This is a genomic window from Hoeflea sp. IMCC20628, from assembly GCF_001011155.1.
Classification (GTDB): Bacteria; Pseudomonadota; Alphaproteobacteria; order Rhizobiales; family Rhizobiaceae; genus Hoeflea.
In genome coordinates this window covers 57,672-114,479 of record NZ_CP011480.1, presented here as the reverse complement: position 1 = coordinate 114,479, position 56,808 = coordinate 57,672, and the positions used below count along the sequence as shown (strand labels likewise).

48 protein-coding genes and 10 pseudogenes (2 of these 58 running past the window's edge) are annotated in these 56,808 nt (G+C 57.0%); 25 read left to right on the top strand and 33 right to left on the bottom strand.

Annotation, left to right across the window (positions count from 1 at the left end):
* Positions 1–462, top strand: a pseudogene (locus IMCC20628_RS23290) (integrase core domain-containing protein); its annotated part reaches 225 nt to the left of the window's first position; the annotation flags it as partial.
* Positions 463–495: 33 nt separating this feature from the next.
* Positions 496–723, top strand: a pseudogene (locus tag IMCC20628_RS24890) (DDE-type integrase/transposase/recombinase); the annotation flags it as partial.
* Between the two features lie 57 nt (positions 724–780).
* On the opposite strand, the gene rfbD reads toward IMCC20628_RS24890, so the two are convergent.
* The 6 genes from rfbD to IMCC20628_RS23260 form a co-directional block, all read right to left on the bottom strand.
* A complete protein-coding gene (rfbD, locus tag IMCC20628_RS23285) occupies positions 781–1,680 on the bottom strand; it encodes a dTDP-4-dehydrorhamnose reductase (RefSeq protein WP_047032966.1) in 900 nt (299 codons plus the stop codon).
* Positions 1,681–1,696: 16 nt separating this feature from the next.
* Positions 1,697–2,749, bottom strand: coding sequence for a dTDP-glucose 4,6-dehydratase (gene rfbB / locus IMCC20628_RS23280; protein ID WP_047032965.1), 1,053 nt, complete (start codon positions 2,747–2,749; stop codon positions 1,697–1,699).
* 1 nt (position 2,750) lies between these two features.
* Complete coding sequence (rfbC, locus tag IMCC20628_RS23275; protein ID WP_343123263.1) at positions 2,751–3,362, bottom strand: dTDP-4-dehydrorhamnose 3,5-epimerase; 612 nt, start codon at positions 3,360–3,362, stop codon at positions 2,751–2,753.
* Positions 3,334–4,194 (bottom strand): glucose-1-phosphate thymidylyltransferase RfbA, encoded by an 861-nt coding sequence (gene rfbA / locus IMCC20628_RS23270; protein WP_047032964.1) that lies wholly within the window; start codon positions 4,192–4,194, stop codon positions 3,334–3,336. Before rfbA ends, rfbC begins: the two co-directional genes overlap by 29 nt.
* Before the next feature lie 39 nt (positions 4,195–4,233).
* Entirely contained in the window at positions 4,234–5,169 is a 936-nt protein-coding gene (locus IMCC20628_RS23265) for a glycosyltransferase (RefSeq protein ID WP_047033014.1), read from the bottom strand.
* Positions 5,170–5,467: 298 nt separating this feature from the next.
* A complete protein-coding gene (locus tag IMCC20628_RS23260) occupies positions 5,468–6,820 on the bottom strand; it encodes a UDP-glucose/GDP-mannose dehydrogenase family protein (RefSeq protein WP_047032963.1) in 1,353 nt (450 codons plus the stop codon).
* A gap of 167 nt (positions 6,821–6,987) precedes the next feature.
* Here IMCC20628_RS23260 and IMCC20628_RS23255 point away from each other — a divergent pair, with 167 nt between their 5' ends.
* Positions 6,988–8,133, top strand: a complete 1,146-nt coding sequence (locus IMCC20628_RS23255; RefSeq protein WP_047032962.1) for an ISAs1 family transposase — start codon at positions 6,988–6,990, stop codon at positions 8,131–8,133.
* Between the two features lie 5 nt (positions 8,134–8,138).
* Here the strand turns inward: IMCC20628_RS23255 and IMCC20628_RS23250 are convergent, their stop codons facing one another.
* Positions 8,139–10,145 (bottom strand): acyltransferase family protein, encoded by a 2,007-nt coding sequence (locus IMCC20628_RS23250; RefSeq protein WP_047032961.1) that lies wholly within the window; start codon positions 10,143–10,145, stop codon positions 8,139–8,141.
* Positions 10,146–10,496: 351 nt separating this feature from the next.
* Here IMCC20628_RS23250 and IMCC20628_RS23245 point away from each other — a divergent pair, with 351 nt between their 5' ends.
* The 3 genes from IMCC20628_RS23245 (at position 10,497) to IMCC20628_RS23235 (ending at position 15,222) form a co-directional block, all read left to right on the top strand.
* The gene (locus IMCC20628_RS23245; protein WP_047032960.1) at positions 10,497–11,723 is read left to right on the top strand and encodes a glycosyltransferase family 61 protein; all 1,227 of its coding nucleotides are present in this window, start codon (positions 10,497–10,499) and stop codon (positions 11,721–11,723) included.
* 84 nt (positions 11,724–11,807) lie between these two features.
* Positions 11,808–13,088 (top strand): NDP-hexose 2,3-dehydratase family protein, encoded by a 1,281-nt coding sequence (locus IMCC20628_RS23240; RefSeq protein WP_047032959.1) that lies wholly within the window; start codon positions 11,808–11,810, stop codon positions 13,086–13,088.
* Between the two features lie 115 nt (positions 13,089–13,203).
* On the top strand, positions 13,204–15,222 hold the full coding sequence (locus IMCC20628_RS23235) for a glycosyltransferase (RefSeq protein ID WP_082128383.1): 2,019 nt from the start codon (positions 13,204–13,206) through the stop codon (positions 15,220–15,222).
* Positions 15,223–15,866: 644 nt separating this feature from the next.
* Here the strand turns inward: IMCC20628_RS23235 and IMCC20628_RS23230 are convergent.
* Together IMCC20628_RS23230 and IMCC20628_RS23225 are read right to left on the bottom strand one after the other, a co-directional pair.
* Positions 15,867–16,892: an IS110 family transposase gene (locus tag IMCC20628_RS23230; RefSeq protein ID WP_047033012.1), complete on the bottom strand. Its 1,026-nt coding sequence runs from the start codon at positions 16,890–16,892 to the stop codon at positions 15,867–15,869.
* Positions 16,893–17,008: 116 nt separating this feature from the next.
* Entirely contained in the window at positions 17,009–17,929 is a 921-nt protein-coding gene (locus tag IMCC20628_RS23225; RefSeq protein WP_082128382.1) for an IS110 family transposase, read from the bottom strand.
* A 271-nt stretch (positions 17,930–18,200) separates the two neighbouring features.
* On the opposite strand from IMCC20628_RS23225, the gene IMCC20628_RS23220 reads away from it, so the two are divergent.
* From IMCC20628_RS23220 to IMCC20628_RS23195, 7 genes and pseudogenes are all read left to right on the top strand, one after another.
* Entirely contained in the window at positions 18,201–19,319 is a 1,119-nt protein-coding gene (locus IMCC20628_RS23220) for an IS5 family transposase (protein ID WP_047032958.1), read from the top strand.
* A 141-nt stretch (positions 19,320–19,460) separates the two neighbouring features.
* Positions 19,461–19,577, top strand: a pseudogene (locus tag IMCC20628_RS25250) (IS110 family transposase); the annotation flags it as partial.
* Positions 19,578–19,701: 124 nt separating this feature from the next.
* Entirely contained in the window at positions 19,702–20,601 is a 900-nt protein-coding gene (gene cysD, locus IMCC20628_RS23215) for a sulfate adenylyltransferase subunit CysD (protein WP_245307979.1), read from the top strand.
* Positions 20,601–22,499, top strand: a complete 1,899-nt coding sequence (cysN, locus tag IMCC20628_RS23210; protein ID WP_047032956.1) for a sulfate adenylyltransferase subunit CysN — start codon at positions 20,601–20,603, stop codon at positions 22,497–22,499. Before cysD ends, cysN begins: the two co-directional genes overlap by 1 nt.
* 132 nt (positions 22,500–22,631) lie before the next feature.
* Positions 22,632–23,492, top strand: coding sequence for a tyrosine-type recombinase/integrase (locus tag IMCC20628_RS23205; protein WP_047032955.1), 861 nt, complete (start codon positions 22,632–22,634; stop codon positions 23,490–23,492).
* Between the two features lie 12 nt (positions 23,493–23,504).
* Complete coding sequence (locus tag IMCC20628_RS23200; protein WP_047032954.1) at positions 23,505–24,680, top strand: IS91 family transposase; 1,176 nt, start codon at positions 23,505–23,507, stop codon at positions 24,678–24,680.
* Positions 24,681–25,083: 403 nt separating this feature from the next.
* Entirely contained in the window at positions 25,084–25,458 is a 375-nt protein-coding gene (locus tag IMCC20628_RS23195; RefSeq protein ID WP_047032953.1) for a transposase, read from the top strand.
* A gap of 18 nt (positions 25,459–25,476) precedes the next feature.
* On the opposite strand, the pseudogene IMCC20628_RS23190 reads toward IMCC20628_RS23195, so the two are convergent.
* A pseudogene (locus IMCC20628_RS23190) lies at positions 25,477–26,835 on the bottom strand (IS5 family transposase).
* A 327-nt stretch (positions 26,836–27,162) separates the two neighbouring features.
* Here IMCC20628_RS23190 and istA point away from each other — a divergent pair.
* The 3 genes and pseudogenes from istA to IMCC20628_RS23175 all read left to right on the top strand — a co-directional run bounded on the left by istA (position 27,163) and on the right by IMCC20628_RS23175 (position 29,833).
* Complete coding sequence (gene istA, locus IMCC20628_RS23185) at positions 27,163–28,368, top strand: IS21 family transposase (RefSeq protein WP_082128381.1); 1,206 nt, start codon at positions 27,163–27,165, stop codon at positions 28,366–28,368.
* A pseudogene (gene istB / locus IMCC20628_RS23180) lies at positions 28,365–29,135 on the top strand (IS21-like element helper ATPase IstB). Before istA ends, istB begins: the two are co-directional and overlap by 4 nt.
* Before the next feature lie 110 nt (positions 29,136–29,245).
* On the top strand, positions 29,246–29,833 hold the full coding sequence (locus IMCC20628_RS23175; RefSeq protein WP_245307978.1) for an IS630 family transposase: 588 nt from the start codon (positions 29,246–29,248) through the stop codon (positions 29,831–29,833).
* 140 nt (positions 29,834–29,973) lie between these two features.
* Here the strand turns inward: IMCC20628_RS23175 and IMCC20628_RS23170 are convergent, their stop codons facing one another.
* From IMCC20628_RS23170 to IMCC20628_RS23150, 5 genes and pseudogenes are all read right to left on the bottom strand, one after another.
* The gene (locus IMCC20628_RS23170) at positions 29,974–30,828 is read right to left on the bottom strand and encodes a hypothetical protein (RefSeq protein ID WP_047032951.1); all 855 of its coding nucleotides are present in this window, start codon (positions 30,826–30,828) and stop codon (positions 29,974–29,976) included.
* A gap of 15 nt (positions 30,829–30,843) precedes the next feature.
* Positions 30,844–31,782: a sulfotransferase gene (locus tag IMCC20628_RS23165; RefSeq protein WP_156174708.1), complete on the bottom strand. Its 939-nt coding sequence runs from the start codon at positions 31,780–31,782 to the stop codon at positions 30,844–30,846.
* A 222-nt stretch (positions 31,783–32,004) separates the two neighbouring features.
* Positions 32,005–32,421, bottom strand: a complete 417-nt coding sequence (tnpA, locus tag IMCC20628_RS23160; protein ID WP_047033009.1) for an IS200/IS605 family transposase — start codon at positions 32,419–32,421, stop codon at positions 32,005–32,007.
* 312 nt (positions 32,422–32,733) lie between these two features.
* A complete protein-coding gene (locus IMCC20628_RS23155; RefSeq protein ID WP_047032949.1) occupies positions 32,734–33,474 on the bottom strand; it encodes an IS6 family transposase in 741 nt (246 codons plus the stop codon).
* A gap of 50 nt (positions 33,475–33,524) precedes the next feature.
* Positions 33,525–34,127 (bottom strand): annotated as a pseudogene (locus IMCC20628_RS23150) (IS6 family transposase); the annotation flags it as partial.
* Positions 34,128–34,182: 55 nt separating this feature from the next.
* On the opposite strand from IMCC20628_RS23150, the pseudogene IMCC20628_RS24885 reads away from it, so the two are divergent.
* Positions 34,183–34,389 (top strand): annotated as a pseudogene (locus IMCC20628_RS24885) (DDE-type integrase/transposase/recombinase); the annotation flags it as partial.
* A gap of 142 nt (positions 34,390–34,531) precedes the next feature.
* Here the strand turns inward: IMCC20628_RS24885 and IMCC20628_RS24880 are convergent.
* The 6 genes and pseudogenes from IMCC20628_RS24880 to IMCC20628_RS23125 form a co-directional block, all read right to left on the bottom strand.
* Positions 34,532–34,742: pseudogene (locus tag IMCC20628_RS24880) on the bottom strand (transposase); the annotation flags it as partial.
* Positions 34,743–34,846: 104 nt separating this feature from the next.
* On the bottom strand, positions 34,847–35,818 hold the full coding sequence (locus IMCC20628_RS23145; RefSeq protein ID WP_047033008.1) for a branched-chain amino acid ABC transporter permease: 972 nt from the start codon (positions 35,816–35,818) through the stop codon (positions 34,847–34,849).
* 5 nt (positions 35,819–35,823) lie between these two features.
* On the bottom strand, positions 35,824–36,711 hold the full coding sequence (locus IMCC20628_RS23140; RefSeq protein WP_047032947.1) for a branched-chain amino acid ABC transporter permease: 888 nt from the start codon (positions 36,709–36,711) through the stop codon (positions 35,824–35,826).
* Between the two features lie 75 nt (positions 36,712–36,786).
* The gene (locus IMCC20628_RS23135) at positions 36,787–37,989 is read right to left on the bottom strand and encodes an ABC transporter substrate-binding protein (protein WP_047032946.1); all 1,203 of its coding nucleotides are present in this window, start codon (positions 37,987–37,989) and stop codon (positions 36,787–36,789) included.
* 52 nt (positions 37,990–38,041) lie between these two features.
* Positions 38,042–38,758 carry an ABC transporter ATP-binding protein gene (locus IMCC20628_RS23130; protein ID WP_047032945.1) on the bottom strand — a complete coding sequence of 239 codons (717 nt, stop codon included), beginning with the start codon at positions 38,756–38,758 and terminating at the stop codon, positions 38,042–38,044.
* Complete coding sequence (locus IMCC20628_RS23125; protein ID WP_047032944.1) at positions 38,751–39,500, bottom strand: ABC transporter ATP-binding protein; 750 nt, start codon at positions 39,498–39,500, stop codon at positions 38,751–38,753. The genes IMCC20628_RS23130 and IMCC20628_RS23125 overlap by 8 nt, the downstream gene beginning before the upstream one ends.
* 618 nt (positions 39,501–40,118) lie before the next feature.
* Here IMCC20628_RS23125 and IMCC20628_RS23115 point away from each other — a divergent pair.
* The 6 genes from IMCC20628_RS23115 (at position 40,119) to IMCC20628_RS23090 (ending at position 45,698) form a co-directional block, all read left to right on the top strand.
* Positions 40,119–41,288, top strand: coding sequence for a substrate-binding domain-containing protein (locus IMCC20628_RS23115; RefSeq protein ID WP_047033007.1), 1,170 nt, complete (start codon positions 40,119–40,121; stop codon positions 41,286–41,288).
* A gap of 66 nt (positions 41,289–41,354) precedes the next feature.
* The gene (locus IMCC20628_RS23110) at positions 41,355–42,119 is read left to right on the top strand and encodes an ABC transporter ATP-binding protein (RefSeq protein WP_047032942.1); all 765 of its coding nucleotides are present in this window, start codon (positions 41,355–41,357) and stop codon (positions 42,117–42,119) included.
* Complete coding sequence (locus IMCC20628_RS23105; RefSeq protein WP_047032941.1) at positions 42,112–42,834, top strand: ABC transporter ATP-binding protein; 723 nt, start codon at positions 42,112–42,114, stop codon at positions 42,832–42,834. Before IMCC20628_RS23110 ends, IMCC20628_RS23105 begins: the two co-directional genes overlap by 8 nt.
* A 2-nt stretch (positions 42,835–42,836) precedes the next feature.
* Positions 42,837–43,868 carry a branched-chain amino acid ABC transporter permease gene (locus IMCC20628_RS23100; RefSeq protein ID WP_047032940.1) on the top strand — a complete coding sequence of 344 codons (1,032 nt, stop codon included), beginning with the start codon at positions 42,837–42,839 and terminating at the stop codon, positions 43,866–43,868.
* A gap of 1 nt (position 43,869) precedes the next feature.
* Entirely contained in the window at positions 43,870–44,922 is a 1,053-nt protein-coding gene (locus IMCC20628_RS23095) for a branched-chain amino acid ABC transporter permease (RefSeq protein WP_047032939.1), read from the top strand.
* 14 nt (positions 44,923–44,936) lie between these two features.
* Positions 44,937–45,698, top strand: coding sequence for an alpha/beta fold hydrolase (locus IMCC20628_RS23090; protein ID WP_245307985.1), 762 nt, complete (start codon positions 44,937–44,939; stop codon positions 45,696–45,698).
* A 23-nt stretch (positions 45,699–45,721) separates the two neighbouring features.
* Here IMCC20628_RS23090 and IMCC20628_RS23085 read toward each other — a convergent pair whose 3' ends face one another.
* From IMCC20628_RS23085 to IMCC20628_RS24875, 6 genes and pseudogenes are all read right to left on the bottom strand, one after another.
* Positions 45,722–46,078, bottom strand: a complete 357-nt coding sequence (locus IMCC20628_RS23085) for a phosphate acetyltransferase (protein ID WP_047032938.1) — start codon at positions 46,076–46,078, stop codon at positions 45,722–45,724.
* On the bottom strand, positions 46,078–46,434 hold the full coding sequence (locus IMCC20628_RS23080; protein WP_047032937.1) for a MaoC/PaaZ C-terminal domain-containing protein: 357 nt from the start codon (positions 46,432–46,434) through the stop codon (positions 46,078–46,080). Before IMCC20628_RS23080 ends, IMCC20628_RS23085 begins: the two co-directional genes overlap by 1 nt.
* On the bottom strand, positions 46,431–47,915 hold the full coding sequence (locus IMCC20628_RS23075) for an AMP-binding protein (RefSeq protein WP_047032936.1): 1,485 nt from the start codon (positions 47,913–47,915) through the stop codon (positions 46,431–46,433). Before IMCC20628_RS23075 ends, IMCC20628_RS23080 begins: the two co-directional genes overlap by 4 nt.
* The gene (locus IMCC20628_RS23070; protein ID WP_052766645.1) at positions 47,908–48,690 is read right to left on the bottom strand and encodes an enoyl-CoA hydratase/isomerase family protein; all 783 of its coding nucleotides are present in this window, start codon (positions 48,688–48,690) and stop codon (positions 47,908–47,910) included. Before IMCC20628_RS23070 ends, IMCC20628_RS23075 begins: the two co-directional genes overlap by 8 nt.
* On the bottom strand, positions 48,687–49,277 hold the full coding sequence (locus IMCC20628_RS23065) for a TetR/AcrR family transcriptional regulator (RefSeq protein ID WP_047032935.1): 591 nt from the start codon (positions 49,275–49,277) through the stop codon (positions 48,687–48,689). Before IMCC20628_RS23065 ends, IMCC20628_RS23070 begins: the two co-directional genes overlap by 4 nt.
* Positions 49,199–49,575, bottom strand: a pseudogene (locus tag IMCC20628_RS24875) (ATP-binding protein); the annotation flags it as partial. The pseudogene IMCC20628_RS24875 and the gene IMCC20628_RS23065, both read right to left, overlap by 79 nt.
* A 94-nt stretch (positions 49,576–49,669) precedes the next feature.
* On the opposite strand from IMCC20628_RS24875, the pseudogene IMCC20628_RS23060 reads away from it, so the two are divergent.
* Together IMCC20628_RS23060 and IMCC20628_RS23055 are read left to right on the top strand one after the other, a co-directional pair.
* Positions 49,670–50,107 (top strand): annotated as a pseudogene (locus IMCC20628_RS23060) (IS6 family transposase); the annotation flags it as partial.
* Positions 50,108–50,156: 49 nt separating this feature from the next.
* Positions 50,157–50,873 carry an IS6 family transposase gene (locus tag IMCC20628_RS23055; RefSeq protein ID WP_047032934.1) on the top strand — a complete coding sequence of 239 codons (717 nt, stop codon included), beginning with the start codon at positions 50,157–50,159 and terminating at the stop codon, positions 50,871–50,873.
* A 404-nt stretch (positions 50,874–51,277) separates the two neighbouring features.
* Here IMCC20628_RS23055 and IMCC20628_RS23050 read toward each other — a convergent pair whose 3' ends face one another.
* The 6 genes from IMCC20628_RS23050 to IMCC20628_RS23025 form a co-directional block, all read right to left on the bottom strand.
* On the bottom strand, positions 51,278–52,621 hold the full coding sequence (locus IMCC20628_RS23050; RefSeq protein WP_047032933.1) for an FAD-dependent oxidoreductase: 1,344 nt from the start codon (positions 52,619–52,621) through the stop codon (positions 51,278–51,280).
* A gap of 6 nt (positions 52,622–52,627) precedes the next feature.
* Entirely contained in the window at positions 52,628–53,899 is a 1,272-nt protein-coding gene (locus IMCC20628_RS23045; protein ID WP_047032932.1) for an FAD-binding oxidoreductase, read from the bottom strand.
* Between the two features lie 107 nt (positions 53,900–54,006).
* Complete coding sequence (locus tag IMCC20628_RS23040) at positions 54,007–54,696, bottom strand: amino acid ABC transporter permease (protein WP_047032931.1); 690 nt, start codon at positions 54,694–54,696, stop codon at positions 54,007–54,009.
* Between the two features lie 10 nt (positions 54,697–54,706).
* Positions 54,707–55,399 carry an amino acid ABC transporter permease gene (locus IMCC20628_RS23035; RefSeq protein WP_047032930.1) on the bottom strand — a complete coding sequence of 231 codons (693 nt, stop codon included), beginning with the start codon at positions 55,397–55,399 and terminating at the stop codon, positions 54,707–54,709.
* Between the two features lie 100 nt (positions 55,400–55,499).
* Positions 55,500–56,300: an ABC transporter substrate-binding protein gene (locus IMCC20628_RS23030; protein WP_047032929.1), complete on the bottom strand. Its 801-nt coding sequence runs from the start codon at positions 56,298–56,300 to the stop codon at positions 55,500–55,502.
* Positions 56,301–56,329: 29 nt separating this feature from the next.
* Positions 56,330–56,808, bottom strand: the 3' portion of a protein-coding gene (locus IMCC20628_RS23025; protein WP_047032928.1) for an amino acid ABC transporter ATP-binding protein. 274 nt of this gene lie beyond the right edge of the window; only the last 479 of its 753 coding nucleotides appear in the window; its start codon lies off the right edge, out of view; the stop codon is at positions 56,330–56,332.

The window sequence follows — 56,808 nt, the reverse complement described above, 5'->3', positions numbered from 1 at the left end:
CGGCTCTGGCTGAACGACAGTTCGTGCATCCGGCTTCAGCCGGAATACCCCAACCATGTCTGGTCTTATGATTTTGTCGAGGACCGCACGCACAATGGAAGGAAAATCCGCATGCTCAATGTGATCGACGAGTTCACGCGAGAATGCATCGCCAAGGCTTTGAGGGAGTGGATTGCGCTGGTTGGTGTCAAAACGGCCTACATCATGCCGGGCAGCCCTTGGGAGAATGGTTATTGCGAAAGCTTCAACTCGAAGCTCAGGGACGAACTGCTCAACGGAGAAATCTTCTACACGCTCAAGGAGGCAAAGATCAGCATCGAGGGCTGGCGACAGCACTACAACACCGTGCGTCCTCACTCATCACTGAACTACAAGCCACCGGCACCTGAAGCCACAGTTTGGTCTCGCGAAAACGGGCCGACTTCAACTCCGGCGGTAGCGGTCAGGCCGAGCATGCACTAACATTGAATCCGGATCACCCCTTGGGGGCAGGCCAAGGGGTTAAACAATCGAGCCGAAAACTCGCACCTGCCGCTGCGAAAACGGGAACGGGTAATGCAGCGGTTCCGTTCGCCAGGCGCGTTGCAACGTTTCATCAGCGTCTTCTCCGCAATCCGAAATCTCTTCGTTCCAACCCACCTGAGAAAGACAGCCATCGACGTCCATCTGCATCGTCTCAGGGCGTTCGCACATTGGAAAGGCATGGCCGGAACCGCCCCATGATCACTTCGAGCAAGTCGAACTCGCACTCGTCTCGTTAACCTGACATCACCACAGCGACTATCTGTAATTGTACCGGGCGATGTACTCCAAACTGTGTTCCAAAGAGGTAGTCCAACGAGGGCAACGAAAGCCGAAGGTCTTTTCGAATTTTGAGCAATCCAGCCTTGAGTTTTTCGGGCGAATAGCCTTGGTTGGAAAGTCCTCGGTTGCGATTGATATCACGTTGGATGCTGGAAGACCCAGTTTCTTGCTTTGCCAAAATATCTCTCGCGCAAGATCGCACCAAGTTGCTGTTCCGGTTCCTGCGAGATTGTAGATGCCCCACAACTCATCACCGCTCGCGTCGGGGGAATACAAACGCTCGATTGCACAAAGTATACCGTCAGCTACATTAAAGGCGGACGTTGGGCAGCCATATTGATCATCGACAACGTTCAGCTCAGCGCGTTCCCGCGCGAGCGCCAGCATGGTTGTGACGAAGTTCTTTCCGAAAGGCGAATAAACCCAAGCCGTTCGCAGTATGACATGCCTTGGATTCGCGGCCATGACATTCCGTTCTCCGGCGAGCTTGCTCTTGCCATATACCGACATCGGATTGACAGGGTCGTCCTCCGTCCATGCGAATGGTTTGGTGCCGTCATAGACATAATCGGTAGACAGCTGAATGACGGGTGCCCCGACCATGGCGGCTCCAAGAGCCACTTCACCTGCGCTGTCGCCATTCATGCGCATAACAGTTTCGGGCTCGTCCTCCGCCAAATCGACGGCGGTGAACGCCGCGGCAGACACGACGATATCGGGCACATGGCGCGCAACGGTTCTCGCTATGTCCTGCGGCTGGCAAAGTTCCAATTCCGGACGGCCTACAGCTATGAGCTCGATATCTCTTATTTCTTCGCAGCGTTGCTTAAGAGCGGTGACAATCTGTCCAGAAGTTCCAGTGACGAGAATTCTCACGCTTGACACCTGACCGCTATTGTTTTTGCCCCCGGCGTTTGCGGGCGTCGGTGTCGCGCAGAGGCGACCACCACCAAGGGTTATCAATGTACCAGCTGATCGTCTTTGCCAAGCCGCTCTCAAACGTTTCACTGGGTTCCCAGTTAATTTCCGTGCGGATTTTCGTAGCGTCAATTGCATAGCGCCGGTCGTGTCCGGGACGGTCTGTCACAAACACGATCTGCTCGCGGTAAGACTTGCCGTCTGACCGTGGTTTTTGTCGATCGAGTATGTCACAGATGGCTTCGACGACACTGAGATTGGTGCGCTCGTTGTTGCCGCCGATGTTGTAGGTTTCTCCCACCGTCCCCCTGGTAATGACTCGTTCAAGGGCGCGCACATGATCCTCTACATAGAGCCAATCGCGGACATTCTCCCCGCGACCGTAGATGGGTAGTTCTGCGCCATCCATTGCGTTGAGCAGGACAAGCGGGATTAGCTTCTCAGGAAAATGATAAGGCCCATAATTGTTGGAGCAGTTTGTAACCACAATCGGCAGACCGTAGGTGTGATACCATGCACGCACGAAGTGGTCGGATGCTGCCTTTGACGCAGAGTAGGGCGACGACGGAGAATATGGGGTCGTTTCAGTGAAAAAGCCGCTATCGAAAGGCAAATCACCATAGACTTCATCGGTGGAAACGTGGAGGAAACGGAAACTGTCGCGCCGTTTCGCATCCAGACCGTCACGAAATTTGGTCGCAGCCCTGAGAAGGGCAACCGTGCCGACCACATTGGTGTCCACGAAGATATCGGGTCCATCGATGGATCGGTCAACGTGGCTCTCGGCGGCCAAATGCATCACGCCATCCACTTCAGATGTCTGCATCAGCTCGAGTATCTTGTCGTAGTCGCGAATATCAGCGTTCACAAACGTGTAGTTTTCCCGGTTTTCCACCTCCTTCAAAGAGGCCAGATTTCCAGCGTAGGTCAACTTATCGACATTGATCACCTCGTGATTTGCCCTCACGAAGTGTCGGCAAACAGCCGATCCGATAAAGCCTGCGCCACCTGTCACGAGAATACGCATGTCATGTTCCTCCTAAATACTTGTAGTTATTGTCAACATCGACCAACATGGGCGCAGCTTTGTCCTTGTCGGAAATGATGGGGTCATCCGAGGTGGCAGGCCACGTGATCCCTATGTCCGGATCGTCGTAGCGTATGCTCCGCTCATCTTCTTTCGAGTAGTAATCAGTAACTTTGTAGAAAACGCTGGTGTTGGCTTCCAGTGTCAAGAAACCGTGCGCGAAGCCCTTCGGAACAAAAAGCTGGTTCCCCTTCTTCGCCGAAATTTTCAGCCCGAACCACTGCTTGTAGGTCGGAGATCCCTCCCGGATATCAACGATCACGTCAAAAATGGAACCGGTCATCACGCCTATGAGTTTGGCTTGTGCATGGGGTCTGCGCTGGAAGTGCAATCCGCGCAAAACCGGTGGATACGTCGATAATGAAAGATTATCCTGAACAAAAGTCTCGTTGATACCAAGCGCCGCAAGTCTGCGGAGGTTATAGATCTCCGAGAAAAAACCGCGATCATCATCAAACCGGTCCGGATATATCTCCAATACTCCGGAGATGGCGGTCTCTTTATTTGTTGTCATTATCAACCGTTTACACCAAGCTTCGCAGATATTTTGCATAGCTTGTCTTTCCTAGAAACTGTGCACGGCTTTCAACTTTCTCGGCATCAATCCACTGACTGTTGAATGCGATCTCTTCCGGGCAGGCAATTTTGATGCCCTGGCGGTGCTCAATGGTGCGTACAAAGGCACTTGCCTCGTGCAGGCTATCGTGCGTCCCTGTATCGAGCCATGCAAAACCGCGACCGAACTTCGCCACCTGAAGCTTTCCTCTTTCGAGATAAGCGCGGTTGACGTCCGTGATCTCCAATTCGCCACGCATAGAAGGTTTGATGCCGGCTGCGATATCCAAAACGTCATTGTCATAAAAATACAGACCAGTCACCGCCCAATTAGATTTCGGTTTCGCAGGCTTTTCTTCGATCGAGATTGCTCGGCGGTTTTCGTCAAAATCCACCACACCATAGCGCTCGGGATCGGTAACCTTGTATGCAAAGACTGTCGCGCCGTCTTCGTTGCTTATGGCGTCCCGGCATATTTGCGAAAGCCTGTCACCGTAGAATATGTTGTCACCGAGAATGAGTGCAACATTGTCGTTGCCGACGAATTCCCGCCCGATGATGAACGCTTCCGCAAGCCCGTTGGGTGCGGCTTGGGTCGCATAAGAGATGTTGACGCCAAAGTGGGAGCCGTCGCCAAGAAGTGCGGTGAATTGCGCCGCATCCTGCGGAGTGGTGATCACCAATATATCCCGGATTCCGGCAAGCATGAGCACCGAAAGAGGATAGTAAATCATTGGCTTGTCGTAGACGGGAAGCAGTTGTTTGGAAACAGCAATTGTACATGGAAAAAGGCGCGATCCCGATCCGCCCGCAAGAATGATGCCCTTCATGATAATCTACCTTTCATTGCCGATAAACGGTCATTCTTGTCACAGCCGCCCTGCCAGTGTCGCTATGTACAACGAAGCGGTGCCGAATTTGGTTTGTCTCCATACACCAGATTGTCGGAGCCAATTCAAGCGCCCTATGGGTGATATTCGTCTCGCTTCCATGAAAGAGTTGGTCACTGACTGGGCATCAGGCGTCAGCTCTTCCCAATTGTCGGCAAGCAATTTCAGGTGTACGTCCTGCCAGCGTCGCCAAGTCCCATCCATAACCATTTGAAGACGCGCCGCACGGGCGGCGTAGGAGCTGTTTTCTCCTACGATGTTGTCGCCATGTTGGCGATAAAGTGTAAGCGGTTGCGGATCGTATTTTATCGCGCCACCGGCCCCGGTGACCATGATATAGGCCCACCAATCATGGCTGATAGGCGTTCCTTTCACGAGCGACCGCTTCAATAAGACGAACGCGGCTCGGTTCATCGTCATGGTGTTGCCGCCGGCGATCGACTGGACCAAAGCGTTTTTAAACGCTGGGGCTCGTGAAAAAAGTGGAGACAGCCGCCGCATGTCACGACCATCCTGATCAATCATTTGCGTGCGTCCGCAATAAAGTGCGGGCACATCGGATGGTTGTTCCTGCAACCACGTTAACGAACGGCTGGTCTTGTCCGGCAGCCAAATATCATCTTGATCGCTGAAGGCAAAATAACGGGTTTGCGGAGTGCAGTTGAGTATGAGCGCCCGAAAATTTTCCACGAAACCTTTTCGTGGCCCTTCGGAGTAGTGCAGATCATAGTTCCGAAAGTCTTTTATCTGTTCAGAAAGTGCATCGCGTGTCCGGTCAGATCGGCTGTCGTCGGAGACGTTGATTTGGATATGCTGCGTATCCTGCTCCGCAAAGGATGCCAGTTGAGATTGAAGGAATTTTTCGCCCTCATACGTCGCCATGAGGATGGTAAGATCGTTCGGCTTGTCTTTCATGTCCCCACCAACTTCCATTTGTGATTCCAGTACAGGTGATTCCGATAGCGGGTAAATATGTCGCCTCAACGTCATGTTATCGCGATGACGTATTCAGTGGCCATAAACTTATCGTCGAAAGAGATCGCTTTCAATTCATGCGTTCAAGGCTTGTTGCGGCATGTATCGGCGCGCGAAAAGTCACCCAATTCTGATATTTCCCATGGGCATCGAATTTTTCCTCGTGATCTGTTGCGGTGTCCGCCCCGACTATGGACTTAGACACTATCCCAGCTGCTATGTCAGGTCTTTATGGCGCTCATTCGGTTCCGTGCACCACAGTATTGGATGACCGCCCGATGCCGAAATACGTCAAGCCATGGCCACGCACTGTGTTGAGATCGTAAATGTTTCGCCCGTCAAACACGACTTGGGCCTTGAGCGAGCGGCTGATGAGATCAAAATCAGGCGCTTGAAACGCTTTCCACTCTGTGTTCACCACCAAAGCGTCCGCACCGGCAAGCGCATCTTCCTTGGTTGTTGCCATGACGAGCTGAGCGTGATTGCCGTAGATGCGTCGACATTCATCCATCGCCTCGGGGTCATAGGCATGCACTGTCGCACCCACTTCCCATAGTCGTTCCATCAATGCACGTGCCGGCGCTTCACGCATGTCATTGGTGTTGGGTTTGAACGCTAGGCCCCAGAACGCAAAAACCTTACCTTGGAGCTCACCCCCGAAAAATGCGTCAATCTTGTCAAACAGCGCGTATCTTTGGCGAAGATTGCGCTTTTCGACGGCATTGAGCAGCCAAGGTTCGACACCGACGCCCATAGCCGTATGAGCCAACGCCTTGACGTCTTTGGGAAAGCAGGACCCACCGTAGCCAACCCCCGGATAGATAAAATCGTAGCCGATCCTCGGATCGCTGCCGATCCCTTTCCTGATGTGTTCGATATCGGCACCCAAAGCATCGGCCAAGGCTGCTATCTCATTGATAAAGGATATCTTAGTCGCGAGCATGCAATTTGCTGCGTATTTGGTGAGCTCCGCTGAGCGACGATCCATGACGATGAACTTTTCATGGTTGCGGTTGAAGGGAGCATAGAGCTTGCGCATCATCAAATTGGCTTCGGGATCATTTGTTCCAATGATGATGCGGTCCGGGCGCATGCAGTCGTTGACGGCCGAACCCTGTTTGAGAAATTCGGGGTTTGAAACGACAATTACCTTACATTTGTCGGATCCACGCGCGTTAAGCCGCACGCTCATATTTTCCTCGATTGCGTCTCCGGTGCCGACGGGAACCGTGGATTTTATGACGACGAGCTTGTCATCGGTCATGTGCTCGGCGACCGCCGATATGGCCATTTCTACGTTTCTCAGATCGGCCCCTCCGGAAGCATTCGTCGGTGTGCCTACTGCAATTATTTGGATGTCGCCGTGATCGACTGCCATCTTTACATCGGTTCTAAACCGCAACCGGTTTTCGCCAGCGTTGCGCTGGACAAGGTTTTCCAGCCCCGGCTCATAGATCGGAATTTTTCCTTCATTGAGCGCTTCTATCTTGCGGCTATCGATATCGAAGCAGACGACATCAAACCCAACATCCGCAAAAACGGCTGCCTGAACGAGACCAACATAACCGGTACCGAAAACGGTGACTTTCATGGTCCCTGTAATCCCTTTTGCGCGTAATCTCGCGTTTATTATATGATTCAAACAGCAGAAACAAGTTCAGCGGGAGGTGGCTTCAGTGCAATCGGGTGAAGAAGTGCGTGACAAACGGGTATTAAGCTGAATCTGTCGTGATCCTCTGATTTGGAAGGAGGACGGCGATGGATGATGTGGTGGCGGATTGTGGTGCGGTTGGCGAAGCGGTTGTCTTTCTTCGGTATTTCACGGATCTGCCGGACAGTCGGCAACCGGGCAAGGTGGCATATCCCCTCGACGAAGTGCTGCTTCTGAGCTTGCTCGCGGTTTTGGCTGGGGCGGAGACGTTCGTCGATATCGCCCGCTTTGGGGATAAGAAGCTTGATTTTCTGCGCCGCTTTCGGCCGTTTCGAGCGGGGACGCCATCGCACGATCACCTCGGCGACATCTTCGCCACGCTCGACGCCGAGAAGTTCCAGCAATGCTTTGCCGGCTGGGTCGCCGCGCTGACTGGCGCGCCTGCGGACATCATCGCCATCGATGGCAAGACGGTGCGCCGCTCGTTCGAGAAGAAGGCCGGCAAGGCGGCGATCCACATGGTCTCGGCCGTTGCCGCACGCCAGCGCCTCGTGCTCGCTCAGGTCAAGGTGGCCGAGAAGGCCAACGAGATCACCGCCATTCCCAATCTCCTGGACATGCTTGCCATCGAGGGGGCGATCGTGACGATCGACGCGATGGGTTGCCAGCGTGCCATCGCGGACAAGATCCTCGACAGGAAGGCCGATTACGTGCTTGCCCTCAAAGGCAATCAAGGTTCGCTGCGCGACGATGTCGCGATCTTCGCCGCCGAGCAGAAAGACAACGATTTCAAAGACACGACCATCAGTCGGGACGAGACGGTCGATGGCGACCACGGCCGCATCGAGACCAGAACCACCACCGTCATCCATGACATAGACTGGCTCCAGGAACGCCATGACTGGCCCGGCCTGAAAGCGGTCGTCATGGTCGAGAGCACGCGCGAAATCGGCGAGAAAATCGAACGGGAGACCCGCTTCTACATTACCCCCCTGGCGCTGCCGGCCAGGCAATTGGGACCAATCGTCAGAAGCCATTGGGCAATCGAGAACAGCCTGCACTGGGTTATGGACATGGTCTTTCGCGACGACGAATGCCGGGTTCGAACAGATCATGCCCCAGCCAATTTCACCGCGCTCAAGCACATGGCCCATAACCTCATCCGAATGGCCGCCGGAAAAGACTCGCTGCGCCTCAGACGAAAAGTCGCCGCTTGGGACGACGATTACCTTGCAAGCATCATCGCCAGATGATTGTTTCACTCGATTCCCCTGGAGGTGGCTTGGACTTGTTTAAGCCACTTGGCCACCAATGCACGCGAGCGGTATGCCGCTTTCAGACTGGCATGCGAATAGACGTCGCGATACAGTAAGATGCCATCGTTGTCTGTGTATTCGCACACTTCGTCGGGACAGAAGACCTCAAATAGGTCCAGAACGTCGATTTTGCCCGCAGTGACGAGAGAGCCGAGAAGGTTTGTCACTGGTGCGAACCGTTCCACCGTTTCGTCCCGACTGTAGTAGCGGCACAAAGAAAGCCCGGCAGAGCGCCACTGGCGAAGGGCCATCTGAGGTGTACAGTCGGCCTCGCGAATAAACGGTAGAGGACCCAACACAGAAAGCCCGATATCCTGCAAAGCCAATTGATCGCTGAATTCAATCAACCCCTTGCGGAGATCTTCGCGCGCTTTGGTGGCCCATTCATTGTCCTGTTCGGGCGACAGTTTCGCCAGATCGCTGATAAGCAGCACCTGATCTCCAGGCTGAAGTTGCGCGAGCAAGACGGGTACCACGCGCGCCCAGTAGTCGGCGGTCGCCTCACGGCTGTGGGAGCGCCAGTCGATGTCTGGTACCGGCGAGCCGCCGAACTTTGCAGTGAGGATGAAGCTTGTCTTTGCACCGTCATGGATGGAGCTGATGTCATAGGCGGCAGCAAACGCCGGAGCAAAGCTGTTGCCAATAATTAGGACGCGCGACTGCGCCGTTTCGAGTGGTTCGCTGACCGTGCAACGTTCAACCTCAATGATCTTGCCGATGTCCTGATTGTTGACAAGTGTGCAGTCCCGCCCAGCCCAGACAGTACCATTTTCCGAAACATGGGGCAGAAATAAAGATGACCGCCCCAACTCCGCGTCAGAGGTCACCTGCTCACCCAAGAGCAGCTGCCTTCCGGTGGTGTTGTACATGTGCAGAAGACCTGCTGTTGTCACCATCGCGAGCAGGCCTGCGCCCAACTCGCGGCGTGATACAGCCGACCAGCTCGCATCACGCAGAGGCCGTTCCAGATAGGCCCAACTGACATGTGCCAACAGGATCGAAACAACAATGCCGGCTACTGCCGTGGCCGGACCCTTCCCGATTATCCAAGCCAGAAAGACCATGACAGGCCAATGCCAAAGGTAGAGTGAGTAGGATATTTTGCCTAAGTATGGAGTCACACCGGTTTGCAACACCCGAAATGCACGCGTGCTTTCTCCGATACCGTACAGCGCGGCGCCCGTCGCGATGATGCAGACCATCGCCGCAATCTGCCGGTCGATTTCAAGTGGCATGAACAACAACGCGACAAGCGCGAGGACTGAAACAGTCTTGAGTGCGAAAGTTGCCGCATTGAGTCTCCCCGGCGCAAACCGGAGTTGGGCCAGAAACACCAATGCACCGAAAGCGATCTGCCAGAACCGGAATACGACGATGTAGAAAGCCGCGAGCGGGTTGTCGCCCTGGATCAGAAGCCAGCCGGCAAAGGACGAAAGCGCCAAACTGATCAACAGTAAGCTGGCGCCAAGCCAACCGCCTAACTTCCACCCGATCCAGAACAAAAACGGAAAAAGGAGATAAAACTGCTCCTCCGCGCCGAGAGACCATGTGTGCGTAAAGGGATTCAGAGCGGATGTCGGCCCGAAATAGTCCTGCGCGATAATGTAGAGGTAGTTGTTGGAAAGGCCCAACGCCGCCGCAATACCAGTGTTGATACTCTGCTCAGGAACCGGGTCCATGAGCGATATTGCAACCCCGGTCACCGCGATCATGACCAGAAGTGCGGGCATCAGACGTTTGACACGCCGTTTGAAAAACTCGATCAAAAAGTTTGATAGGCTTCGGTCGCGTCGATAGTAGAGTGAAGCCGTGATGACGAATCCCGAGATTACAAAAAAGACGTCAACACCCAGTCCGCCATTCGGCGCGCCTACCGGGAAAAAGTGATACCCGAGAACAGATACAATCGCGATCGCACGCAGTCCGTCTATTTCCGGTCTGTAGTTCATTGGCTGGAGCTGAGTGCGCAATGAGCATTGTTTGCACGCTCTGCACCATGTGCGAAAAATGCACTGTCCCGCGATTGCTGCGCGATCAATGATCTGAACGTTTTTTTCGGGGGGTCGATCATGATTTTAGTCCTCCAAAGTTAGCGATGGAAGCCTTTTAAACGCTGCGCGTTCCATTGCAATCCGGCGCAGGTTGCTATCTACGTGTCGCGTTTGGCTCGTATCTAAATCAGTTAGACCTGTGGCAAAAAGGTCTCACTTCATCGCCCGCGACTAAGCCAAGCCGCAGGTTGAGCGCGTTAAGTATTGAAGAAATATCGACTAGATGGCACCTGACAGGAGCAGAAGCCTATGGGGCAGATTGGTCAGGTTCGAACGAACTTCATGGATTTCGCCGGTTTTCCGGTGAAAGAAATACGAGTTAAATGGAATGTCATGAGTTATCCGAAAGTTATAGAGCTACAATTCAGTGCCCAATACGGACATTTTGGTTCCAAAGAGCATTTCTTTCACTATTTCTGGGGATATGTGCTGCCGGGCATGAGTCTTGCGATTAAGGCCAAAAAGAAAGACGAGGACGCTGCATTCAGCTTCGTCCTCGAAGACTGCGGGCCGGTGATGAATGTTGTTAGCCGCGAAATGTTCGGGCTCATTTCGCAGGATATCAAATTCATAGATCGCAAAAAATTTACGGACGCATGCCAGCAGGTGCCGCGCTGGGATATCATGATCAATTTCGATAGCGTGTTGTTTGAAGACGAGTACAGCTTCCGCGGTTCGACAAAAGACTATCGCGAGAATGAGTTCCTGAAGAGCGTATTGAACCAGCCAAATTTTTTGATGCAATTTCAGGATGATATGCGTGAAGTTCGCAGTTGGGTACTCGGTCAGGTAATAGGACCCGAAGCGGCGAAATCCGGAATCATGCAGCGGCGCGATCCCGAACCGAATTTAAGTGGCTCTCCTCGCGTTCAGGCTTTGAAGAAATCCATCGTCAGATTCCTGGAACGCAGCGGCCCGTGGCACGTGCGGGTTCGACAGAAAATGCTGCGTCAAAGCCTGAATGCCTTCAGGTTTGCGTCGGGAAAAGCGCCCGTCGCCATCGGCAAGAAGCGAATAAGGCCCAGGAAACAAACCAACCAAAAATGCCTATTGCTGCGCCGATCGCCGGAGCCAGAATATTACAGCGAGAAGGGTCAGGCTGAAGCGAAAAAGTATGGGGCTTCCAGGCGTTCTCTTGTTGAAATTAACGAGCTATTTGAGCTTTTCAAAAGCAAAAGCAAAAATATCGAAATGTATGAGCCGGGTTCGGACAATGTTTTCAACCAGATCAAGAAGTTCTACAACAGCAAAGTCGTCATCGGCATCAAAGGTGCCGAGCTATCGAATATATTCTGGATGACGCCGGATACCAAGGTGTTTGTCGTCACGCCAAACACAATGCGGTCCACGCCGGTGTACCAACGTTTCGGGCGTTTTCTCGGATTAAAAGTGGTTACGGTTTTCGCCGCAGACGGACCAAACCCCAGTGTCTACCGCTTACGCCGAGAGATACTCGATCAAATAGATTACTTGTGAAACTGGCCATTAGACTAGAAACCACCATCGCCAGAGTAAGCCGTGCATCTAGGCAGTCAGGCGATTAGAGCGGATGGGGATACAATGACGATTGAAATATGCAAGACCGCAGAAGCGCTTCGGAAACACCGCGATGAAAATCTCGATAAGAGCAAATTTGCGCTGAACATTATTCCTTTCGATTCGACAAAAAGCTGGTTTTTGAAACATGGTACGGTTTCACACGAAAGCCGTGGGTTCTTTCACATTCTTGGCCTGACACTGCCCAATACAGACTTTGAATCGATTGTTCTTTATCAGCCACAAAGTGCCTTGACTGGCCTCTTGATCGCCGAGCACGACGGGGAAATGTACACCTGTGTGCAAGCGCGTGCGGAGCCGGGCAATACGGGGGTCGTGCAGTATGGTCCCACCGTCCAGTCGACCGCTGCCAACTACATGAAGCTGCATGGAGGACGCGATACCGACTTCATCGATCACTTCCAATCCTATCCGTCCGGCTCACGGCTCATCAGTTTTTCCATGCAGGTGGACCTGGGTGAGCTCTATTATCAGAAGAGCAAAACCCACAATTACATTGAAACGGATAAACTGCTGCCCACGACGTTGAACACCACGTGGGTGCCCATTTCAGTCTTGTCTGACATGTCGCTCGAGCCCTTCTTCCTCAACACGGACCTCAGATCGCTCGCCGCGATGTATGATTGGGATTATCATGTGACCGGCGAGCGTTCATCGGACGAACCTCCGACGGAGCTGCTAGACTTCTATTTCAGGAGCAAAGGGCGAACCAAGCAACAATACCTTCTCACGTCGCTGCATGAATTGAAAAATTGGCGCTTGGGTTCGTCGGGTGTGGAAGCTGTCGGTGAACATACGCGCTATATGTGCCTTTTTGAGTGTCAGGCTTTGACGCGCGAAGTTGCGACTTGGGTACAGCCATTGATCGGTGTCGAATCGCCGGGCCTCGTTGTGCTTTATCGCAGGGTGACTGCAAGCGGACCCGAGTATCTGTTGAGCGTTCGCGAAGAATACGGCATCGACAACCAATCGATCATCGCGCCGAGCCGTGTTGTGCACCCCGGCGGCGATATCTCCGCAGTTGACCGGGTTGGAACCGTCTACCGCACGTTCGAACACTCGGAAGAAGGGGGGCGCTTTATCAACCATGAAAGCACTTTCGAAATCCGCAATGTCGACGGCAGCTATGAGCGTTTGGCCAATGAGTTTTGGGTGACGCCTGGTCAGCTCAAGCAGCTGTTTTTGTGCTCAAATATCATATCAATCCAACTGCGCGTCATGGCTTGCGGGCTTCTCGATGAGTTGAATCCAAAAACACTGGGGTCCAACCGACCAGCGCAATAGCGAGTGGAAATGGTGGAGATTGCCGTTCCTCGTCTAATGGGCTCCCGGGTCATACCGCGAAGCGAGGGTTCCGGACGGATCTCTCGCTTTCGTTTGCTGGGCGAGGCAATGCACTATGCCGAATAGTCAAGACGATCAAAAACTGAAACTCAGTAGGCAAAAATATGCCGAGCTGGAGCAGAGCGTCGCAGAGCTCAAAAAGCGCGGCAGTGCTTTGCGGGATTTGCTACGTCAGCGGCGCTTTGGTACAGCGTTGAGAACGGTCTTGCACAGATCGAAAGCCAATCTGAGAGAGGCAATTCGCTATCAGGGTGGATTGCGCAACACATTTCTCCAAGCGCTCGGCCAGCTGCGTCAGGTTGGTCCAGTTGAAATGGCCGCAACAATATTCCGGCGGCTAAAAGAACCCGGTGCGCTTGACACCGCGTTTGTGAGGTCTTCACCGCTTCCTTCAACTGAGAACAGCGACATATTTCAATTCAAGTCCTTGAAAGACTACCATGCCCTTTACCAAAACCATTTGGAAACCCGGGCCAAACACCGAAACATTGCTGTGTTCAGGGCCGTGACGGGCGGTTACGATCGTTTATTGCCATATGGCCATTTTCTGAACGAGGCTGATTACACCACCTTTACGGACGAGCCTGCACGCGTCTTTGGCGTCAACCGCCCTGTGCCGTATTTCGATATATCGGCGATCCGGCGTGCACGTTACGTGAAATTGCACCCACATTTGCTTTTTCCTGAACATGACATTGCGGTCTGGCATGATGGCAATGTCATGATCAATGGCGACATCAGGCCACTCATTGACTCTGTCATTTCGTCCGGTTTAGCGATCGGCACCTTTCTGCATCCGAAACGGGACAGTGTTTATGACGAGGCGGAGGCATGCGTCATTTGGAACAAGGATGATGCTGACACTATCTTGCGCCAGGTCGAGCGCTACAGTGAAGAAGGGTTTCTGCCGGACCAACTGGCTGAGAGCAACTTCATCGTCTACAATCTCCGACATCCAGACTTGGACCGCATATTGACAAAATGGTGGTTCGAACTCGACCGGGGGTCCCTTCGCGACCAGTTATCCTTCAATTACGCAGTTGAAGCCGCACAAGCAGCTTTCTTGCCTCTGGCCGAACGACCAACCTGTGTTCGTGATCATCCGGCATTTACTTTCTTTCCCAATCACGGGGGAAGCGACCGTATTTTCGCAACCAAACCGGCATCAAGCGCAGCAGTGCCTGCATTTGGTCAATCCGTTGATGTTGCAACGCAAACCAGCAAACCAAAAGCAGATGTATTGGTTTGCGTTCACAACGCTCTAGACGATGTAAAAGCCTGTTTGCGCAGTGTGGTAGAGAACCGGCCCGCTTGCGTCGATAAACTTGTCATTGTCGATGATGGCTCAGGTGAAGAGACCCGACAGTGGCTGGAAACATTTGTTGCGAACCATGCTGGTGTCGTCCTGCATCACAACGAACAGGCAAACGGATATACAAAAGCTGCTAACAAGGCAGTTTCTCTATCCAATGCCGACAATATCGTTCTGTTGAATAGTGACGCTATTGTGGGTGCGGACGCTATCCGCAAAATGCTGGCCTGCCTGTATAATCTTGAAGGCTGCGGCATCGTCGGGCCGTTGTCCAATGCCGCCAGCTACCAATCCATTCCCCGTCATCTCAGCAGCGCAGGCCAAACCGCTATCAATTCTCTACCAGACGGTTTCTCCCCGGATGACATGGATGCATGGTGCGCACGCAACGCGTTTGGCCTTACATCGCCCGGTGTTCCGTTTGTTCACGGGTTCTGCATGTGTGTGAAGCGAGCGGTGTTTGATCGGATCGGATCGTTTGACGAAGCTGCTTTTCCCAATGGATATGGCGAGGAAAACGATTTCTGCATCCGCGCCTCTAATAATGGCTTCCGGCTGAATGTGGCAATTGAAGCGTTTGTTTTTCACGCCAAATCAAAAAGCTACACAGATAACGAAAGGCGCACACGTTTGATGAACGCCGGCAACGAAAAATTACGGGAGTTGCATGGCCAAGCGCGGGTCGATCGACTAGTCCAATCGATGCAACACAATCCGACACTCGCTGAAATGCGTTCGAGAGCACACAAGCTCTATATCTGACGTAGCATTGTTTACATGGTTCACCCGGAAACTGACACGGCCTCAGCTGTTTGATCCCCGGTATTGACAGTGCAGTGTCAACGGCGGAGTAAAAACCGGCCACGCGGCGGTGCAAAAGAGCTGTCTCGGGGAGAGTGTCCGGTCTTCTGTGTATCCGTGATCTGGTCCATGCTTCCTGAGAGGAGCAAGGACGATGACGATTTCCAAGGAACTGCTGGACGAACTTCTGAAGGGCTGCGAGCGACCGTAATTACATGGAGTTGTCTAATCGCAACCCAATAATCAAGCTCTTTTTGAAATATTTCCTGAGCGCTGTTGCTCGTGGACTTTTCGAGCAATAGCGAACAGCGAAAGATGGTTTTACGACCGCGCCGCCTTGTTCTTTTGGCGTCGTTGGTGATCGTATGCCGGGAGCACGGTTGTTTTCGCGGTCGACACGAGGCCGCCGCATGATAGGTCTTCGCAGGGTGGAGCCTTCCAATGTAATTAGCGCAGTTGCATCGAGAATACGCATCTGCAGCCCACAATAGCGTAATGGCTCGACCTACGTCCCGGCAGGGACGTCTCGGCGTCTGAAGAAAGGACGCGATCCGGTAATGGCGCTCAGCTTCAAGTCATGGATGGATCTCCGATCCGATGCATTCTCAGGCGGTCGCGCCGGCGCCGCGATCAAAAAGCTCGCCGGTTTTCAGCATCGCATGCATGATAACTGCGAGTTTGCGTGCAACGGCGACTGCGGCTCGCTTGAAGCCGACCTTTTCCCGCAACTTCAAGCCCCAGGATCGAAGCTTACTATCGGCAAGGGATCGCGTCAGGATCACCGTGGCAGCGTGATAAAGCAGACCCTGCAGATGGTGGTCGCCGCGCCGTGAAATGTGCCCATCAAAATCAACTTCGCCCGACTGGTAGCGCCGGGTTGTAAGGCCCAACCACGCGCCCACAGCTCGAGATGTCCTGAAGTTCTCCGGAGCCTCGATCGCCGCGGCAAACGAGGCTGCGACAACCGAGCCCACTCCCGGTATCGACATGAGTAACTGACATGGCGCGCTCTCCCGCGCAGCGGCGACAAGCTGTCGATCGAGTTCAGCCGCGCGGGCACGAACGCTGCGCCAGGTCTCAAGTAGCGGCAAGATAATCCGCTCCAGCCCACTGTTGCCGGCAATCAGGCTTCGGACATTGGTGTCAAAAACGCGGCCAGCGCCTTTGGGAACAATCAACCCGAATGTCTTCATCAGCCCACGGATCTGGTTGCAAAGTTCGGTCTTGATCTTGATCAACTGGCTGCGCGCAGACACCAGGGTTCGGGTCAGCATGCTATCATATTGCTTGACCCGCACCTCTCGATAAAAGCCAACTTCCGCAAGGTGTGCCAGACCGTCTGCATCGTTCGCATCGGTCTTGTTCGGCGCCATGTTGAGCGCCGCGCTGGCATGGCGGGCATCAATGCAGATTGCCGGTAGGCCTTCCGCCGTTAGCGCGTGGTAGAACCAAACTGACAAGGGTCCGGTCTCGAACACGATGCGCTTAGCGTTCGGCGCACGCTTGCGGATTACTTCGGCCAGCACTTGCGGATCCGAGGGACATTGGCCGCGCCAGATCCGTTTGCCATTCTGCCGCACCGAGATCATGGTCTCTTTCAACGACACATCCAATCCAATATGCTCTTCCATGGTTGTTCCCCATTCGATGCTTGGGCCCGGCGTCATGCCGTGAGCCCGTATCTCCATCTTATCGGGGAACAACCGCCTTAATAACCAGAACGCAGCATTGCCGAGTCCCTGAGCCACTATATGCGTAACTCGCTCCCGCGATTACCCCATGTAATTACGAGCGGCCTGAGGATTTGCTTGGCGATGCCGGGCTGATTATAGAGCTCAAGCCTACGCAAATGGCGGTCTCCGCGTCGGGATATACGCCCATCATAATCGACTTCGCCGGATTGGTAGCGGCGCGTTGTGAGGCCTATCCACGCACCTACATCGCGGGACTTCCTGAAGTTACCGGGATCTTCGATGGCCGTAGCAAAGGAGATTGCCGTGGTCGCGCCCACACCCGGAATGGACATGAGTAGACGGCAGGCCCGGCTCTGACGGGCGTCTGCGAGCAATTGACGACCGAGTTCTGCAGCTCGGGTGCGAAGGCCCGTCCAGGCATCCAGCATCGGCAGCACGATACCAGCGAGATCATTATGATTAGTAAGAAGGCTTCGAACGTTATTCTCAAACGTGCTTCCCTTGCCTGCGGGAACGACCAGACCGAAAGTCTTCATAATACCCCAGATTTGGTTGGAAAGCTCAGTGGTCATCTTGACCAACCGAGCACGCGCAGCAACAAGCGTGCGGGCTAACATGCTGTCGAAACCTTTCACACGCACCTCGCGAAAGAACCCAACTTCTGCCAGGTGGGCCAAACCATCGGCATCATTCGCATCTGTCTTGTTCGCTGCCATATCGAGTGCGGCTTTGGCGTGGCGGGCATCAATGCAAATAGCCGGCACTCCCTCGGCGCGCAGTGCATGAAAAAACCATACTGATAGAGGCCCTGTTTCGAATACCACGCGTTTTGCGGTTGGGGCCCGCTTGCGAATAAGCTCGGCAATGACGTTGGGATCAGAAGCGCACTTCCCGCGCCATATCCGTGCGCCATCACGGCGGATCGAGACGGCCGTCTCTTTCATTGATACGTCGAGACCGATATACTCTGTCATGGCTGTTCTCCGTTAATGTTGGGCCCGGCGACCAGTCGAGAGCCTGTATTTCATCTTATCGGGGAACAGCCGCCAGCCAAGACCATGATCGGATCTAGAGGGGCACCGCTCCCACGATTACCCCATGTGGATGCCCCCTCCCGACGGCATCGTAATGTGCCAAGGTGATGCTTGCAAAAACGTCACTTAACAGGTTGCTGAAAAACCCACTGGCATTTTTGCTCTGATCCTGATTCACTCCTGTTGTCGAGATTTGCTATGGATGTATGCGATGCGTGACGCGGATGACCGGTCTACCCAACTTTTCTCCTACGTCGACCTTGAGGCACGGGTTCCGAAGGGTCACCCGCTTCGGGCGATGCGGGATCTGGTGAACCCGGCGCTGGCCGTGCTCGATGACCGGTTTGCGGCGCTCTACAAGGAAGGCGGCCGCCCATCGATTGCGCCGGAGCGGCTTTTGCGGGCGATCCTGTTGCAGCTTCTCTATTCGATCCGATCCGAGCGGCAACTGATGGAACGGCTGGATTTCGATCTTCTGTTTCGCTGGTTCGTCGGACTTGGCGTGGACGATCCGGTCTGGGACGCCTCGACATTCTCGAAGAACCGGACGCGCGTGCTGACGGAAGACATCGCGCAAGGGTTCTTGTCAGCGCTTCTCGCGGACCGCCGGGTGAAACGGCTTTTGAGCGCCGAGCATTTCTCGGTGGACGGAACGATGCTGAAGGCGTTTGCCTCGATGAAGAGCTTCCGGCCAAAGGACGGCTCTGGCAATCCTCCAGATGGCGGCAGAAATGGCGAGCGCAACTATCGCGACGAAAAGCGCTCGAACCAGGCGCATGCGTCGACCACCGATCCGGATGCGCGGCTCTACCGCAAGGCATCGGGTCAGGAAAGCCGGCTTGCCTATCTCGGCCATGCGCTGATGGAGAACCGCAACGGGCTTGCGGTCGCAGCCCAGGTGACCCATGCGACAGGCACGGCGGAGCGGGAAGCCGCGCTTGAAATGATTGAAGCACTGCCGGAGGGTTCAACGCTCGGGGCCGACAAGGGCTACGATGCCGAGGCCTTCGTCGAGGACCTGAAGACGCGCAGGATCGTGCCGCATGTGGCGATCAACGGCACGGTGTCGAAGACCGGCAAGGTCCGCAAGACGGCTGTGCCTGACGAGGTCGCGCAAAGCGATGGCTATGCGATCAGCCTGCGTTGCCGCAAGCGGATCGAGGAAATCTTCGGCTGGGGCAAGACCACCGGCGGGCTCCATCAGTTGAAGGTTCGCGGTCTGGCAAAGGTCAGGACCATCTTCACCCTCGCGCTCGCCGCCTACAACATCGTTCGCTTGCCCAAATTGTTAGCAGGGATGGGAGACGTATGTCCAGATGCAGCAAGATAGGTCGAAAAGGACAAGAAAACCGCTCGGTATCGCACCGATGCAACTAAAAAGCCGGCGAAATCAGCGAAAAATCAAACCGCAGACCCAATAGTGCGGCAACGCAACGCATTGTTCAGCAGCCTGTTAAAGGAGAAAGCATCCATGAAGGAAGTTAGCATTGTCGGCCTGGACCTTGCAAAGCGGGTGTTTCAGGCTCACGGAGCCAGTGCGGATGGCGGTGTCGTATTCCGCCGGACTCTGTCACGTGCCCAAAGTCTTGGCATCTGACGCAGGCCATCGAATCGACTATGGGTTTGCGACGCAGAACAACGGCTCAGGACAGCCAAGCTGCCATGGCAGCCGCGCCTGGCAACTCGGCATGCACACCGGACGGAGACGAAAATTGACCCTCACTCACCTCGACAGGCTTGAAGCGGAAGCAATCCACATCTTCCGGGAGGTTGCCGCCAGTTTTTCGAAGCCGGTGATGTTGTATTCCGTGGGCAAGGACTCTTCGGTCATGCTGCGGCTGGCGATCAAGGCTTTTTATCCCGCCAAGCCTCCGTTCCCTTTCCTGCATATCGACACCACCTGGAAATTCCGCGAGATGATCTCCTTTCGCGACCAGATGGCGGCCGACCTCGGGCTGGATCTGATTGTCCACATCAACCAAGATGGCGTGCGCGACGGGATCAACCCCATCGACCATGGCTCAAATCCGCATACCCACGTGATGAAGACGCTGGGGTTGCGCCAGGCGCTGGACGCCCATGGCTTTGACGCGGCATTCGGCGGTGCCCGGCGCGACGAGGAAAAATCCCGCGCCAAGGAGCGGATCTTTTCGTTCCGCAACGCGCAACATGCCTGGGATCCCAAGACCCAGCGGCCGGAGATGTGGAAAACGTACAACACCCGCATCGGCAAGGGCGAGTCAATCCGCGTGTTTCCATTGTCCAACTGGACCGAGCTCGACATCTGGCAGTACATTCTCAAGGAAAACATTCCGATCGTGCCGCTATATTTCGCAGCACCCCGGCCGGTTGTCGAGCGCGACGGGATGCTGATCATGATCGACGACGACCGTCTCAAGCTCAATCCGGCGGAAAAGCCCCAGACCCGAAAGGTCCGGTTCCGCACTCTGGGATGCTACCCGCTGACCGGCGCGCTGGAATCGGATGCAGAGACGCTTGAGGACATTGTCGGCGAGATGCTGATCGTACGCACCTCCGAACGCCAGGGACGGCTGATCGACCGGGATGAGTCGGGCTCGATGGAAAAGAAGAAAAGAGAAGGTTACTTCTGATGCAAAATCCAACGGTTCCAGATCTGGCGGGCGGCGTTACGGCCTATCTCAACCGTCAGGAAAACAAGTCGCTGCTGCGATTCATCACCTGTGGCTCGGTGGATGACGGCAAATCCACCCTGATCGGCCGGCTGCTCTACGACACCAAGATGATTTTCGAAGACCAGCTGGCTGCGCTGGAAAGCGACAGCCGCAAGCACGGGACAGTTGGCGAAGACATCGATTTCGCCCTGCTGGTCGATGGGCTGGAAGCCGAACGCGAACAGGGCATCACCATCGATGTCGCCTACAGTTTCTTCGCCACGGAAAAGCGCAAGTTCATCGTCGCCGACACGCCGGGGCATGAGGAATACACCTGCAACATGGCGACCGGCGCCTCGACAGCCGACCTGGCCGTCTTGCTAATCGATGCCCGCAAGGGCGTACTCGAGCAGACCCGGCGCCACTCCCACATCGTGTCACTACTGGGGATTCGCCAGATCGTGCTGGCGATCAACAAGATTGATCTGGTGGACCATGACCAGGCCGTTTTCGACCGCATCGTCGCAGAGTACCGCACTTTCGCCGAAACCCTTGGCTTTGATGACATCCGCGCCATCCCGATCTCCGCGCGATTTGGCGACAATGTGTCGATCCCGTCGAAGGCGATGACCTGGTACGATGGGCCGACGCTGATCGAGCATCTGGAAAGCGTGGTTCTGCCGGACAGCGCAGCCGAGCTTCCATTCCGGTTTCCGGTTCAGCTCGTCGTCCGCCCGCATCTCGACTTCCGCGGGTTTTCCGGTCAGATCTGCTCCGGCAAGATCACTGTCGGCGATCCCTTTGTGGTTGCTAATTCCGGCCAGCCGGGCAGGATCAAATCCATCGTGACGGCCAGCGGCGAACTGCCCTCGGCCCGCGAGGGACAGGCCGTGACGCTGGTGCTGGATGGCGAAGTCGATGTGTCCCGCGGCTCCATGCTGTCGGCCCCGGACGCACGGCCGCTAGTCAGCGATCAGTTCCAGGCGCACGTGATCTGGTTCGACCGGCATGCCCTGTTGCCAGGGCGAAGCTATATTTTGCGTAGCGAAACCATGTCGACGCCAGCCAGCGTGACAACGCTCAAGCACAAGATTGACGTCAATTCACTGGTGCTCGAGGCCGCCACGCATCTTAACCGCAATGAGATCGGCGTGTGCAACATTTCCACCCAGACGCCGATCGCCTTTGATGCCTATCGCGACAACCGGGCGACCGGCAATTTCATCCTGATCGACCGGATGACCAACGCCACGGTCGGCGCCGGCATGATTGATCATGCGCTTCGCCGGGCCGACAATGTGCATCGGCAGAACATTGACATCACCCGCGAGGCGCGCAGTGCGCTCAAGCAACAGATGCCGACGGTTCTCTGGTTTACCGGCCTCTCGGGCTCAGGCAAGTCAACCATCGCCAATCTGGTCGAAAAGCAGCTCCACACGCTCGGGCGCCACACCATGATGCTTGATGGCGACAATGTGCGACACGGGCTCAACCGCGACCTGGGTTTTACCCAGGAAGACCGGGTCGAGAATATTCGCCGTGTCGCCGAAGTGGCGCGGCTGATGAGCGACGCTGGCATGATCGTGCTGGTCTCGTTCATTTCTCCGTTCCGCTCGGAACGCAGGATGGCACGCGAGATTATGGCGCCCGGTGAATTTCTCGAGGTTTTCGTCGACACGCCCCTTGAGGAATGCGCCCGGCGCGATCCCAAGGGGCTGTACAAGAAGGCGATGTCCGGAAACCTGGTAAATTTCACAGGCATCTCCTCTCCCTACGAGGCGCCCGAGAAACCCGATATTCACCTTAAAACCGTGGACGACAATGCAGAGGCGTTGGCCAAGCTGGTTGTCGATCGGCTCAACCGAGATTTCAGCTAAAGCGAGTCGCATCTTTTGAGATTCGGGATTGAACGAAGCCGCTATCGCGGCATATGTGGCGTCTGATTTGCCAATATCTCTGCTGTTTTGAAGGATTGGGTTGTTTCCCCAACCTTCAAACAGGAGATGATGATGACCGAGATAAGCCCCCTGCGCCGGCGGATGATCGATGATATGACGATCCGCAACTTGTCGCCTGCGACACAGCGCTCCTACCTTCATGCAGTGACGAAGTTCTCGCGGTATTTCGGCCGATCGCCTGACCGCTGCGGACTGGAAGATGTTCGCGCCTTTCAGGTTCATCTGGTGTCATCGGGCATTTCATGGCCAGCCTTGAACCAGACGGTCTGCGCCCTCCGTTTCTTCTATGGCGTCACGCTTGACCATCACGAGATACCAGAACGTATTGCCTATGCCCGAACGCCAGCCAAGCTGCCAACTATTCTGAACGACGGCGAGATCGTCCGGTTTCTTGAAGCAGTTCCGAGCCTGAAGACGCGCACGGCGCTGACGACAGCCTATGCGGCAGGATTGCGGGCCTCCGAGACGGTCCATCTGAAGGTCAGCAATATCGACGGCGAACGCGGTGTCATACGGGTTGAGCATGGCAAAGGCGGCAAGGACAGGAATGTTATGCTGTCAGCGCAGCTACTCAGTATCCTGCGGGTTCACTGGAAGCTGGCGCGGCCGCAAGTCTGGCTGTTTCCGGGCCGAGAAGGAACCAAACCCATCGACGTTCAGGTTCTGCATTCGGCCTGTCGTTCTGCGCGTATCGCCGCCGGCATCGACAAACGGGTGACGGTGCATACGCTTCGCCACAGCTTTGCCACCCATCTGCTGGAAAGCGGCACCGACATCCGCATCATCCAGGTGCTACTGGGCCACAACAATCTGTCCACCACTGCGCGCTACACGAAGGTGTCCAACGCCCTGATCCGCAGCACAACCAGCCCGCTCGACCGTCTGACGCTGGAGGTTGTGCCGCCGGGCTGAGGATACCTCGCCATGGTGTCGGGGCTTGAGGTAGCGGATATATTCCGCCGCTACGGGGAACTTTACCGTCAAACACACGACGGTCATCTCGGACGTGTCGAGCGTCGCGTCATGAGTGCGGTCGAGATGTGCCGGACCGCTCGCCTGGGCGGGCATGTCCAGCAATGTCAGGACTGCGACACCGTCCGCATTGCCTATAATTCCTGCCGCAATAGGCATTGCCCAAAATGCCAAGGCCAGGCCAGCCGTGATTGGCTTGCCGCCAGACAGGCAGACCTTCTGCCCGTCGGCTATTTCCATCTCGTCTTCACCCTGCCGCAACAGATCGCCGCGATCGCCTTTCAGAACAAGGAGAAGGTCTACACGATCCTGTTTCGTGCCGTCGCCGAGACACTGCGCAGGATTGCTGCCGATCCCAGACATCTGGGTGCCGAGATCGGCTTCATCGCCGTGCTGCACTCCTGGGGCCAGAATCTCCACTATCATCCACATCTCCATTGCATCGTTCCAGGCGGCGGATTGTCATTCGACCAGTCTCGCTGGGTTGCCTGCCGGAAGAGCTTCTTCCTGCCCGTGCGGGTTCTGTCACGGCTGTTTCGGCGGTTGTTTCTGGAAGAACTCAAGCAGGTCTACGATCAGGGTCAGCTTCGGTTCTTCGGCGATATCGCGGGTCTGGCCGATCCCGCTGCATTCAATCGCACCATTAAACACATGCGGCGCATCGACAGGGTGGTCTATGCCAAGCCCCCATTTGCGGGACCCAAACAGGTACTGGCCTATCTCGGACGCTACACACACCGTATCACAATCTCCAATTCCCGCCTCGTCAACATCGATGGTGATCGTGTCACGTTCCGATGGAAGGATTATCGCCACGGCAGCAAACAGAATGTTATGACGCTCGATGCCGATGAGTTCATCCGCCGTTTCCTGCTTCACACCCTGCCAGAGGGCCTCCACCGCATGCGTCATTATGGACTTCTTGCCAATGGTCATCGGCAGCAAAAGCTGGACCGATGTCGCAGGCTGCTCAACGTCCGGCCGCCGGAGCCGTCGGTCGAAGAACCGGATGCAAAGCCACCACCATTGGCGCACCGCTGCCCCTGTTGTGGTGGAACAATGTCGATCATCGGCGCGCGGAACCCGTCCAAGCCAACCTGCCGGCCAGCATGGAACGACAGCTCATGAACATATCAGGCGCGGCTTCATTCCAACGATCAGCGTCGGCATGCCGAGCAGCCGCGAGCCTAATGCTTTGGCCAATCGTGCCTGCGCGACGCACGGCGCAACAGCACCCAAGGTTCGATCGATGCAAACCAGCAGACAGAGCCATCAAAAATACCGAAAATATCAGCCAGAATCGCCGTCCATACTTGGTCAAGAGTTCCGGCGAGGGGCCACCCTGCCAAACGCCATCCACCGCTTCAGCTAAATCCCCATAGTGCCAAACAACCCGCGCCTTCGTTCAATCCGGCTTCAATGAGGTCCGGCCCGTGAACGTGGCACGCTCGGCACACGGACCTCACAGAAACCTCCAGATTCCCTGACTGATTGATTTGTGATTCACTTTGCCCATGGAAGGAGAACCGCCATGGGTAAGCCGCATCCGGTTGAGTTGCGTGCGCGTGTCGTTGGGTTTGTAGAAGAAGGCAACAGTCATCGGGAGCCGACCCGGCATTTCCGGGTGTCGCCGAGATTTGTCAACAACATGATGATCCTGCATCGCGCCACCGGCTCGCTTGCGCCACAAAGGCAGGGCCATCCGCCAGGCGGCAAGCTGACGGCGCATGGCGAATGGATTGAGGCCCGTGTCGCCGCGAATGGGGAGGTGACGCTCGATGAGCTCTGCATCGAACTTGCCGGGCGCGGCGTTGATGTGGACCGCTCGACGGTCGGCCGGTTTCTCAACCGGCTTGGGCTGAGAGCGGCGGTGAGAAAGTCTGCCACGGTAGCGGGTCGCCCGTGAATTTCCCTGAATTCAGTTTTATGCAGCGATGGCTTGCTGATGATCGACGGGGGCCTGGGGCAGTCGGCTGAGGATGGTTGCGACCAGAAGCGCAAAAAGAAGCCTTATCCATCGGGCCAGGAGACGCATGTTGTGACCGGCGGCGGTCAGGATGGCATTGATCACATCGCCTTCGGCTCCAGCGAGGTGGTTTCGTTCTAGCAAACCGTCATCTTTGAGATGGCCGATAACCGGCTCAATGGCACTGCGTCGTCGCATTTCACGTCGGATGGTGGGTGATGTTATCCCGCGTGTATGGGAGATTGTGATGTCGAGGTCATCACGCTTGATCTTGTGGCCACGATATCCACGGTCAACATAGACACGGGCGACCGACGTTCCAGTCAGGCGGGCTACCTGGTCGATCTGTCCTGCCAGGCTGTGGCCGTCGTAGGGATTGCCGGGCAACACCATGGCCCCGAGAACGAACTGACCACCCTTGCATCGTTCATTTGTCGTCGCGATGGAGGTCTTGCAGCCGAACTCATAGCGGGTGCGGGCCTTGCCCTTGCCAATACATTCAACCTCTGGCGCATGGAATGCGTAGAGCTTGTTCTTGTCGCCGGACTGCTGGCCCAGGATTCGCTCTGCCCGTTCCAGCACGATTGCAAACACTGTCTCCAGGGTTGGGTCCGAGCCGATCTTGCGGCGGATATCTCGGATCAATCGCCCCAGCCAGGTGCGCATTTTCTTCAGTCAACGCAGGCCCTGCTTGTGGCCACCGGTGTGTAACAGACGCGCAACCTCGCGCCGTGCCCTGGTTGCCAGCCTAATGAATGACTGGCGCAGGCCGATCCCATGGCGCTTGGCTAGCCGGTTCAACCATTCGATGGCCCGTAGGATCAGATGGCTGTCCGTTGGATGTGCGACGGCCTTGGTTTGCACGGTGGTGTCAACGGTGATGCGTTCAAGATGGCGTTGGCTGACGGCCTTGGTCTTGATCGCAACTGCGACAGTTTCAGCCAGCAGGAGTTCCAGATCATCTGTCCCGATCCGTCTGCGCCAGCGGGTCATCGACGAACGATCAAATGGCAATCGATGCTGGAAATGGCTCTCCCCACAGAAGGCCTGAAAGTATGGGTTCTCCAGCCAGGCTGCACAGGTCTCCTCGTCCGATAGCCCCTTCATGTGTTTGAGCAAGTGAAGGCCCGTCATCAACCGCGTCCGAAGCCCACGTCGTCCCTTGTGCTCGTGATAGAATGGACCGAACGCGTCATCAAAACGGTCCCAGTCAATCATCTGTGCAAGCTTGAGAAGCTCGTGTTCGGGATCAAGGATCGCTTCCAGCGAACTCCGGAACAGTTCATCAGACAGGGTTTGAGGTTTGTTCGGACGCATTGCCATCTCACGCGTTGTTTGGACCTGATGAGAGTGGACTATGATCCGGCATCGAAGGGAATCCCCTACATGCGGGTGCGCAGGAAATCGCAAGGTATTGGATAGCCAAGGCACAAAACCTTGCGATTTCCAATACTTCGAAATCTGCAATAAGGAAGCCTCTTCAGAGGCTTATCGGAAAATCGCAGGTGACTAGCGGCGGGATAGTCCCGCTTCGACGGAGTAAAACTCGGCCACCTATTTATCCTTCTGTGACGAACGCAGGAGGGCTAAGGGATCTATACCGTGGAACTTTATCTGAAGGACCGTCTGGCTTGTTCTGGAGGAATGAGCCGGCGTCAGGCTGCAAAGCATTTCAACCTATCGCGCGACAGCGTGGCCAAGATGATGGCGTATTCAACACCGCCGGGCTACCAGCGTCAGTCACCGGTCCGGCGGCCGAAGCTGGACGCGTTCGTGTCGACAATCGATCACTGGCTCGATAAAGACATAAAGCTGCCGCGCAAGCAGCGCCATACGGCCAAGCGCGTGTTTGACCGGCTTCGAGACGAGCGCGGGTTTACCGGCGGCTACACGATCATCAAGGATTACATGCGCGAGCGCGAGCAACGCCGCCAGGAGGTGTTCGTGCCGCTGTCGCATGCGCGGGGGCATGGGCAGGCTGATTTCGGCGAGGCAATGGTGGTGATCGGCGGCGTGGAGCGGAAGGCGCACTTCTTCGTGCTTGATCTGCCCCACAGCGACGGTTGCTATGTGCGGGCCTATCCGGCGGCGGTGTCGGAGGCCTGGGTGGACGGTCACGTCCATGCGTTCGCTTTCTTTGGGGCCGTGCCGCAATCGATCGTCTACGACAATGATCGCTGCCTGGTGGCCAAGATCCTGCCCGACGGCACGCGCAAGCGCGCTACGCTGAGCGGCTTTCTTTCCCACCACCTGATCCGGGATCGCTACGCCCGCCCTGGCAAGGGCAACGACAAGGGAAGCGTCGAAGGGCTTGTTGGCTATGCCCGGCGCAACTTCATGGTGCCAATCCCAGAGTTTGCGACGTGGGAAGCGTTCAACGCCTGGCTGGAGGAGCAATGCCGCAAGCGCCAGCGCGACAGGCTGCGCGGCGAGAGCGAGACGATAAGAGAACGGCTACTGCGCGATGTGGCCGCCATGCGCGCGCTAGCGGCGTCGCCCTTTGATGCCTGTGACCAGGCCAGCGCCAAGGTAACGGCCCAGTCGCTTGTGCGCTACAAGACCAACGACTATTCCGTCCCGGTCGCCTATGGCCGGCGAGAGTATGTGCAGGTGCTTCGTCTGCTGGAAAGCTTCGAACTCGCCGACCTCCATGCGGCGGTGAAGCAGGCCATCCAGCTTGGAGCGATCGGCTTCGACGCCGTCAAGCATCTGATCCTGTGCCGGGTGGAACGCCGGCCACCGCGGCTGGATCTGTCCATCTATCCCTATCTGCCACGGGCGACGGTCGAGACGACCTCGGCGAAGGCGTATATGCGCCTTCTCTCGACGAACGCAGGAGAAGCGGCATGAGCACCGAAGCGCCAGATGCGCCCTCTGGAATCCTGCTCTCCCATTATCTCAAAACCCTCAAGCTGCCGAGTTTCTAGCGCGATTACCAGAAGCTGGCTCGGCTATGTGCCACCGAGGGCGTCGATCATGTCGGATACCTCACCCGGCTTGCCGAGCGGGAGATGATCGAACGTGATCGGCGCAAGGTCGAGCGCCGCATCAAAGCGGCAAGGTTCCCGGTCGTCAAAAGTCTGGACAGCTTCGACTTCACTGCTATTTCGAAGCTCAACAAGATGCGGGTGCTGGAGCTCGCGCGTTGCGAATGGATCGAGCGCCGCGAGAATGTCATAGCGCTTGGGCCCAGCGGCACGGGCAAGACCCATGTAGCGCTCGGTCTTGGCCTGGCCGCCTGCCAGAAGGGCCTATCGGTCGGCTTCACCACGGCCGCCGCACTTGTCAGCGAGATGATGGAGGCTCGCGACGAGCGGCGTCTGCTACGGCTCCAGAAACAGATGGGCGGCTACCAGCTTCTCATTATCGATGAGCTGGGCTTTGTGCCGCTATCCAAAACCGGCGCGGAATTGCTGTTCGAGTTGATCTCGCAACGATATGAGCGAGGCGCGACCCTGATTACGAGCAACCTTCCCTTTGACGAATGGACGGAGACTCTCGGGTCCGAGCGACTGACTGGCGCACTGCTGGATCGTATCACCCACCATGTCAGCATCCTCGAAATGAACGGCGACAGCTATCGTCTCGCCCAAAGCCGAGCCCGAAAGGCCGGCTGAAACCCTCTCAGAAAATAGCCGACTTTTACACCGCCGCGTGGCCGGATTCTACTTCGGCGTTGACAGCTTGAGCTGAGTCATAAAAAAAAAGCCTCAAGGCAAGCGAACAGTTGCGGCCGGAGATCGCCCACGCCCGTGATCTCTGGATCGAACGACGCTGGCGCTTCTTCAACAAGGCATTGGCGCGGCTGATCTTTATCGATGAAACATCGACCAACACCAAGCTGACCAAACGCACCGGGTGGTCAGCCAAAGGTCAGCGCTTCAACGCCTATACACCGTTCGGAGCGTGGAAAACGCAGACCTTCATCGCCGGCTTGCGCAGTCACGGACTGACTGCGCCATGGATCGTCAACGCTCCCATGAACGGTCGCATCTTCGAGACCTGGGTCGAAACCCAGCTGGCTCCAACCTTGTCAAAAGGCGACATCGTCATCCTCGACAATGTCGCCTTCCACAAAAGCGAGCGGGCAGAACAAATGGTCAGGGCAAAAGGCGCCAGGCTCCTCTTCCTGCCGCCCTACAGCCCCGACCTCAATCCCATCGAGATGGCCTTTTCAAAGCTCAAGGCGCTGCTGCGAAAGCACGCTGCCCGCAGCTTCGACGCCATCAGCACGGCGCTCGGCGAGATCGTAGACCTCTTCTCTGTCACAGAATGTCAAAACTTCTTAAAGGCTGCAGGCTATGAGGCACAATAGATGCGACGCGCTATATCGTCTCGCCCAAAGCCGAGCCCGAAAGGCCGGCTGAAACCCTCTCAGAAAATCGCCGCGGTTTTACGCCGCCATCTGGCCAGTTTTTACTCCGCCGTTGACACTGCTGACGCCAGATGGATTGTCTATAGCAAAAGTCTCTTCAGTCTGTCTTGCCCGAGCGGGTAAAGCGCATCAAGAGTGCGGATACACTCATAGTCACGTGCGAAAAACCGTTTAAGATTTCGGCGAGCCTGCGGGGACAGTCTCATGTTGGTTTCCGCAAGATCGGACTCATTCCTGTTCATGTGGACTGCATCGTCGACACCAAGCATCTCCTGCATATCTTGCTGAAGGGTCTCCTGCGTAAACACCGAGAAAATCTGATCGGGCCGCACGGAGCGCATCAAGGGGTCCAGATAGTAGAAAATGTCCTGACTGAAATGGACAATTTTCAACATGTCTCCAATGGCCTCGATGCAGAATTCACCGTCACGAATCAATCTTTCTGCCATTGTGTTTAGATCATTATATTTTTCCAGGACCTCAAATTCACCAGCAAATCTGAATTCCTGATCTTTGGATTTCACTACCTTTTCGTAACGCCATGCAAAAGCGGAGCTCAGTCGGTCAATCGGATTTCTGAGAACGATGAGGTACCGCGCTTTTTTTTGGTAGTGGGGCGGACGAATGTGGATCCGCTTGATGCGCGAGAACCTTTCTTTGACCACGTGGCTGATTGCGAGCGCGTCCGCTACCGTATAGCCACCGCATTTCCCGATATGCACAAACGTCAGTTCACTCGGATCCCCGTCCGTGTATTTCTCATCGCAAATTACACGTAAACGTTCTTCGCGATCAACGGCAACGAACCGGAAATACTTCGAAGCGTCTCCGGCATCTGACGTTTCGGCCGAAGCATCGTCGTGTTCACCGTCCGTTCGTTTCGGAGGCGGCTCGTCAAGGTCCGATGCAATGGTGACCGAGGGGTGACGCTCCATGGTGTTTGTCGAGTTCTACCTAATCAAGGTTTGGGTGATATCCGCGATGCCGCATGCAATCCGGTCCAGTTCCCGCGCTATCGCGCGAACCTTCTTCGACCTTATGTAGAGATGGACGCTATTGGAGCCTTGATCGCTTTGCAAGTCGTCATTGATTTGAAACTGATGTTCCAAGTCCTCCAGGAGGTATTTCTGGCCGGTGGACGATGCATGGTTGAAGTTGCTGTCAGGCTGTGATCCGTTTGCCAAGAAGTTCCAAAGTGCCCATTGCTCTGGCGTGAGTATGGCCATTTCGGCCGGTTGATGCCGTGAACGTTGTAATGACCTGTCGATGAAAACCGAGGGGTCAGTCGGTGCACGCAGTTCCTTGGCTCCAAGATCGGACAATTGAGCGACCAGTTTCTTCAGCGCTGTTTGTGGATCAGCAATCAGCTCATGGTAGGACACCGTTGCGCAAACACGATCTTTCATCGCTTCGATGGCGCTCAAATTGTATTTTTCCCAAAGCGCCACACCATGCTGCAACGATATCCTGTTTCTGGTTCGGAGGGATTTGGCGACGTCAATCGGGTTGCGGTATACGAATACGCAAATGGCGCTGGGCACCAAATCGATCAGCAATGGCAATAACAGACAAAGCCTCGGTTCCTTTACGACCCACGTGCTTTCCTGAGACATCTGGCCAACCAGCCGCGTGAATGCTGCGCGCTGCTGGTCGAGCGTTTGCCGTGCGACGGCATCTCTCGAGAAGCCGGAAACCTTCCACCAGTCTGCTTCAGCCGCTTGCAGCAGGGTGTCGCAGATTTTCCGCAAATCACGGCGCTCAAAAAAACCATGGGGGTTCTCAGCGCTTGAGCCTGTCAAATCACCATCCGCCCCTACGGCAGCTCCACAGGCATGGAGTGCACCGGTCAGTGCAGACGTCCCAGACCGGTGCATGCCAACAACGATCAAGCAGCTGCCGTTTTCCAAATCCCGAACTTTCTGCTTTTCAAGCGTGAAAACCTACATGGCGGTCTATTCACTGCTTTCATGTATTGCCTTGTGACGTTCAGCCAAGACCTGCTATTTGCCCAATATATTCAAATTCTAAGCACTAGGCAAGTCGATACATATGAACCTACGGTCACCTCGACAAGTCTGCTGGAACGTTTTCATTTTATCGCTACTGAACGACTACCGGCTTGCGCCGGTAGGATCGACGACGTGCTTTTCCAGGTACTGAAGTACCACGTCTTCGGTGATGGCGCCGTTTGTGGTCGAAAAGTACCCCCTACCCCAAAACCGTTGCCCCCAATAGCGTTTCTTCAATGCGGGGAACTCCCGCTGTATCAGAAATGAGGATCGGCCTTTAACCTTGCGCATGAAGTCGCTGATGGAGAGCTTGGGCGGGATTGAGACAAACATATGGACGTGGTCGGCAGACACAACACCGCTGATAATATCGACACCGTTTTCACGACAAACGCGGCGGATGATTTCACGTATGCGCCTTTGGATATCGCCTCGAAGAACCTTGAAGCGATACTTTGTCGACCAGACGACGTGATAACGGTGATAGAAAATGCAATGCTTGCCAGTATCATAGTGCATGATCATCCTCTCCAGAAATATGAACCTGAAGCCCATTCGGGCGGTTCATATTTCTGGAGAGGATGATCATTCTTCTTGCGTTCACGCTGAAGCGCTCCCGTCTGAAGACGGGGGGTTTACTCCAATGCGTGGATACTAAATAGATGGGATGGTTGCTGCCCTCTCCCAACGGCATCGTGATGTGCCAAGATCGTGCTGCTGAAAGCAACAAAACGGAGAGGACGGCAAGATGAAGGATATGATGATTGGTGTGGATCTGGCGGCTTTTCAGGTTGTTGAAGCCCGGCCTAGCTTTCCTGCGATCTCCAACATTCAGGCGGTCAGCTCAGTGGCATAGTCTGCCCAAAGGTTGAAGGCATCGGATCTCGCACGGCGATAGGATTGTGCGTTCAGGCGGTGGCGTTTTGGGCGAAAGATGCTGGCAGTCTGGTCGTGCACGGATAAAAAGCGCTGTGCCTGGCGCGGGGATTTGAACCGGCCCATAATTTTTTCGCGCCTTCGAGTGTGCCTGTGGGAGGCCTCGCCTCGGTTGTTCAGTCCCTTGTGTTGGCGGTGTTCGAGGCCGGGTGCGATCTCAGTCTTGGCGGCACCATAGGACCTCAGCTTGTCGGTCACCATGACGCGCAGCTTGTCGGTGATCATCACACGCGGCGAACGGCCTTGCCCTTTCAGGATCTTGCGCATCAAACGTTTCGCAGCCTTGGCATTGCGGCGACTTTGCACCAGCACGTCGAGAACAAAGCCGTCCTGATCGACGGCCCGCCAAAGCCAGTGTTTCTTTCCACCAATGGTGATGACAACCTCATCAAGATACCATTTGTCGCCGAGTCTGCCGGCAGATCGCCTCCGGATATCATTGGCAAAGTGTCTACCGAATTTCTCAGCCCAAAGTCCAACGGTCTGATGAGAGACGATGACACCACGCGCTGCCAGCAGATCCTCGACCATCCGCAGGCTGAGCGGAAACCGGAAATAGAGCCAAACGGCATGGGCAATCACCTCCGCTGGAAATCGATGGCGACGATAAAGAGGATCACGCGTAAATCTGGTCATTCCGCCAGATCCCACATTTTGATCGATGTCCGGTTAACGTTACAGTGCCTGTTTATCTGATCGTGGGCTGACAGGAAGCGCTGCGCTTGACGAGGCGATTTGAACCGCCCCATGATCATCTCTCGCTTCCTGGTCTGGCGGTGTGCATTTTCAATTCTGTTATTCAGGCCCTTGTGGGCTCGATGATCAGCATCCGGGGCCAGATTTTGTATCGGATTGATGTAGCTGTGCAGCTTGTCCGTCACGACGACACTCGGTTCACCGAATTGCTTGACCAGTTTGGAAAAAAAGCGCTTGGCAGCCTTGGTGTTGCGGCGAGCTTGAACCAGAATGTCGAGTACGTCACCATCGGCGTCAATGGCCCGCCAGAGCCAGAATTTCTTTCCACTGATCGTGATGACGGCCTCATCCATATGCCACTTATCGCTCGGCTTGGGCCGGTCTCTGCGAATGCAGTCGGCAAAATGTCGGCCAAAGCGCTTGATCCAGAGTCGAACCGATTCCCTGCTCACGATAACACCGCGTTCAGCAAGCAGGTCTTCCACATCGGCCGTGCTTAGAGCAAACCGATGATAGGCCCAGACGGCGTAGGCGACAACTTCACGCGGAAAACGAAACCCCTTCAAACGAGGAAAAGTGCTCGGTAAATTCATGTCGCCTAGATAGAGGAAACGCCGGGGTCAAACAACTTGGCAATACCAAAGCGACAGCTATAGCGCCGCCTTGAAGGAGCTTGCGCCGGGAATAGAACATCGCAGTCACAAGGGTCTCAACAATCGATCCGAAGGGTCGCATCGCCCCACCCGACGACGAGAAAAGACCATGGGTCGTTTCAAATCACCCCGCCAAGCACAGCGGTTCTTATCCGTCCATGACCAGATCCAAACCGTCTTCCGCCCTCGCCGCCACACCCTTTAAGCCGCCTGCTACCGTCAGTCCAGAGACAACGCCCATTGGATCTGGGACGACATCACGCGTGAGCTGAGGGCTGCTTGAGATCCAGCGACAGGCTATCGTTGCGAAGGTCGCCGACAACTTGACGACCCCTGCACAACTTCAATGTAGTTTCAATCGCCAGATCAGAGTAACGCGGCTGGCCTCCCCTCGTCTTACGTCGTGGAGCGCCCAGCCGCTAAGCGCTTCCGGCGTTACCCAAAGAGTCAAACTACCGCAGCGGCGAAGGCCCGCCTCATACTGCGGCCAGTTCGTTACCTTGAACTTCATCTTGCCATGTGATGGCGGCGGGTGGCGTTATGTTTGTGCGGCATGCTGGACCAATCATGCTATTTTCGATCCCCGCCGCATAGACGCAAAAAGGTTGAAATCTCATCCGCGCACCAACGCCCCGCCAAACTAGATGTGACGCCAAGCCTTAAAGCGGTCTTTTCAGCCATCGTGACAGCACGCCGATGATCCCTTCGCGGAATACCAGCACCCCAATGACGAAAATCACACCCTGAATAACCGTGACCCATGCACCGAAGGTTGCCAGGTAGTTCTGCATCGTCACAATGATGGCCGCACCGACGAGCGGCCCGAATATCGTGCCCATGCCACCCAGCAGGGTCATCAGCACGACCTCGCCTGACATCGACCAATGCACATCCGTGAGCGAGGCCAGTTGGAACACCTGGCTCTTGGTGGCGCCGGCCAGGCCGGCCATTGTCGCCGACAAGGTGAAAACAATCAGTTTGTAGCGGTTCACGTCATAGCCCAGCGAAATGGCGCGCGGTTCATTTTCGCGGATCGCTTTGAGAACCTGGCCGAAAGGCGAATGCACGATCCGGTAGAGCATCAGGATGCCGCCGAATGTCACCACCAGCACGAAGAAATACAGCGCGATATTGTCGGCCAGCGGGATCAATCCGAACAGGTCGCCGCGCGGCACGCTCTGAATTCCGTCCTCGCCGCCGGTGAATTCCGCCTGCAGCGCGACAAAATACACCATCTGCGCAAAGGCCAGCGTGACCATGGCGAAATAGATGCCCTGCCTGCGGATAGCCAGCGAACCGATGGCAAAGCCCAGCACACCCGCCGCCGCAGCGCCGCACAGCACAGACAGTTCCGGGGTCAGGCCCCAGACCTTCGCGGCATGGGCAGCAACATAGCTTGCTCCGCCGAAATAGGCCGCATGGCCGAACGACAACAGCCCGCCAAAGCCCAGCAACAGGTTGAAGGCCGCTGCGAACAGTGCAAAGCACATCACCTTCATCGCGAAGATCGGATAGACAAAAAACGGCAGCGCGATCAACGCGGCGAGCATGACGGCAAAGATGGCTTTGTGCAGTGTCGGCATGCCGGCGGTTTGCACCACGGGCGCAGCATCGGTTGTCTTGTCTTGCATAGCCATCAGGCGGGCCTCCCAAACAGCCCTTCAGGCTTGATCATCAGGACGATTGCCATGATGACGAAAATCACGACGGCCGATCCTTCGGGATAGAATACGCGGGTCAGGCCCTCGATGATGCCGAGCATATAACCCGTCAGAATCGCGCCCATGATCGACCCCATGCCACCAATCACCACCACCGCAAAGACGACGATGATCAGCTGCTCACCCATGGTCGGGTTGACCGAATAGATCGGGGCGGCCAGCACGCCTGCGAACCCGGCCAGCGCCACGCCGAACCCGTAGGTCAGCATGATCATCAGCGGCACGTTGACGCCGAAGGCACCGACCAGTACCGGATTTTCCGTCGCCGCGCGCAGATAGGCGCCCAGCCGGGTCTTTTCGATCATGAACCATGTGCCGAAACATACGAAAACAGAGGCGGCGACGACCCATGCGCGATAATTGGGCAGGAACATGAAACCGAGATTGTGTCCGCCAGACAGCAGATCGGGGATTTGATAGGGCAGGCCGGAAATACCGTAATAATTGCGGAACAGACCCTGAATGATAAGCGCCAGACCAAAGGTCAGCAACAAGCCGTAGAGATGGTCAAGATGATAGAGACGCGACAGCATGGTGCGTTCCAGCACGATGCCGAAGGCCCCGACAATCAGTGGTGCCAGAATCAGCGCCGGCCAGTAGCCAATGCCGAGATAGTGGAGCAGCATCCAGGCCACAAAGGCGCCCGCCATGTACAGCGCACCATGAGCAAAATTGATGATGTTCAGCAGTCCGAAGATCACGGCCAAACCGAGCGACAAAACCGCATAAAACGACCCGTTGATCAGCCCCAACAAGAGTTGGCCCAGCAGAACCTGCGGTGGTACTCCCAATAACTCGAACATGTTTTGGCCCTGTTGCGCGGTTTCGTGGAAGACTGTCCGCCCCGCCTGAACAGCGGGGCGGACAGGTTGCCAAGTTTACTGCTTGGTGAAGTCGCACTCGTCCAGCATCGGCAGGAACGCTTCTTCGCCGGTGATGGAGGAGATCTGGTTGTAGAGGTCCCATTCACCTTCCGACTGGTCGGGCGACTTGACTTCGAACAGGTACATGTCGTGAATTGCACGACCGTCGCCCCGCACGGTGACCTTGCCAAAGAGCGGATCGTTGAATTCCATCTCTTTCATCTTGGCGACAACGGCCTTGCCGTCATCCGCACTGCCTACGGCCTCAACGGCGGCTAGATAGGCCATGGTTCCGGAATAGACGCCGGCCTGAACCATTGTCGGCTGCGCGCCGTGGATGTCCACGAACCGCTTGGACCATGTGCGGGTGTCGTCGTTCTGATCCCAGTAGAAGGCTTCGGTCAGCGACAATCCCTGTGCGGTCTGCGCACCCAGTGCATGCACATCGGTGACAAAAAACAGCAGAGCGGCCATTTTCTGACCGGCCTGAGTGATGCCGAATTCCGACGCCTGCTTGATTGCGTTGACGGTATCGCCGCCGGCATTCGCCAGACCGATCACGTCAGCGCCGCTGCCCTGTGCCTGAAGCAGGAAGGACGAGAAATCCTGCGCCGGGAACGGCACGTTGACCTGGCCGACAACTTCGCCGCCATTGTCCTTGACGACCCGGGCGGTGTTTTCCTCAAGCGAGTGGCCAAAAGCATAGTCAGCCGTCAGGAAAAACCATTTCTTGCCGCCTGCCTTGGTCATAGCCGCACCGGTGCCGGTGGCAAGTGCTGCGGTGTCATAGGTCCAGTGGACTGTAGTCGAGCGGCACTGTTCACGGGTCAGCGATGTGGAGCCGGCGCCGGAATCGATCAGAACGCCGTTCTTTTCATTGGTGATGTCAGCTACGGCCAGGGCCACCGACGACGTCGGTACGTCGAGGATCGCGTTCACGCCGTCCACATCATACCATTGACGGGCAATGTTGGAGCCGATGTCTGGTTTGTTCTGGTGATCGGCCGAGATGATTTCGACCTTCATTCCCTTGTCGGCGGCCTTGAAATCCTCAACGGCCATGCGTGCGGCCACGACGGATCCTTCGCCGGACAGGTCGGCATAGATGCCGGAGCGGTCGTTGAGCACGCCGAGCTTGACATTGATATCCTGGGCCAGCGCCGAGGAGCCGGTCATCGCAGCCAGTGCTGCGGAGCAGATAGCGAGTTTCCTGATCATGTTTTTCCTCCTGTTTGCAGCGCGGATGCGCCGCTTGATTGGTGTTTGTTGGTCAGACACCCAGATAGTCGTGGAGTTTCTGAGTGTTCTGTTCAAGCTGGTCGTTGGGGATCATATCCACGACCTTGCCCTGATCGACGATGTAATGCCGGTCGGCGACCGATGCAGCGAAGCGGAAGTTCTGTTCCACCAGCACGATGGTGAACCCTTCGTCCTTCAGTGCAGCGATGGTGCGGCCGATTTGCTGGACGATGACGGGCGCCAGCCCTTCGGTCGGTTCGTCCAGCAGCAGCATCTTGGCACCGGTGCGCAGGATGCGTGCGATCGCCAGCATCTGTTGTTCGCCGCCCGAAAGCTTGGTGCCCTGGCTGCTGGAGCGCCGTTCCTTGAGGTTCGGAAACAAATCGTAGATTCGTTCGATGGACAGGCCACCCTCGGCGATGCGCGGCGGCAGCAGCAGGTTTTCCTCGACACTGAGCGACGAGAAGATGCCGCGTTCCTCGGGACACAGTGCGATGCCCAACCGGGCGATGTGGCGCGGCTGCATGCCGATCAGTTCGGTTCCGGCAAATGTGACGGAGCCGGTCCGCTTGCCCAAAATCCCCATGATCGCGAGCAATGTCGAGGTCTTGCCCGCCCCGTTACGGCCCAGCAGGGTGACAACCTCGCCCTGAGGCACCTCGAAATCGATACCGTGCAGAACATGACTTTCGCCATACCAGCCCTGAAGACCGCTGACCTTTAATAGCACCTTCGCCGCATCAGTCATGGCTCGCTCCGATATAGGCCTCGATCACCGCGGGGGTCTTCGAAATCTCAGCGTAGGTGCCTTCGGCTAGAATCTCACCGCGCGCCAGCACGGTGATGCGGTCCGACAGGTCGGCCACGACCGACAGGTTGTGTTCCACCATGAGCACGGTGCGGTTTTTTGCGATCCGGCGGATCAACTGGGAGATAAGCTCCACATCCTCGCGCCCCATGCCCGCCATCGGTTCGTCCAGCAGCAGCATGTCGGGGCTCAGCGCCAATGTGGTTGCGATCTCGAGCGCGCGCTTGCGACCATAGGGCAGGGCGGCGGCGCGTTCATTGGTGAATTTGGTGAGCCCGACTTCGTCGATATAGCCCTTGGCCTGATCGTCGAATTTCGACAATAGGCGGTCCGACCGCCAGAAGTCATAACTTTCCCCGCGCATACGCTGCAACGCCACTCGCACGTTCTGCAAGACGGACAGATCCGGGAAAATGGCCGAGATCTGAAAAGACCGCACCATGCCCAGCCGCGCGATTTCGGCGGGCTTCATGCGGGTGATGTCCCGGCCCTCGTAAGTGATCGTGCCACGGGTGGGCTGCAGGAACTTGGTCAGCAGATTGAAACAGGTCGTCTTGCCGGCACCGTTCGGGCCGATCAGCGCGTGGATGGTTCCCTTTTCGATCGACAGATCGACGTCGTTCACGGCAACGAAACCCTTGAACTCCTTTGTCAATCCCTTGGCCTGAAGCGCGATTGCCATTCTTCCCCCAACGTCGTCATTCGTCCTCGTGTCACGTGCGCAAGTGCAAGGCCAGGCCGTGTCGATAGATAGGTACCAGCATTTGAATACCGAACTTCCACATGAAACATGAATCAATATTCATGTCAATATTCTGCTCACCGTCTCGGCATCGTCGTCTCTGCGCCTCCGTGCTTTTGTCACGTCGAGGTTGAAGGACCAAACAGCCCTTTCCTGTCGTCCGGTTTGCAAGGGTTGAGCCGACAAAAAGTTGTAGGCTGTTGCTACCGGCGGCATTGCCAGGTTCTTGGACGTCCGCGTTTCGGATAACGAGAGGAAGTTGCCCCCGCGAGCTGAGACAAACGACTTGGCAATGTCGTTTCGCCCCATCGAAGGTGCCAAACTCAACGACGGCATCGCTCACAGCGATCCCAACCAATGCCGCGCCGCTCAATGATGCCTCATCACCTAAATTCAGCCATAGCTCCACCGCGAACCGCACATTCTTCCGTCCTCGCAGCAGCAAAAGTTGATGGACCGGACAGCGGCTGGAGGGCTGGTCCGAATATTGACATGAATATTGATTCATGTTTCATATTTGTACCGTTGTTCGCTTAGGGGAGGAGACCCGATATGAAGATGAAAACGATACTGGCAACCGGTGTGGCCGCAGCAATGCTGGCCGTACCGGCGCTCGCCGAGATCAAGATTGCACATGTTTACGGAAAGACCGGAGCGCTTGAGGCCTATGCAGCCCAGTCGCATAACGGACTGATGCTTGGCCTCGAATACGCCACTGGTGGCACCATGGAGATCGATGGCGAAAAAATCGTCGTGATTGAGAAAGACACCCAGATCAAGCCGGATATCGGCAAGGCCATGCTGGCCGAGGCCTATGGCGATGACGAAGCCGACATCGCTGTCGGACCGGTCAGTTCCGGCGTGGCGCTGGCAATGCTTCCGGTCGCCCAGGAATATGAAAAAATCCTGATCGTCGAACCTGCCGTGGCCGATTCGATCACCGGCGAGAACTGGAACCGGTTCATTTTCCGCACCGGCCGCAACTCCTCGCAGGATGCGATCTCCAACGCTGTCGCCCTGGGTGGCGAAGGCGTGACAATCGCAACGCTGGCGCAGGATTATGCCTTCGGACGCGACGGAGTGGCAGCCTTCCGCGAGGCGCTGGCTGGCTCGGGTGCCAAGATAGCGCTTGAAGAATATGTCCCCACCGACACCACCGACTTCACCGCTGCAGCGGAACGCATCTTCAACGCCATGGGCGATATTGAAGGCAAGAAGAAGCTGTTCATCATCTGGGCCGGCGGCGGAAATCCGATGGGCAAGATCAACGCCATGGATCCCTCGCGCTTCGGCATCGAGATCGCAACCGGCGGCAACATCCTGGCGGCGCTGACGGCCTACAAGGAACTGCCGGGCATGGAAGGTGCGACCTACTATTACTACGAGATTCCGAAAAACCCGGTCAATGACTGGCTGGTCAAGGAACACATGGCCCGCTTCGGCTCGCCGCCTGACTTCTTCACAGCGGGCGGCATGGCAGCCGGCATTGCAGTGGTCGAGGCGATCAAGAAGGCCGGGTCAACCGACACTGAAGCACTTATCACCGCGATGGAAGGCATGGAATGGCAGACGCCAAAGGGCCTGATGCGTTTCCGCAAGGATGACCATCAGGCACTGCAGTCGATGTATCATTTCCGCACCGAGATCCAGGACGGCAAGGACTATGGCGTCCCGGTTCTGGTCCGCGAGATCGGCATTGACGACATGGATATTCCTGTCCGCAACTAAGCCTTAACGCCGCGGACGCCCCTCATGGTGTCCGCGGCATTTTTATCCCCTGCCGATAGGTGCGCGATGACACAGACGCTTCTGGAAACGGACAGCCTGACGGTCCGCTTTGGCGGTCATGTGGCAGTGGACAATGTCACCTGCAGCTTCAAGGCTGGCGAACTCACCGCGATCGTGGGGCCGAATGGCGCAGGCAAGACAACCTATTTCAACTTGATCTCCGGACAGATCACCGCTTCGGCCGGGACCGTGCGGCTGATGGGCGAGGATGTGACACGCGACCCGGTGGCCCAGCGCTGCCGCAAGGGGCTGGGGCGCGCCTTCCAGCTGACCAATCTGTTTCCCAACCTCACGGTGCTCGAAAATGTCCGCCTGGTGATCCAGGCCCGGCGCCGGATGGGCTTCAACCTGTTCTCCATGGCAAGTTCCCACACCGAACTGACTGTCGCGGCGATGGCCGTGCTTGATCGGGTGCGGCTTCACGACCTTCGCGAACAGAAAGTCGGCGGACTCAGCCACGGCAACCAGCGCAAGCTCGAGGTCGCGATCCTGATCGCGCTGGATCCCATGGTTTACATGTTCGATGAACCGACAGCCGGCATGAGCGTCGACGAGGCGCCGGTGGTGCTTGATCTGATTGCCGAACTCAAGGCCGACACCGACCGGACGATCCTGCTGGTCGAGCACAAGATGGATGTCATCCGCTCGCTCGCCGACCGCATCATCGTGTTGCACAATGGCGAGCTTGCCGCTGACGGCGACCCGGCCACGGTGATGGCCTCAGACGTTGTGCAGGAAGCTTACATGGGACGGGACCTCGCAGATGTCTGATCCGATCCTCGAACTCTCCGGCATCCACACCGACATCGCCCAGTATCACATCCTGCAGGGCGTCGATCTGGCGGTGCCGCGCGGCGGCGTGACCATGCTATTGGGGCGCAACGGCGTCGGCAAGACCACAACGCTACGCACCATCATAGGTCACTGGCAGGCGAAATCCGGCAGCCTGCGCTTCAACGGCGCCGACATCACCACCATGCCGACCCCTGCCCGGGCCCGCGCCGGAATAGGTTTTGTGCCGGAAGACATGGGCATCTTTTCCGATCTGACAGTCGAGGAAAACATGATCCTCGCAGCCGCATCCGGCCCGCTTGATCCGGCCCGTATGGAATGGATTTTCGAAGCATTCCCGCCGTTGCGAACATTCTGGCGGTCGGAAGCCGGCAATCTGTCCGGCGGGCAGAAACAGATGCTCTCGATCGCACGCGCCATGGCTGAAGAGCGGCAATTGTACCTGATCGACGAACCCACCAAGGGTCTGGCGCCGGCGATCATCTCGACGATGGCCGGCGCGCTTCGTGACCTGAAGAAGAAGGGCGCGTCGATCCTGCTGGTCGAACAGAATTTTGCCGTCGCCAAGGCGCTCGGCGACACCGCCGCGGTGATGGATGACGGGCGGATCATTTGGGCCGGCCGGATGGCCGAACTCGCAAGCGATGCCGGTCTGCAGGAACGCCTGATGGGCCTGAGCATGGAGGCGCATTGATCATGGCTGCCGCACCCGACCACGCACCGAAATATGCACAACTCTCCCTGCCCGACAGGATCGGAAAGGCGATGCCGTTGCTGCTCGTGCCGGTGCTGGTGGTTCTTGGCTTCCTGTCGATCGGCTCGACATCGAGCTGGCTGACGCTGACGGTTTCTGGTCTGGCGATGGGCATGATGATCTTCATCATGGCCTCCGGCCTGACGCTGGTCTTCGGACTTATGGATGTGATCAATTTCGGCCACGGCGCCTTCATCTCGGTGGGCGCCTATGTCGGCATCTCTGTCCTGGTGGCGCTCGAGAGCTGGACCGGCGTACCGTCGCTGCTGCTCAACGTCGCTGCCGTGCTCGCTGCGGTGGTTGCTGCCATGTGCGTCACCGGCGCGCTGGGCTGGGGCTTCGAACGTGTAATCGTGCGGCCGGTCTATGGCGCGCATCTCAAGCAGATCTTGGTGACCGTCGGCGGTCTTATCGTCATCGAACAGATGATCCATGTGATCTGGGGGCCTGACGAGATCTACCTCACCCGCCCGGAAATGCTCAAGGGTGCCGTCACCTTTGCCGGTGCTGCCATCGAGAAATACCGCTTGCTGGCGGTTGTCTTCGGCCTAGTGCTGTTCGTGGGCATGCGGCTGGTGCTCAAGCGCACCAAGATCGGGCTCATCGTCCGCGCCGGCGTGCAGAATGGCGAGATGGTCGAGGCGCTGGGCTACCGGTTGCGGCTGGTCTTCATCGGCGTGTTTGTCGCAGGTTCCGCGCTCGCCGGTCTGGGCGGCGTCATGTGGGGTCTCTACCAGGAAGTCATCACCGCCGGCATGGGCGAGGAAATGATGATCCTGGTCTTCATCGTCGTCATCATCGGCGGCCTCGGCTCCGTCGAGGGAGCCTTCATCGGCGCGCTGCTGGTCGGGCTGCTGCAGAATTACGTGGCGTTTCTGGAACCCAAGCTGGCGCTGATTTCCAACATTGCCCTGATGACGGCGATACTGATGTGGCGGCCACAGGGCATGATGCCCGTTGTGAAGGCGAAGTAAGATGCTCGCAAACCTGCTCTCCGGCGACCGTCCGCGCTCCCTGATCCTGACCGGCCTGTTGCTTGCCATTCTCGCGGCACTGGCCCTGGCCCCCTTCCTGTTTCCGGGCGTCAGGTCACTCGAAACAGCGGCGCGGATCTGCATCTTCATCGTGCTGGTCGCGAGCTATGATCTTCTGCTCGGCTATTCCGGCATTGTCAGCTTCGCCCATACCATGTTCTTCGGCCTCGGCGCCTATGGCGTGGCGCTGGCCTCCACCCATATGGGCCGCGGCTTCGATGCGCTGATCGTCGGCACCATTGCCGGCGCAGTCGCCGCAGCGATCCTGGCACTGCTGATCGGGCTTTTTTCATTGAGGGTCCGGGCGATCTTCTTTGCCATGATCACGCTGGCTGTCGCCTCCGCCGTGGCCGTGCTTGTCAGCCAGCTTTCCGGCCTGACCGGCGGCGAGGACGGGCTCAACTATTCCATCCCGCGCGAACTCACGCCCGCATTCAAGCTGGGCAAACTGTTCGGCATCTCCATCACCGGCAAGATCCTGAATTACTATCTGGTGTTCTTCGCCTCGCTAGCCCTGTTCCTGCTGCTGCTCCGGATCGTCAACTCGCCGTTCGGGCGGGTGCTCAAGGCAATCCGCGAGAACGATTTCCGTGCCGAGGCGATCGGCTACCGGGTCGTGCTCTACCGCACGCTCGCAACCTGCCTGTCGGCAGCCGTTGCCGCTCTCGCCGGAAGCCTGTTTGCCATCTGGCTGCGCTATGTCGGCCCGGCCACCACCCTGTCCTTCGAGATCATGCTCGATATCCTGCTGATGGTGGTGATCGGCGGCATGGGCACCATGTATGGCGCAGTGATCGGTGTCACCATTTTCGTGCTGGCGCAGAATTACCTGCAAAACCTGATGGGCGTCGCGGCAGGCGCAACCGAGGGGCTGCCGCTGATCCCGCAATTGCTTGATCCCGACCGTTGGCTGTTGTGGCTCGGCGTGCTCTTCATTCTCAGTGTCTATTTCTTTCCAACCGGGATTGTCGGACGTCTAAGGGCGGAAGATTGACTTCCGTGCAGATCATGCCCCGGCGGCGGCCGGTGGTTCTGCTGCACGGCTGGACCATGCGCGGCTCGATCTTCGATCATCTCGTTGCCCGATTGCCGTCAGGGTTTGACTGCCATGCGCCTGACCTTCCCGGACACGGCGCGCAGGCGATGGTCGAGCCATCGCTTTACGCGTCAGCGCGAACGCTGGCCGATCTGCTGGAGGCACAGGACCTGCGCGATGTTGTGCTTGTCGGCTGGTCGATGGGCGCGGCCGTCGTCTGGCAGTATATCGAGCAATTCGGCGCTGACCGGATCGCAGGGCTGATGACCGTGGATATGAGCCCCAAGCTAGGCTGCAACGCGGACTGGCCGCACGGGCTGATCGATCAGGGCGAGAGCGATCTCACCGCCACCACCGAGCGCATGATCTCCGACTGGCGCGGCATGACCGAAGCGATCGCCATCACCATGTCTGCCCAGCGCGATGGCGCACCGGGCTACAGCCGGCAGGATGCGCTTGACCAGATCCTCGCCAATGATCCGGCAAAAATGATTGCCATGTGGGAAGCGCTGGTCGGCATGGACATGAGAGAGCTGATCGGAAATCTGCCCTGCCCGCTGCTGGCAAGCTGCGGTGCACGCAGCCGGGTCTATCCGAAGTCAGCGGCTGAATGGCTGGCGGCTACCGCGCCCCGCGGCCGCATGCACGTATTCGAAAACTCAGGCCATTCCCCACATCTGGAAGAGCCTGAAGCCTTCGCAAAAACGCTCGTCGAGTTTGCCGTCAGCCTCTAGACCCACCCGTTTGCGAACCCTGCTTAGGCAGCCACGTCCTTGGCCTTGACCAGCGAGCGGCCTTCGCAGATCAGCACGCCATTTGCATCCGTGCAGGTGGCCCAGAGGTCGACCAGATGCTTGTCCGGGCGCAGCCGTGTAATTTCCACCTTCGCCGTCAGTTCGGGCTCGGCCGCAGCCGGCGCCAGAAAGCTGAGTTGCTGCTTGAGATAATTCGTACCCGGGCCCGGCAATTCCACACCCAGCAGGTAGGAAAACAGCGCTGCGATCAACGGTTCCGGAATGGTTTCGGGAACACCCGATCCGCTCAATCCGGCGAAGCCTTCCAGATCGGCGCGGCTGTAGCTGCGGCTGATGCTTGCTGATTGTCCCACCTGCATCACGCGACCTCCGTTTCGCCGACCAGAAGCTCCGCACCATCGGCGGATCTCACCGCCCGCACTGACAGGCTGCCCGGACACTCACCTTTGATCACCAGATCAACCGGCTCGCCGGTGTAGCAGGGATTGGGAAACATCATCGTCTGGCCTGTCTGCGAGACATCCGGATGAGCGGCAGTCAACAATCCCCACAGCTTGGTGTAAATGAGCATGCCATGGCTGACCGTGCGCCCGAAGGCGGTGCGCGCCGAAAATTCCGGGTCCACATGGATCGGATTGTCATCGCCGGAAATCTGCGCGAACAGGTCGAAGTCCGCCTGGCTTGGCGTCCACGTAGTTGCAAGTTCGATCTTCATGGCAGCAGGGTCCTCAGCTCCGGTTTGCGGACCTTTCCCGCCGCCGTGCGCGGGAAATCCTGCACCAGCGTTACCTTGACCGGCACCTTGTAGGCGGCCATCCGCTCCCGGCTCCAGCTCCTGAGTTCCGCCGGGTCGAGGGTGGCGCCCGGGCGGGCAATGATGAAGGCCGCACCGACCTCGCCCCATTTGGCGTCCGGCATGCTGATCACCGCTGCTTCCAGCACGTCGGCATGTTCGTTGAGCACCCGCTCGACTTCGGCCGGATAGACGTTCTCGCCGCCGGAAATATACATGTCCTTGATCCGGTCGACGATGAAGATGTAGCCATCCTCATCGCGCCGCCCGACATCGCCCGTGCGCAACCAGCCGTCTTCGGTAAAGGCGTCGCGCGTGGCTCTTTCGTTCAGGTAATACCCCGGCGTGATATTGGGGCCCCTGAGCTGGATCTCGCCGGCGCCCCGCTCGCCGGCCGCAACGCCCTCAAGCCGCATCTCGGTCAGCATCTGCGCCCGGCCGACGGAACCGATCTTCCGCTCGGCATTCTCCGGATCCATCAGGAACACGGTCGGCCCGGTTTCGGTCATGCCCATGCCGTTGAGGACCTTGGCGCCGTGACTGGCAAAAAGCCTGATCAACGGTTCGGGCAGCGGTGCGCCTCCGCAGCCGCAGCGGATCACGCTCCAGTTGATCTCGGCGACATCGGGCAACAGGCTGAAGACCTGATAGATCGCAGGAACGCCGAAGAACTGCGTGATCTTGCCCTGCTTAAGCAGATCGAAAATCTGGCCCGGCTCGAACTTCAGCAAAACCGTCGAGCAGCCGCCCAGCAGAAACAGCGGCAGGGTGTAGAGATTGATACCGGCAGTGTGAAACAGTGGCAGGAAATTGACCGACCGGTCGTCCGCGGTCATCCGCGTGGCCTGGGAAATGTTGACCGCATTGGCCCAGGCCATCTGCGCGGTCTGGATCACCGCCTTTGGCCGGCCTGTCGTTCCCGATGTGAATAGCAGATACCATGGCTGGTCCGGGAGAATTTTCGTCGCGGGCACTGTTGCTCCCGTTTCGATCCATGCGGAGATATCGGTTTCGATGGCAAAATTTCGGATTCCGCAGACACTCCCCACATCCCCGGCCAACTCGGCCTGAGCCGCGTCATGGATGAGCGCCTTGGCACCCACAGGCTCGAGTGTTTCAATCAGTTCAGCCGCCGGCTGCCGCCAGTTGAGAGGGCACAGGATGATGCCGGTTTTCTGACAGGCAAACAGCGTGATGAAGAATTCGACCCGGTTGAGGCACAGAATCGCCAGCCGGTCACCGGAGCACAAACCAGCTTGCCCCAGCCCGGCGGCGACCGCATTGGCTGCGCTGTTGATCTCGGAAAACCGCCACTCCCGCCCGCTGCCCGCTTCGATAAAGGCGATAGAGTTCGGAGAGATCTCGGCGCGCTTAGCGGCCATGTCCGGGATAGTGTCAAACATCGGCCTTGCCTCCAATGCGCTCTAGAAATCGTGACATGCCCAGAGCCGTATCAGGCCGGACGATCCGGTCAAGAAACGCTGCAGTCTCGGCCGCCAGCCGCGCATTGATCCGGGCGCGGCGTGCGTCATCCCAGATCAGGCCCTTGGCCGCCAGCCGGCTGCCCATTTCCCCGTTTGCGGCAAGCTCGGTCGCCATCTCTTCGGGAGTATCTGAAATCGCAGTGGCCAATCCTGCCTCGCACAGCGCAGGAGCGATAAGCCGCCGATCGGACTGAAGCCATTCCAGCGCTTGCCCGGCGCCGATGCGTTCAGGCAGTAGGGCTGTCCAGCCGCCATCGGGCGCAAAGCCGACCTTTGCATAATAAGGCTGCACAAATGCGTCGGGCGCAAGCACTGCAAGATCGGCGGCAAACAGGAGCCCGGCAGACCCGCCGGTGATGGCCCCACGCGCCGCCACCACCACCAGACGCGGCATGGCGATCAGGCGGGCGACGATTGTCTGCAGGCGCAGAACAACCTCGTTGGCATAGGTTGCGGCTTCACCGCTAAGCGATGCAACATGAAAGGCGCGCACATCACCGCCACTTGAAAAATTCGGCCCGCCGCACAGCAGAATGACCTTGGCGTCCTGCGCTTCAGCCCAATCAAGCGCTGAGCCAAGATCTGACAGCAGTCCGGGTTCGAGCGAATTGGCGCGGCCCGCGGCCAGGGTTAACCGCGCGCACAGCGTGCCGTCAGGCAAATGAACCGTTTGGGTGGTGACCCGTGTGGTCATGGCGCGAGGCCATTCCGGATCATCGAGAAGGCTTCGTCGACCACATGATCAATGTCGGATGTATCGCCCCACAGCACATAACGCTCGCCCAGAGTCTTGGCGATGCCCATCAGCGCCCAAGCGCGTACCTCGGCGTCACCGGGCCGCAATTCGCCTGCTGCGGCCGCCTCGTCAAGTTGCACAGCATAGGCCTTGGCGAAATTGGTGAAATAGGCTTTGTAGGCATCAGCATCGATGAAGCGGGCTTCCTCGACGATCCGGTACAGCGACGGGCGCTCGGCGACAAAACGCAAAAATGCTTTCAGTCCGTCACGCTCGGCGTCCAGACGGTTCGGCGCGTCCGCCACCGCTTGGGTGACAACGGCGCGGGTCAGCTGTCCCATTTCCAGTACCAGCTCCCGGAAGACATCCTCCTTGCTGGAAAAATAAATATAGAACGTGCCCAAAGCCGTTTTCGCATGGCGGGTGATGTCGGCGATCGAGGCCGCGGAAAATCCCTGCGCGCCTATCATGGCCTCGGCTGCGCGCAGGATCTGCTCGCGCCGGGCGACGCCTCTTTTGGTTCTCGGGTAAGTGTTGGTCGACATAAAAACATGAATACTTGTTCATGTTGTAATTTGCAAGAGATACGACGGCGGGCGGCGGACTGTTTCAGGCGATAGCTGTCGCCGTTCATGGTCAGGATGCTGACGTGGTGGGTCAACCTGTCAAGCACGGCCCCGGTCAGGCGCTCCGATCCCAGCACCGACATCCAGTCCTCAAACGGTAGTTTGGACGTCGCGATGGTAGAGCCGCGCTCGTAGCGCTGTAAGATAGTCTCGAACGGAAGCTCTGCCCTGTCGATGACAAGGGGACATAGCTGAGTTCATCGATGATCAGCAATTTTGCCGGCTGTGTCGCAAACTTCATTGCTTCCAGCTGGACAGGCGATATTGCAGAGCACGGTCGGAAGAAACGATTGCGCGGGTTGGGCATAATGGTGATAGATTTCAAAGGTGTGCACTACCCGAAGGCCGTGGTCCTGTACGCGGTATTTTTCTATGTTCGCTATGCGGTGTCGTATCGCGACCTTGAAGAGATTAGGGCGGAACATGGTATCGTCGTTGACCATGCGACGCTTAACCGCTGGGTGGTGAAATTCTCGCCTTTGATTGCTGCAAATGCCCAAACCCGGAAGCGGGGAACTGCAAGTTCCTGGCGGATGGACGAGACATACATACGGGTCCGGGGCAAGTGGACTTACCTTTACCGCGCGGTCGATCGGGACGGCCAAACCCTTGATTTCATGCTTTCTGAACGCCGTGCCCTTGCCGCAGCCCGCAGGTTTTTCAAGCAGGCTATTGGCACGAGCGGCGTGCCGGACCGAGTGGTCATCGACAAGAGCGGCGCCAATCTAGCCGGCCTGATGGCAGTGAATGGCACTGTAACGTTAACCGGACATCGATCAAAATGTGGGATTTGGCGGAATGACCAGATTTACGCGTGATCCTCTTTATCGTCGCCATCGATTTCCAGCGGAGGTGATTGCCCATGCCGTTTGGCTCTATTTCCGGTTTCCGCTCAGCCTGCGGATGGTCGAGGATCTGCTGGCAGCGCGTGGTGTCATCGTCTCTCATCAGACCGTTCGACTTTGGGCTGAGAAATTCGGTAGACACTTTGCCAATGATATCCGGAGGCGATCTGCCGGCAGGCTCGGCGACAAATGGTATCTTGATGAGGTTGTCATCACCATTGGTGGAAAGAAACACTGGCTTTGGCGGGCCGTCGATCAGGACGGCTTTGTTCTCGACGTGCTGGTGCAAAGTCGCCGCAATGCCAAGGCTGCGAAACGTTTGATGCGCAAGATCCTGAAAGGGCAAGGCCGTTCGCCGCGTGTGATGATCACCGACAAGCTGCGCTCCTATGGCGCGGCGAAGCGGGAGATCATGCCCGGCGTCGAGCATCGCTCTCACAAGGGATTGAACAATCGGGCGGAGAACTCTCATCAGCCCGTCCGACGACGGGAGAGGATCATGAAGCGCTTCAAGTCAGCGCGACAGCTTCAGTGTTTCGTGTCCATCCACGACCCGATCGCAAACCTCTTTCACATTCCCCGCCACGATATTCTATCCGCCCACCATCGCGAACTGCGAAAAGCAGCCATGAAAACGTGGCACCAAATTGCGCGCCTTCACGCCGCATGAACCAGTGCTTCACGCCCAAATGTTGGTTTCAAGGCGTTAAGTTTACAGTGCCGATCGACGGCTTATTTGGTTCCTCCCGCGACACCTCTCAACGAACGGATGTCGGTTGTCCGCAGGCGAGAATTCGCTTCGAAATAGTAACGCCGCGCCGAGAGCGGCGGTGCAAAATTAGTCCACGGTAGCGGCGGGATAGTCCCGCTTCAGATTCATCTGAAAAAGCGCGGACATCCTCCAACCCAAGACGCTCCGATGATTGACCGAAGTGCCACGAGAATCTACTTTTTTGCATAAAGTGTGGTGCATTTATTCATGTCCAGATGCTTTGAAATAATTTCTACATTCTGTGACGGAAAAGAGATCGCAGATTTCCCCACGATGCGCGGCCCTGGACATTCCCTATCCGATCAGATGGCGGAGGACGCCTTTGTCGGCGTTCCATCGAAAAACCGCTTGTACCGGAATGGCGACATTTCGTGCTGCGGCGCGCGCCCCTGAACCAGGTCAGCGATCACCTTCGCCATGCCCGGCGCAATTCCAAAACCGTGGCCGCTCATGCCGGTGGCAACGATCAGCCCGGGGATCGGGGCGTGATCCACAACGGGCAGCATGTCTGGGGTTACGTCGATCATGCCGGCCCAACTGGCCGTGATCGCCGGTTTGCCGATACTTGGGAAGGCAAGGGCAAATTGATGCTGCAGTCGCGCAATGTCGGCCATATCGGGGTTCGGGTTCAGGATGCGGCAGCGCTCGAATGGCGATTTCTCGGCGCTGCTCCAACGGCGCGGAGTCCGCCACGCGTCGGGATATCCCTGCGGCGCGAAAGGCCGAAGCTTTGTACTGCGAATATCGGCAAGAAATTGCGGCAGGAAGGCGCCCAGATTGCGCACCGCATCAGGGCCGATGAAGAACTTGTGCGATGACCATGCCGTCAGGTTGTAGCCGCCATCTGCCCTGCCCCTGATCGCAAAACGCTCGTCAGCCGCCGCAGCACGCGAAAATCCCTCTGGCAGGGCCTCCGTGGTCGAAACACTGGAGAGCACAGACAATTGACGAAGCCGAACTCCATGGGCCCCCAGAAACAAGGACGACCACGCACCACCTGCCAGAACAACGCGCGCACAGCGAACCGTGCCAGCCTCGGTCACGACCCCAGAGACCTGTCCAGCGGAAAGCTCCAATCCGCGCACGGCGCATCGTTCACGAATGACAACCCCTTCTTCAACTGCCGCACGCGCCAGCAGTGGAACGGTGACGAAGGGTTCCGCCTGACCATCGGACGGAGTGTGCAGCGCACCGATCCAGCCAGCCGCGTTCGGAAACATTGCCTCGGTCTCGCGGCGAGAGAGAAGCCGCGTATCAACCCCGTGTGGCCGCGCCTGGGCCAGCCAGTTCTCGAAGGCGGCCATGCGGGACGCGTCACGGGCCAGATATGTGACGCCGGTCTGTCTGAACCCGATCGCCGCGCGCAGGTTTTGTGGCAGTTCACGCCAGATGCACATTGCATCCATCGCGATCGGTAACTCGGTCAGGTCCCTGCCCTGCTGACGCAGCCAGCCCCAGTTGCGCCCGGACTGTTCGCCCGCCAGCTTGCCCTTCTCGCACAGCAAAACGCGAAGTCCATCGCGGGAAAGTTCCCAAGCGGTCATAAGCCCGATGATGCCGCCACCGATAACCGTGACATCCACAGCTTCCGGCAACGGACCGGTATGGTCCGCTGGTATGCCAAGGGTAATTGGAAAACCATGCATGGTGGATCAGAACCTTGAGATGAGATAAGGAGCAGGATCAACCGACAAGACCCGAGCGGCCACGGTGTCGGCGACCATCTGCGCCGTGATTGCTGAAAGCGTCAGGCCAAGATGGCCATGGCCGAAGGCGTAGATCACGTCATTGCCCTGCGGCGAGGGACCGATCACCGGCAATGAATCCGGCGTGGAAGGCCGAAATCCCATCCATTCCGATCGGAACGATATATCGTGCAACGCAGGCACGGCGCGGCGGGCCGCAGGGATCAGCGCACGGATACGGTTGTAATTAGGGGGGGCAGCAAGGCCTGCCAGTTCATCGCCGCTGACAAGCCGCAAGCCATCATGCATGGGAGAGAGAACCATCGACATGCCCGGCAAGACCAGCGGCCCGCGCAACAGCCCGGCCGTTTGCGGCCCGAAGCTGATGTGATAGCCGCGCTCTGTATCCAGACTAACCCGGTCGCCCAACTGCTTCACCAGGCTGGCTGACCAGGCCCCTGCCGCCACCACCAGACGATCGAACCTGTGGGTAACGCCATCGGCATGAACGGCCACACCCCCTTCACTGCGCCGGGCGACCCCGCCAACACGCTGGCGCAGATGGATCGCGCCAAACCGCGCAGCGGCATCGAAATAAGCCTGCGCCAGTCCCTTGGGGTTTCGAACGAAACCGCAGTCGGGCTGATAAAACCCGACCGCGCAGAGGTCGGGATTGAGGTTCGGTTCAAGATCGGTCACGGCCTTATGATCGAGGATCGCATAGTTTACCCCGAACCGGTCCATCAGCCGCCGATCCTGCGCCGTTGCCGTAAACGCCTGCTCTGATGCAAAAACCTTCAACCAGCCCTCCTGCGTGATCATTGCTTGAGCGCCCGCGTGGGCTGCAAGGGCGCCATGGGCGGTCAGAGAGCCTGAAAGGATCGGATGCAATGCCGCCGCGATCCTGTCCACTTCGTTGGGTAAGCCTGCGCGGGCAAAGCGAAACAGCCACGGCAACACCTTCAGCGAATGGCGCAAACGAAGCACTGCCGGCGATGACTTGTCGAATAGGTAGAACGGCAAAGCGCGCAACACTTCGGGTGTGGCCGTGGGGGTCACTGAACCCGTGACGATGCCGCCGGCGTTGCCCGACGAAGTCCCTGCCCCTGGCGCATCCGGATCAAACAGCGTGACCTGGTGCCCATCCAGAGCAAGCGCCAGAGCCGTCGCGCAGCCAACAATCCCTGCGCCGACGATAGCGACAGAGAGCAGTTCGCCGCCTTTCAAACGCTGTAACATCGATGTATCCGTTCAAAAGTGCCGCTGATTATGGCTTATTGCCAAAACCGCCCTGCCCGCCTCAATTCGCGTTTAGCCTCCGGCCATTGCCTGCTGCGACGGCGAGATCACTCCAATTCAACCCCAATGGAGCCGAAACGGGTTTCGGCCCATTTTGAAAACCGAAGCACCGGATAGCAATAGAAGAAATAGAAGACCGCGATCAGGCCGTAGATGAACATGATGTCGCCCGGCATTCGCATGATCGCCACTTCACCCTGACGGGTCAGTTCGGCAATACCGATCACCGAAAGCACTGCGGTGCTCTTGATCACGATCACATAGACACTAGCCATCGGCGGAATGGTCATCTTCAAGGCCTGAGGCAGGATCACATACCTGTAGGCCTGGGCTTTGTTCATGCCCACTGATCGCGAAGCTTCACTTTGCCCAGTTGGCACGGCGAAGATGGCCGATGCGACAATTTCCGTAACGTAACTTGATGTGTAAAGCGACAGCGAAACCACAGCAGCAGTAAAACTGTCGAATTTCAGCCATTCGATGTTGAGGGAGGGAAAGACAAAATAGACGATGTAAAGCTGAACCAGATAGGGCGATCCGCGCAAGATATGCAGATATGTGTTGATCAGCTTTTCCAGCGCATAGATCCGGAGTGTCTTGAGAACACCCAGAACAAACCCCAGCGTCGAGCCACAGAAAATCGCGATAATCGAGATCTTGAACGTGATCCAGAGCCCTTCGATCATAAAGGGCGAAAGCTGGTCGATGATACCCCACTTATGTGCAAACCATTCCATGGACTGTTTCCTAGTTTGCCTGCCAGGCGGAACCGCCCAGCTTTCGTTGGACCACGCCGGAAATCCCCAGCATCATGAAATATATGGCCAGGTAACAGACTGCAGTCGTCACATAGCTTTCCGTGGCGATGACCGTTTCCGAAAACATCCGCAACCCGGCGCCCATCAATTCGAACACGGCGATGATGCTGAGAAGGGACGTGTCCTTGATCAAAACTGCGGTCTGGCCCAGCAAGGGCGGCACGACGTTTGCAATCGCCTGCGGCAGGACAACATTTGTCGTGGTTTGCCTGGGGGTCATGCCGACAGATAACGCGCCCTCGATCTGGCCGCGATCGATCGATTCAAGACCGGCCCTGATGATTTCACCCATGTAGGGCGAGGTATGTATGGTCAGCGCGATGATACCGGTTTGGGTTTCATCCAAAAAATTGCCAAACGGAAGAATGGAGGGAAGGCCGTAATAGATCAGGTAGATCTGAATCAGCAGCGGAGTTGAACGTATCGCCTGGATATAAACCGCGACAGGCCGCCAAATCAGCGGATTGCTTGACCGCCGCGCCAGGGCGATGAGAATCCCGAACATCAAGGACAAAGCCAGACAGATCGCCGAGATCAGAATCGTATTGACAATGCCTTGCGCAAAGACCTCCCAATACTGAAAGACGATCCGAAAGTTAAAGATACTTTGAAGCCACTCCATTAAAACATCCGGTATCTATCGACTTGATGATTTACGATTTTCCAGTTTGCATCACGACGGCGCGAACGCCGCCGTGAAATTCATATTGGCAGGCAGGATCCTACTTGTGATCCGCTTCCCAGTTGGTGGTGTTCCACCAGTATTCCAGCTTCTCATCAAGGCGACCGTCAGCACGGATCAGGCCCATATAGTTGTCCAGCGCGAACAGCAGATGAGTGGAGTCAGGACGGACAGCAAAACCAAGCGGTTCGCGGCTGATATCACCATCAAGGACAACCAGGCCTTCAATGGAGGACATGAAACCGGCGATCGTGGCCTTGTCGGACACGCCGGCGTTGATACGGCCCGAGGTAAGCGCCTGCACCGTTTGCGCGGTACCGCCGGCGAATTCCTTCAGTTCGGCATTGGAGATCTTGTCGCGCGCGATATCAGCCCAGGACGAGGCCTGGGTCGCACCAACTGAGATTCCGGCGACATTGAGGTCTTTCCAGGATGTGTAACCTGAATCCTTCATCGCAAAGGCAATGGTCTCCGAGTAAAAAACCGGCTCGGTAAAGACGACCTGCATGCTGCGCTTGGCCGTCGGGGTCATGTCCGCGGCGATGAAATCGGCTTTGCCGGAAAGAAGCGACGGAATAAGACCTTTCCAGTCGTAATCCTGAACGATCAGCGTGACTCCCATGTCGTCGGCCATCATCTGGGCGAGCTCGACGGCAAGACCGGTTCTCTTGCCGTCCTTGTCGATAAAGCTGACAGGTGGGCCCTGCGTCTGGACGGCAATCGTCATCTCTCCGGTTCTGACGATTTTCTCCATCGTGGATTCGGCAAAGGATGCCGTCGTCATCATGGCCAGCCAGGCACCGCTGACAGCGGCGACTGCGAGTTTGGTAAATTTCTTCATTTCTCTCTCCTTGTTGTAGTTTCGGCTCGTTAGAGGATCTGCCGCAGGAAATCCTGGGCTCGATCTGACTGGGGATTGTCGAAAAACTGGTCGGGGGTGTTTTCTTCGATGACCGCACCGGCATCCATGAATATCACCCGGTCCGCGGCCTCGCGCGCGAAACCCATTTCGTGGGTGACGACGGCCATGGTCATTCCGTCTGCGGCAAGACCCCGCATCAGTTCCAGCACGCCGCCGACGGTTTCGGGGTCAAGTGCTGATGTGGCCTCGTCAAACAGCATGACCTTAGGCTTCATCGCCAAAGATCGCGCAATCGCCACACGCTGCTGCTGTCCGCCCGACAACATCGAGGGATAATTGCCGCCGAGGGTCGGAATGCCGACCTTGTTCAACAGATCATTGGCAATTGATTCTGCTTCGACACGGTTGCGCTTGAGCACCACTGTCTGCGGCAGCACGATATTTTCCATGGCGGTTTTATGCTGGTACAAATTGAAATGCTGGAACA

Excerpts from the sequence above, each read along its gene's own strand:
- rfbB (WP_047032965.1), bottom strand. The coding sequence starts at position 2,749 with ATGCGTATTCTCGTGACAGGTGGCGCAGGCTTTATCGGATCGGCTGTT.
- rfbC (WP_343123263.1), bottom strand. The coding sequence starts at position 3,362 with ATGCAAAATATCTGCGAAGCTTGGTGTAAACGGTTGATAATGACAACA.
- rfbA (WP_047032964.1), bottom strand. The coding sequence starts at position 4,194 with ATGAAGGGCATCATTCTTGCGGGCGGATCGGGATCGCGCCTTTTTCCA.
- IMCC20628_RS23265 (WP_047033014.1), bottom strand. The coding sequence starts at position 5,169 with ATGAAAGACAAGCCGAACGATCTTACCATCCTCATGGCGACGTATGAG.
- IMCC20628_RS23260 (WP_047032963.1), bottom strand. The coding sequence starts at position 6,820 with ATGAAAGTCACCGTTTTCGGTACCGGTTATGTTGGTCTCGTTCAGGCA.
- IMCC20628_RS23255 (WP_047032962.1), top strand. The coding sequence starts at position 6,988 with ATGGATGATGTGGTGGCGGATTGTGGTGCGGTTGGCGAAGCGGTTGTC.
- IMCC20628_RS23250 (WP_047032961.1), bottom strand. The coding sequence starts at position 10,145 with ATGAACTACAGACCGGAAATAGACGGACTGCGTGCGATCGCGATTGTA.
- IMCC20628_RS23245 (WP_047032960.1), top strand. The coding sequence starts at position 10,497 with ATGGGGCAGATTGGTCAGGTTCGAACGAACTTCATGGATTTCGCCGGT.
- IMCC20628_RS23240 (WP_047032959.1), top strand. The coding sequence starts at position 11,808 with ATGACGATTGAAATATGCAAGACCGCAGAAGCGCTTCGGAAACACCGC.
- IMCC20628_RS23235 (WP_082128383.1), top strand. The coding sequence starts at position 13,204 with ATGCCGAATAGTCAAGACGATCAAAAACTGAAACTCAGTAGGCAAAAA.
- IMCC20628_RS23230 (WP_047033012.1), bottom strand. The coding sequence starts at position 16,892 with ATGGAAGAGCATATTGGATTGGATGTGTCGTTGAAAGAGACCATGATC.
- IMCC20628_RS23225 (WP_082128382.1), bottom strand. The coding sequence starts at position 17,929 with ATGACAGAGTATATCGGTCTCGACGTATCAATGAAAGAGACGGCCGTC.
- IMCC20628_RS23220 (WP_047032958.1), top strand. The coding sequence starts at position 18,201 with ATGCGTGACGCGGATGACCGGTCTACCCAACTTTTCTCCTACGTCGAC.
- cysN (WP_047032956.1), top strand. The coding sequence starts at position 20,601 with ATGCAAAATCCAACGGTTCCAGATCTGGCGGGCGGCGTTACGGCCTAT.
- IMCC20628_RS23205 (WP_047032955.1), top strand. The coding sequence starts at position 22,632 with ATGACCGAGATAAGCCCCCTGCGCCGGCGGATGATCGATGATATGACG.
- IMCC20628_RS23200 (WP_047032954.1), top strand. The coding sequence starts at position 23,505 with ATGGTGTCGGGGCTTGAGGTAGCGGATATATTCCGCCGCTACGGGGAA.
- IMCC20628_RS23195 (WP_047032953.1), top strand. The coding sequence starts at position 25,084 with ATGGGTAAGCCGCATCCGGTTGAGTTGCGTGCGCGTGTCGTTGGGTTT.
- istA (WP_082128381.1), top strand. The coding sequence starts at position 27,163 with ATGAGCCGGCGTCAGGCTGCAAAGCATTTCAACCTATCGCGCGACAGC.
- IMCC20628_RS23170 (WP_047032951.1), bottom strand. The coding sequence starts at position 30,828 with ATGGAGCGTCACCCCTCGGTCACCATTGCATCGGACCTTGACGAGCCG.
- tnpA (WP_047033009.1), bottom strand. The coding sequence starts at position 32,421 with ATGCACTATGATACTGGCAAGCATTGCATTTTCTATCACCGTTATCAC.
- IMCC20628_RS23155 (WP_047032949.1), bottom strand. The coding sequence starts at position 33,474 with ATGACCAGATTTACGCGTGATCCTCTTTATCGTCGCCATCGATTTCCA.
- IMCC20628_RS23145 (WP_047033008.1), bottom strand. The coding sequence starts at position 35,818 with ATGCAAGACAAGACAACCGATGCTGCGCCCGTGGTGCAAACCGCCGGC.
- IMCC20628_RS23140 (WP_047032947.1), bottom strand. The coding sequence starts at position 36,711 with ATGTTCGAGTTATTGGGAGTACCACCGCAGGTTCTGCTGGGCCAACTC.
- IMCC20628_RS23135 (WP_047032946.1), bottom strand. The coding sequence starts at position 37,989 with ATGATCAGGAAACTCGCTATCTGCTCCGCAGCACTGGCTGCGATGACC.
- IMCC20628_RS23130 (WP_047032945.1), bottom strand. The coding sequence starts at position 38,758 with ATGACTGATGCGGCGAAGGTGCTATTAAAGGTCAGCGGTCTTCAGGGC.
- IMCC20628_RS23125 (WP_047032944.1), bottom strand. The coding sequence starts at position 39,500 with ATGGCAATCGCGCTTCAGGCCAAGGGATTGACAAAGGAGTTCAAGGGT.
- IMCC20628_RS23115 (WP_047033007.1), top strand. The coding sequence starts at position 40,119 with ATGAAAACGATACTGGCAACCGGTGTGGCCGCAGCAATGCTGGCCGTA.
- IMCC20628_RS23110 (WP_047032942.1), top strand. The coding sequence starts at position 41,355 with ATGACACAGACGCTTCTGGAAACGGACAGCCTGACGGTCCGCTTTGGC.
- IMCC20628_RS23105 (WP_047032941.1), top strand. The coding sequence starts at position 42,112 with ATGTCTGATCCGATCCTCGAACTCTCCGGCATCCACACCGACATCGCC.
- IMCC20628_RS23100 (WP_047032940.1), top strand. The coding sequence starts at position 42,837 with ATGGCTGCCGCACCCGACCACGCACCGAAATATGCACAACTCTCCCTG.
- IMCC20628_RS23095 (WP_047032939.1), top strand. The coding sequence starts at position 43,870 with ATGCTCGCAAACCTGCTCTCCGGCGACCGTCCGCGCTCCCTGATCCTG.
- IMCC20628_RS23090 (WP_245307985.1), top strand. The coding sequence starts at position 44,937 with ATGCCCCGGCGGCGGCCGGTGGTTCTGCTGCACGGCTGGACCATGCGC.
- IMCC20628_RS23085 (WP_047032938.1), bottom strand. The coding sequence starts at position 46,078 with ATGCAGGTGGGACAATCAGCAAGCATCAGCCGCAGCTACAGCCGCGCC.
- IMCC20628_RS23080 (WP_047032937.1), bottom strand. The coding sequence starts at position 46,434 with ATGAAGATCGAACTTGCAACTACGTGGACGCCAAGCCAGGCGGACTTC.
- IMCC20628_RS23075 (WP_047032936.1), bottom strand. The coding sequence starts at position 47,915 with ATGTTTGACACTATCCCGGACATGGCCGCTAAGCGCGCCGAGATCTCT.
- IMCC20628_RS23070 (WP_052766645.1), bottom strand. The coding sequence starts at position 48,690 with ATGACCACACGGGTCACCACCCAAACGGTTCATTTGCCTGACGGCACG.
- IMCC20628_RS23065 (WP_047032935.1), bottom strand. The coding sequence starts at position 49,277 with ATGTCGACCAACACTTACCCGAGAACCAAAAGAGGCGTCGCCCGGCGC.
- IMCC20628_RS23055 (WP_047032934.1), top strand. The coding sequence starts at position 50,157 with ATGACCAGATTTACGCGTGATCCTCTTTATCGTCGCCATCGATTTCCA.
- IMCC20628_RS23050 (WP_047032933.1), bottom strand. The coding sequence starts at position 52,621 with ATGCATGGTTTTCCAATTACCCTTGGCATACCAGCGGACCATACCGGT.
- IMCC20628_RS23045 (WP_047032932.1), bottom strand. The coding sequence starts at position 53,899 with ATGTTACAGCGTTTGAAAGGCGGCGAACTGCTCTCTGTCGCTATCGTC.
- IMCC20628_RS23040 (WP_047032931.1), bottom strand. The coding sequence starts at position 54,696 with ATGGAATGGTTTGCACATAAGTGGGGTATCATCGACCAGCTTTCGCCC.
- IMCC20628_RS23035 (WP_047032930.1), bottom strand. The coding sequence starts at position 55,399 with ATGGAGTGGCTTCAAAGTATCTTTAACTTTCGGATCGTCTTTCAGTAT.
- IMCC20628_RS23030 (WP_047032929.1), bottom strand. The coding sequence starts at position 56,300 with ATGAAGAAATTTACCAAACTCGCAGTCGCCGCTGTCAGCGGTGCCTGG.